This window comes from Marinobacter sp., from assembly GCF_044799475.1.
GTDB lineage: Bacteria > Pseudomonadota > Gammaproteobacteria > Pseudomonadales > Oleiphilaceae > Marinobacter.
The window spans coordinates 57,672-115,342 of sequence record NZ_CP085217.1 but is presented as its reverse complement, the minus strand read 5'-3'; the positions used below and the strand labels follow the sequence as shown (position 1 = coordinate 115,342).

Genomic DNA, 57,671 nt, shown 5'->3' with positions numbered 1-57,671 from the left:
GGGGATAGGTCTTGGCAGCCTTTTGCGACAGCTTTACGACATTTTCCCCAACACTGTCGGCATCGCCGCTGGTGCAACTCTCCTTATGGCCTGCATGGCTGCCTTCACGCTGCCTTTACTGTTTGGCGTAGCGAATGATCTCGTTGGCGTCCGCAACATCGCTTTCATGCTCCTGTTTGGAATGACCCTTGTGGCCCTGGTTGTCTCTGAATGGGCAGGACGTATCGAAGAGCGTCAGCGCATCATGGAAGAAACCCGGCAGTTGACGGAGAAAACCCTGGGCTGACCTTTCTGATCTGTTCCCTTTTTGAATCTCCCCGTCATTTGGCGTTAATACCGAGGACCAAAAGAGTAAGCGGACAGGTCTTTCCGGAACCGTCCGGAGCCAGGGATGGCGGAGGCCGAGCGTACCGGGATGCATTTACAGCGTGTTCTGGAAAGACCTGTCCGTTTACGAAGGCACGGACCATCAGGCTGCCTATCCCCTCACTTTTCCTTTCCTGAATTCGAGCTATCCCCTTGGTGGTAGACCCCGGCTATCTCGGGGTAACCATGCAGATTCCGTGGGTTTTATCCCGGAGAATGACGGTTAACGGAATGGGCACTGGCGCGGGGTTTCGGATCCTTTGCCAGAGTCCCTGATCCTTAGCGTCCGGCGAGAGACCACGGAGTACGACCATGAGTCATTTGATCGATAAACTGAGCTATTTCAGAAAAAAGCGTGAGTCGTTTTCCAACGGCCACGGCGAAACCCACGATGTAAACCGCGACTGGGAAGACGGCTACCGCCAGCGCTGGCAGCACGACAAGGTTGTGCGCTCCACCCACGGCGTAAACTGTACCGGCTCCTGTAGCTGGAAAATCTACGTGAAGAATGGCCTGGTCACCTGGGAAACCCAGCAGACAGACTACCCCCGTACCCGTCCGGATCTGCCCAACCATGAGCCCCGTGGCTGCCCCCGTGGCGCCAGCTACTCATGGTATATGTACAGCGCAAACCGCCTGAAGTACCCCCTGATGCGCAAGCATCTGATGAAGCTCTGGCGGGCGGCAAAGGCTGAAGAAGCGGACCCGGTAAAAGCCTGGGCTTCCATCGTTGAAGACCCGGCAAAGACCGCCGAATACAAGCCCCGCCGCGGAATGGGTGGTTTTGTCCGCTCCAGCTGGGACGAAGTCAACGAGCTGATTGGCGCCGCCAACGTCTACACCGCCAAAAAGCACGGCCCGGACCGGATTTTCGGCTTCTCGCCAATCCCCGCCATGTCCATGATTTCCTACGCTGCCGGCAGCCGCTATCTGTCGCTGATCGGCGGCGTCTGCATGAGCTTCTACGACTGGTACTGTGACCTGCCACCAGCTTCCCCCATGACCTGGGGTGAGCAGACCGATGTGCCGGAATCCGCGGACTGGTACAACAGCGGCTATATCATCGCCTGGGGCTCCAACGTACCCCAGACCCGTACCCCGGATGCCCACTTCTTCACCGAGGTGCGTTACAAGGGTACCAAGACGGTCGCCATTACTCCGGACTATGCGGAAGTCTCCAAACTGTCCGACGAGTGGCTGAACCCCAAGCAGGGCACAGACGCGGCGCTGGGCATGGCCATGGGTCATGTCATCCTCAAAGAATTCCATATTGACAATCCCAGCGCCTACTTTACGGATTATGTCCGCCGCTACACCGACATGCCCTATCTGGTCATGCTGGAGTCCCGGGAAGACGGCAGCTATGCGCCGGGCCGATTCCTGCGGGCAAGTGACCTGGTGGATACCGCTGGAGAGAGTAACAACCCGGAATGGAAAACCATCGCCATTGACGAAGACAGCAACGAGCTGGTGGCACCCAATGGCACCATCGGCTTCCGCTGGGGCGAAAAGGGCAAGTGGAACCTGAAACAGAATGCCGGCGAGAGCCAGGGCGAGCACAAGCTGCGCCTGTCTCTGGTGGAAAGCCATGACGAAGTTGTGGATGTCGCGTTCCCGTATTTCGGGGGCATCGCCCATGAGCACTTCCCGCATGTGGAAGGCAAGGACATCCTCATCCACAAGCTGCCCAGCCGCAAGGTGGAGCTGGCCAATGGTGAAAGCGGCCATCTGGTCACCGTGTTTGATCTGATGATCGCCAACTACGGCATCAGCCGTAACCTGGGTGAAGACGACGGCGCCACCGATTTTGACCAGGTCCGGCCGTATACCCCGGCGTGGCAGGAGGGCATTACCGGTGTGCCCCGGGACAAGGTCATCCGCATTGCCCGTGAGTTCGCCGACAACGCCCACAAGACGAAGGGCCGCTCCATGGTCATCGTCGGCGCCGGCATGAACCACTGGTATCACATGGACATGAACTACCGTGGCCTGATCAACATGCTGATCATGTGCGGCTGCGTGGGGCAGAGCGGTGGTGGCTGGGCACACTACGTGGGCCAGGAAAAGCTGCGGCCCCAGACTGGCTGGCAGCCGCTGGCCTTTGGCCTGGACTGGCAGCGCCCACCGAGGCAGATGAACTCCACTTCCTTCTTCTATGCCCACTCTGGCCAGTGGCGTTACGAGAAGCTGGGTGTGGACGAAATCCTGTCCCCGCTGGCGGACAAGAAGCGCTTTGGTGGCAGCCTGATCGACTACAACGTGCGCTCCGAACGCATGGGGTGGCTGCCGTCTGCGCCCCAGCTCAACCGCAATCCGCTGGGCATCGCCGCCGAGGCTGAAAAGGCCGGTATGGAGGTGTCCGACTATGTTGCAAAGAGCCTGAAGGACGGTTCCCTGGCATTCGCCTGTGAAGATCCGGAAGCACCCCAGAACCACCCCCGCAACATGTTCATCTGGCGCTCCAACCTCCTTGGCTCCTCCGGCAAGGGCCATGAGTACATGCTCAAATACCTGCTGGGCACCAAAAACGGCCTGCAGGGCAAGGACCTTGGCGAAGAGGGAGGCGTCAAGCCGGAAGAGGTGGTCTGGCACGACAAGGCGCCGGAAGGCAAGCTGGACCTGCTGGTAACCCTCGATTTCCGCATGTCCACCACCTGTCTGTATTCGGACGTGGTGCTGCCAACGGCTACCTGGTATGAGAAAGACGATCTCAATACCTCCGACATGCACCCGTTCATTCACCCCCTGACGGCAGCCACCGACCCGGCCTGGGAGGCCCGCAGTGACTGGGAAATCTACAAGGGCATCGCAAAATCCTTCTCAAAGGCGGCCGTTGGGCACCTGGGCAAGGAAAAGGACGTGGTCACCCTGCCCCTGCTGCACGATGCGCCGGCCGAGCTCGGCCAGCCCATTGATGTGAAGGACTGGAAAAAGGGCGAATGCGACCTGATTCCCGGCAAGACTGCTCCGAGCTTTGTCACCGTTGAGCGGGACTACCCTAACACCTACGCCCGCTTTACTGCGCTGGGGCCGCTGCTGGAGAAGCTGGGTAACGGTGGCAAGGGCATCAGCTGGAATACCGATAATGAGGTGAAATTCCTGCGGGCCCTGAATCACGAGCACCGGGAAGGAGCCAATGCTGGCATGGCCAGGATCGAGTCCGCCATCGATGCGGCGGAAGTGATCCTGTCACTGGCACCGGAAACCAACGGCCAGGTGGCGGTGAAGGCCTGGAAGGCGCTGTCAGAGTTTACCGGCCTGGATCACAGCCACCTGGCACTGCCCAAGGAAGACGAAAAGATCCGCTTCCGGGATGTAGTGGCCCAGCCCCGCAAGATCATATCCAGCCCCACCTGGTCCGGTCTCGAAGACGAGCATGTGTCCTACAGCGCCGGTTACACCAACGTCCATGAGCTGATTCCCTGGCGCACCCTGACCGGCCGTCAGCAGTTCTATCAGGATCACGAGTGGATGCGGGCCTTCGGGGAAAGCCTGCTGGTGTACCGGCCGCCCATCAACACCAAGACAACAGCCTCCATGCTGGGCAAGAAGCCTAACGGCAACCCGGAAAAGGCGATGAACTGGATAACACCGCACCAGAAGTGGGGTATTCACAGTACCTACAGTGACAACCTGCTGATGCTGACCCTGTCCCGTGGTGGCCCCATCGTGTGGATGAGCGAAGACGACGCCGTCGAGATAGGCGTGGTGGACAACGACTGGATCGAGCTGTTCAACGTCAACGGTGCCATTGCGGCCCGGGCCGTGGTGAGCCAGCGGGTCATGCCGGGGATGGTGATGATGTATCACGCCCAGGAACGCCTGGTGAACATTCCGGGTTCGGAAGTCACCGGCACCCGGGGTGGGATCCACAACTCGGTCACCCGGGTCTGCCCCAAGCCGACCCACATGATTGGCGGCTACGCCCAGCAGTCCTACGGGTTCAACTACTACGGAACCGTCGGCTCAAACCGCGACGAGTTCGTGGTAATCCGCAAGATGCATCGCATCGACTGGCTGGATGGCGAAGGCAATGACACCGTACAGGAGGCTGTAAAATGAAGATTCGTTCCCAGGTCGGCATGGTGCTGAACCTCGACAAGTGTATCGGTTGTCACACCTGTTCGGTCACCTGCAAAAACGTATGGACCAGCCGCGAAGGCATGGAATACGCATGGTTCAACAACGTCGAAACCAAGCCGGGTATCGGCTATCCCAAGGAATGGGAAAACCAGGAGAAGTGGAAGGGCGGCTGGATCCGTGACACCAAAGGCAAGATCCAGCCCCGCATTGGCGGCCGCTTCCGGGTACTGGCGAACATCTTCGCCAACCCGGATCTGCCGGAAATCGACGACTACTACGAGCCGTTCGATTTCGACTACCAGCACCTGCACACCGCCGGTGACAGCAAGCATCAGCCCATCGCACGGCCGCGCTCGCTGATCTCCGGGGAGCGCATGCAGAAGATCGAGTGGGGTCCCAACTGGGAGGAGATCCTCGGCACCGAATTTGCCAAGCGCCGCAAGGACAAAAACTTCGACCAGATCCAGGCCGACATCTATGGACAGTTCGAAAGCACGTTCATGATGTATCTGCCCAGGCTGTGCGAGCACTGCCTCAATCCGAGTTGCGTGGCTTCCTGTCCGAGTGGTGCCATCTACAAGCGGGAAGAGGACGGCATTGTCCTGATCGATCAGGACAAGTGCCGGGGGTGGCGCATGTGCGTCAGCGGCTGCCCCTACAAGAAGATTTACTACAACTGGAAAACCGGCAAGTCCGAGAAGTGCATCTTCTGCTATCCGCGAATCGAAGCGGGCATGCCCACCATCTGTTCGGAAACCTGTGTTGGCCGCATCCGTTACCTGGGTGTCCTGCTTTATGACGCTGACCGCATCGAAGAAGTGGCCAGCGCGCCGGGTGAGCATGAGCTGTACGAACGGCAGCTGGAGATCTTCCTGGACCCATTCGATCCCAAGGTGATTGAGCAGGCCCGCAAGGATGGCATCCCGGACAATGTTCTCAAGGCGGCCCAGGAATCCCCGGTATACAAAATGGCGGTGGACTGGAAGCTGGCTCTGCCGCTGCACCCGGAATACCGCACCCTGCCCATGGTCTGGTATGTGCCGCCCCTGTCACCGATCCAGTCAGCCGCTGAGGCCGGCAAGGTCCGTTTCAACGGTGTGCTGCCTGATATCGAGAGTCTGCGGATACCGGTCAAATACCTGGCCAACCTGCTGACTGCCGGTGACGAGAAGCCTGTGATAAGAGCCCTCAAGCGGATCATGGCCATGCGTCAGTACAAGCGTGCCGAAACCGTGGAAGGGGTGGAAGACCTTAGCGCTCTGGAAGAAGCCGGACTGACAAAGGCCCAGGCAGACGACATGTATCGGTACCTGGCTATCGCGAATTACGAGGACCGTTTCGTGATTCCCACCGGCCACCGGGAACTGGCGAAAGAAGCGTTTCCGGACGCCACAGCCCACGCCGAGCGTAACGGCTGCGGCTTCAGCTTCGGTAATGGCTGCAGTGGTGGGGACAGTGAGTTCAGCCTTTTCGGCGGACGCAAGCAGACTACCACCATGGTCAAGAAGCTGGCCACGGTGCATCAGGTCGACCCCAAACAGCTGCAGGAATAAGGACAGGACAATGATGCTACTTAGAGTAATGGCGCGGCTGCTGGACTACCCCACCGCCGAGCTGCAGGAAGCCAGGGACGCACTGGTAACGGGGGTGCTGGAAGATCAGCGCCTCCCCACCGCCCAGAAACAGGGACTGCTGCGCTGCATTGAGATGCTGTGCGAGGGCGACCTGATGGATCACCAGGAAAACTACGTGGGCATGTTCGACCGTGGCAGATCCCTGTCTCTGCTGCTGTTCGAGCATGTACACGGAGAGTCCCGGGACCGGGGCCAGGCCATGGTGGACCTGATGGAAACCTACAACAGGGCAGGGCTTGAGATTGATGCCCGGGAATTGCCGGACTACCTGCCCCTGTTCCTGGAATACCTGTCGATGCGGCCCTGGGAAGAAGTCCAGAACTGGCTGGAAGACATTCACCACATTCTCGGGCTGCTCGCCGAACGGCTGTTCCAGCGTGAGAGCATTTATCAGTCGGTGTTCGAATCCCTGCTGACTCTGGCAGGCCGGGCACCTGATCGCCAGGAACTGGCAGCGATCGTGGCGTCGGAAGAGCGGGACGACACCCCCGAGGCGCTGGACAAGGTCTGGGAGGAAGAAATGGTGAAGTTTGTTGATGATCAGGGGGGCTCCTGCGGCACCAGCGATGTAATTGGAAAGCGCCGGCGCGAGCTGGAACAGAGCCAGACCATTCACCTGAGTGATCAGCTGATAACAGATGCCGGCCATGCGGCCGGGCGTGCCTGAGGGCAGAGGAGGTTACTGTGATGAACTATCTCAATACATTGCTGTTCGGGGTCTTCCCCTACATCGCGCTGGCGGTGTTCCTGATCGGTTGCTGGACGCGTTACGATCACGGCCAGTTCACCTGGCGTGCCGGCTCCAGCCAGATGCTGCGCAAGAAAAACATGCGCATGGCCAGTGTGATGTTCCATGTCGGGATCATTGTGATCTTCTTTGGTCACCTGGTGGGTCTGCTGACTCCACACTGGGCCTATGAGCCCTTCATGACTCCGGGCACCAAGCAGATTCTGGCCATCACCGTGGGCGGGATTGCCGGTGTCTTCTGTCTGATCGGCGGGGCAATGCTGTTTTTCCGCCGCATCACGGATCCCCGGATCCGGGCCAGCAGCACAGTCGGGGACGTTCTGATCATCGCGCTGCTGACGGCTCAGGTGGCTCTTGGTCTGCTGACCATCCTGCCCACCCTGGGACACCTGGATGGCTCCACCATGCTGCTGTTCTCTTCCTGGGCCCAGGGCATCTTCACCTTTGACGCCCGCGCTGCGAGCTACATCGCCGAAGTGCACTGGATCTACAAGACCCACATCTTCCTGGGACTGCTGATCTTCCTGATCTTCCCGTTCACCCGCCTGGTGCACATGTTCAGCGTACCCCTGGAGTACTTCACCAGGAATGCGCAGGTGGTGCGCAAGCGGGCCTGAGTGGCCGCCACGGCAGGGGTCAGATCAAGCCTGATCTGACCCCTGTCTGAAAATCTGTCCGCGGCAAATAAATTTTCTGGAGACGAACACCATGCAACTGATACCAACCGGCGAAGCCGACAAACCCAGAAACCAGTTTCCCCAGGTCATGGTCGGTGAGACAGTGATCACGGAGGAGGATATAGCCCGGGAGATGCAGTATCACCCGGCGGAAGAGGTGGCTGCAGCCTGGCACGAAGCGGCTCTGAGTCTGGTGATCCGGGAGCTGCTGGTCACCCGGGCGGATGAGCTCGGCGTGGACGCTTCTCTGGAGGAAGATGTCCGTATCGCAACCCTGCTGGACGAGGCGCTGGACGTTCCCGAACTGGACGAGGCGGCCTGTGAGCGCTTCTATCAGGCCAACCCGGACCGCTTCTGCAGCCCGACTCTGCTGGCCGTCAGTCATATTCTGCTGGCCGCCGCGCCAGATGATGTGGAAGAGCGGCAGCGGCAGGAGGATGTGGGCAGACAACTGCACGACTTTCTTACCCAGGGCCGGGTCCGTTTTGATGAACTGGCAAGGCAGTACTCCGCCTGTGAGTCAAAACATCAGGGTGGAAGCCTTGGCCAGATCAGCCGGGGACAGACAGTGGACGAATTTGAGCGCCCGGTCTGGCGCCTGCAGGAAGGTCTGGGCCCGGAGCTGATCGAGAGTCGCTATGGCTGGCACATCGTCCGTGTGGACCAGCGCATCGAAGGTCAGCAATTGCCTTATGAACATGCCCGGCCGAAGATCCGCCAGTATCTGCTGGAAAGCGTTACCCGCCGTGCCCTGCGTCAGTACCTGCAGGTTCTGGCACTGGAGCGGGGAGTTCAGGGTGTTGACCTGGAGCTTCCGGACTCACCGCTAATGCAGTAAGTCACAAACATGGGGCCGGCCTGTGGCGGGCCCCTTGCCAACCCTCTCACCCTTTTTCCTACCTCCTCTCGACCCGACTGCTACCTCCAAAGGGGGAGCGCTTCCCGCGTCCTGTCGACGTACCATAAACCCATATTCTGATTACCTTTGGTACGAGGGTGGCACTATGGTCGCTTTGGCAAGAACGGATTCAGTGGCGGAGTTACCGGCCGCAAACGAGCCGGATTCTGAACTGGATACACTCCGGCAGCACGCCCTTTTCAGTTCCTTCAGCGAGGACGATTTTCGTGCCATCGGTCGGCAGGTGCGACGGGTAAGCCTGGCGCAGCGGGAACTGCTCTACCGTCAGGACACACCGGCCCAGCATTTCTACTTTGTTGTTTCCGGCCGGCTGCGACTGTTCCGTCTGGATGCCAGCGGTATTGAGCGCACCCTGGACAGCCTTGCCCCGGGTGACTGTTTTGCTGAGGTGATGATCTATGCAGATCCGGCACGCTATGCCTGCTATGCCGAGGCGCTGAAATCCAGTGAAGTGCTGGTCATTCCGATCCGGGCCTACCGGGATGTCCTTGAGCAGAGCCCGGCCTACGCTGAAAGCGTTCTGCGACACTATGCCAGCCGGGCCGTGGCCCGCTTCCACGATCTTGAAATCATGACCCTGCAGAATGCACGGGACCGTCTGGTCCGGTACCTGCTTGACCTGCTCCCGGATGGCCTGACAGGCAATGCTGAGGTGGAGCTGCCACTGCCCAAATGCCTGGTGGCCTCCCGTCTGGCGATGCAGCCGGAGACCCTGTCCCGGGTTCTTCATGAGCTCAAGAGCAACGGGCTGGTCCGGGTTGACCGGGGCCGGGTGTTCATACAGGACCCGGGCCGCCTGTTCCAGGTGAGCCAGTAACTTGCCGGCGGGGAACAAACCAGCCCTGCAACATTTTTGCACTGTGAGTGGATTCTGATGATAACCAGCTATGCCGACCTGATTTCCGAAGCCCGTAACCAGTCTGAGCCCCAGCGTCTGCTGTTTGTCTTCTGCCGGGCTGAGTTGCCAGAAGATGCTTCCGAGGCCGAAAAAGCCAACTTTGAGCGCGGCGAGGGCGGAGCCCTGACCCCTGTTGTGTGCGTGGACAAGACCATTGCAGAGGTGCCGGAATTTGATGTGATTGCCGAGGAGTCCCGCAAGACCGGTCAGGCATGGGACGTGGTATTTGTAGCCGCGATGTCTGGCCGGGGAGGGGTGGAGCCGTCTTCCGATGAGGCGAGGCAGCCGATGACCATGATGGTGGAATCCATCCGCCTCGGCCACATCGGGAACTATCTGCCGCTGGATCCTGCCGGCCAGGCTCTGAGCCTTAACTGATCGAGGCCACGCTGTGACGTTTTGCCGACTGTTTCCCGCATTTATCGTGCTGTTTTTTTCCCTGGGCACTTCGGTCGTCCAGGCGGAGCCAGTGGAAAACTACAAACCGCTGGCTGCACGCCAGGTAATCACCCAGGTATTCCCTTCAGCTACCCACTTTTCGGCCCGGGATGACAACCGTGCCATCAAGGAACTTTACGCCGGTGATGAGCTCCTTGGCTACGCCTACGAGACCCTGGATTTTGTCCAGACGCCTGCCTATTCCGGCAAACCCCTGAATGCTGTGGTAGTTCTGGACACCGGGGGGGAAATCCAGGGTGCGCGGGTGATACACCACGATGAGCCGATTCTGCTGATTGGCATTCCTGAAATCAGGATGCACGAATTTACGGACCAGTACGTGGGCCTCAAGGCTGACCAGCGAGTCACGGTGGGCGGTAAATCGACCGAGCGCCGTACTGCTGTGGATGGTCTTTCCGGGGCCACCGTAACGGTGATGGTGATCAACGAAGTCATTATGAAAACAGCTCACCGCATTGGTGTTGAGCTGGGAATGGTTGAGGGTGGAAGCGACTCCAGGCCGCCAATGGCTGAACTCCGGACTGGTGAGTTCAGGGAAAAAAGCTGGGAGCAATTAACTGGTGATGGCTCTGTCCGCCGCTTGTTGGTGACCCGGGGGCAGGTGGATGATGCCTTTCAGGGAACCGAGGCGGAAGGTATTGATGAAGCAGCTCCGGATGAGCGCGACGAGGCACTGATTGATCTCTACACCGGTTATCTGAATGTTCCCACCATTGGCAGGAACCTGCTGGGTCAAAGCCAGTACGATTGGTTAATGTCCGAACTGAAAGAGGGTGAACATGCCATCGCGGTGATGGCCAGCGGAGACTACTCGTTCAAGGGCTCGGGTTACGTGCGTGGCGGCATTTTCGATCGTATCCAGATTCGCCAGTTCGGCGATACCTTCAATTTCCGCGATCTGGACTTTTACCGCCTGAGTGATGTTTATGCCGGGGGCATGCCTGATTTTTCCGAGATGGCGATCTTTATCATTCGCCAGCAGTACGATTTTGATCCTGGCGCGCCCTGGTCGCTGGAGCTTTCCATCAGGCGACAGACCGGCCCTCTGGATAGCAAGTTTGCGCTGTTCCCGCTGGAATATCAGCTGCCAGACCAGTATTACACCCGGCCTGACCCCGAGCTGACCGAAGAAGAGTGGCTGGAAAGCCAGCCCCTGTGGGTGCAGGTCTGGGATCAGAGGGAGTTTCAGATTGCGGTGCTTGGCGTCGGCATAGGTGTGCTGGTGTTCATCCTGTTCTTTCAGGACTGGCTTTCAAGGCGTCCCCGGCTTCTCCGTCCGATCCGGCATGCCTTTCTCGTCTACACTCTGGTGTTCATCGGCTGGTATGCAATGGGCCAGCTTTCCATTGTCAACGTCCTCACCTTTACCCACAGCCTGTTCACCAATTTCACCTGGAGCACGTTCCTCATTGATCCGGTTATTTTCATACTCTGGGCGGCGGTGGCAGGCATCATACTCCTGTGGGGGCGGGCGGTTTACTGCGGCTGGCTGTGTCCCTTCGGCGCGCTCCAGGAACTGCTCAACGAGATTGCCCGGAAGATCAAAATCCCCCAGTACACTGTGCCCTTCGCCATTCATGAGCGGCTGTGGGCAATCAAGTATCTGATTCTGCTTGTCCTCTTTGGTGTGTCCCTGGGCTCAATGAGCCACGCCGAGCAGCTGGCGGAAGTCGAGCCGTTCAAAACCGCCATCACGCTGAAATTTGACCGTAGCTGGCCTTTTGTGACCTATGCGGTATTGCTGCTGGTGGTGAACCTGTTTACCCGCAAGGTCTTCTGCCGGTACCTCTGCCCGCTCGGGGCGGCGCTCACGATCCCTACCCGTTTCCGGATATTCGACTGGCTCAAGCGCCGGCATGAGTGCGGCAACCCCTGTCAGCTCTGCGCCAAAGAGTGCGAGGTCCAGGCTATCCACCCGGACGGCACAATTAACTACATGGAGTGCCATTACTGTCTTGACTGCCAGGTCACCTATTTCAACGACAACAAGTGCCCGCCGCTTATCCTCAAGCGCCGGGGACGCCGCCGGGGTAGAAATGCGCCGGACGACCAGTCAGCACCGGAACGAATTCCGGTCACCCAGGTGGGCTAACAGCTGCCCCCATACCCTGAAAAGGAGAATACCAGGATGAGCAAAAAAGACGAATTTCACCGGGATGATCCGGCCTCCGAGAGCGGCCTGAGTCGCCGTAAATTCCTGAGCGCGACCGCACTGGCGGGTGCCGTAGGGGCTACGGGCCTTGGCGGCGCCGTGATGACACGGGAGTCCTGGGCTGCTGCGGTCGAGGACGCCAAAAACAAGGTTCATGTCGGCCCGGGTGAGCTTGACGAATACTACGGCTTCTGGAGTGGTGGCCACCAGGGCGAGGTGCGTGTCCTTGGCATTCCGTCCATGCGTGAGCTGATGCGCATTCCGGTCTTCAATGTGGACTCGGCCACCGGCTGGGGTATCACCAATGAGAGCAAAGATGTGCTGGGGCACGACAATACGTACCTGAACGGTGACTGTCACCACCCGCACATCTCCATGGAGGACGGGCGCTACGACGGCAAATATCTGTTTATCAATGACAAAGCCAATAGCCGTATTGCCCGTATCCGGCTGGATATCATGAAGACGGACAAGATCACTCATGTGCCGAACGTCCAGGCCATTCACGGCCTGCGGCTGCAGAAAGTGCCCCGCACCAGGTACGTGTTCTGTAATGCAGAATTTGTGATCCCACACCCGAATGACGGCAGCGATTTCAGCCTGGAAAACAGCTACACCATGTTCAGTGCTGTTGATGCGGACACCATGGAGGTGGCCTGGCAGGTGATCGTTAACGGCAACCTCGATAACACCGATGCCGATTACACCGGCAAGTACGCTGCCTCCACCTGCTACAACTCGGAGAAAGCAGTAGATCTGGCTGGCACCATGCGTAACGACCGCGACTGGGTTGTGGTGTTCAATGTCGAGCGTATTGAAGCGGCCGTCAAGAACGGCGACTTCAAAACTGTCGGCGATTCCGACGTGCCGGTGGTGGACGGGCGTGAAGGGTCGAAACTCACCCGTTACATCCCGGTTCCGAAAAACCCGCACGGTCTGAACACGTCACCGGATGGCAAATACTTCGTTGCCAACGGCAAGCTGTCGCCCACCTGTTCCATTATCCAGATCGACAAGCTGGATGATGTCTTTGATGACAAGATCGAGTTGCGCGACGCCATTGTGGCCGAGCCGGAGCTGGGCCTTGGGCCGCTGCACACCACCTACGATGGTCGTGGCAACGCCTACACCACTCTGTTTATCGACAGTCAGGTGTGTAAGTGGAACATCGCCGATGCCATCAGGCATTACAATGGTGAAGATGTTAACTACATCCGTCAGAAGCTGGACGTGCATTACCAGCCGGGGCACAACCATGCATCATTGACTGAATCCCGTGATGCGGATGGCAAATGGCTGGTTGTTCTGTCCAAGTTCTCCAAGGATCGCTTCCTGCCGGTAGGCCCGCTGCATCCGGAGAATGATCAGTTGATTGATATCTCCGGCGAAGAAATGAAGCTGGTTCATGACGGCCCGGCGTTTGCGGAGCCTCACGACTGTATTCTGGTGCGTCGTGATCAGATCAAGACGAAGAAGATTTACGGCCGTGATGATCCCTCGTTCGCCAGCGCCCGCGCACAGGCAGAGAAGGACGGGATTACTCTGGAAGCTGCCAATGAGGTGATCCGTGACGGCAACAGGGTGCGTGTTTACATGACCTCTGTGGCGCCACAGTTCGGGATGAATGAGTTCAGGGTCAAGGCGGGGGATGAGGTTACGGTGTATGTGACCAATCTGGATATGATTGAGGATGTGACTCACGGGTTCTGTATGGTGAACCACGGGGTGAGCATGGAAATCAGTCCACAGCAGACTGCGTCGGTGACCTTTACGGCGGGTAAGCCGGGGGTTTACTGGTACTACTGCAACTGGTTCTGTCATGCGCTGCACATGGAGATGGGTGGTCGCATGCTGGTTGAGAAGGCCTGACCTTCTGTTGACTGATCCTGGGTTGGGGCTTCCTGGTTGAGGCCCCAGCCTTGGGGTTCGGAGTAGCAACCCAAGTGGAGAGACCTTTCCAAAACACGCTCCTTGCGGCACATCCATGTGACGCTTGGGCTACGCCATCCATGGCTCCGCACAGTTTTGGAAAGGTCTCTCCACTTGGATTGCCGCACTTTTGGTGCTGGCCTCGCGTTAATTCATCTTCAGAGAGATCTTGATGTACCAACTTTTGCGTTATGGGGTGGCCCTGACAGTCGCTCTGTTATCGCTGACCGCTCATGCGGACCTGCAGGAACAGCTTGATGCACTGGAACCCGGTGCTGTCTTTGAGCTTCCCCCTGAGCAAATTTCGTCGCTGGATTTCCGGGTGCCCGGGGTCACGGTGTCGTGCCATTCCGAAACCGTAATCGATGCTGGTGGTGAGGGCAACGCTATCGATATTCTGGCGGAGGAGGTGACGTTTTCCGGTTGCGAGTTGCGTAACTGGGGAGGCGATCTGAATGAGTTGGATGCGGGGATTTTTGTGGCGCCGGAGGCGCGGGGGGCGGTGATTGAGAATAACCGATTGTTCGGACCGGCTTTCGGGATCTGGCTGGATGGCACCAGGGATGTGACGGTTCTTGGTAACCACATTCGTGGTGACGTCGGTATCCGGTCACAGGATCGGGGAAACGGAATTCATATGTTCAACACCACCGGGGCGTTGATTGAGGGCAATGACATCAGTCAGACCCGGGACGGTATCTATATCGAGACGGCCAACAATAACGAGCTTCGCGGGAACCTGATCACGGATCTGCGTTATGGCATTCATTACATGTATTCGATGCACAATCTGCTGGAGGGCAATGTTACCCGGGGCACGCGGACCGGGTATGCGTTGATGCAGAGCAAGTATCTGAAGGTGATCAATAACCGGTCCGAGAATGATGAAAATTACGGCATTCTGATGAATTTCATTACCAACTCCGAATTGCGGGGCAACGTGGTGACCGGCGTGTCGCAGGGCCAGACCGGTGGGGTTGTCATTTCCGGGGCAGAAGGTAAGGCGGTGTTCATTTATAACTCGCTGTACAACACCTTCGAGGACAATGTGTTCCGCGACAGCAATATCGGGATTCATCTGACGGCAGGGTCAGAAGAAAACGAAGTTTTCAGTAACGCGTTTGTGCATAACCAGCGTCAGGTGAAGTATGTGGCCACCCGTACTCAGGAGTGGTCGAAGGATGGGCGGGGCAACTACTGGAGTGATTATCTGGGATGGGACCGCAATCAGGATGGTGTCGGTGATGTGCCCTACGAGCCCAATGACAATGTTGATCGCCTGCTTTGGACCTATCCGGAAGCCAAGGTGCTGATGTTCAGCCCGGCTGTTGATACTTTGCGGTGGGTGCAGGATGCGTTTCCCGTGGTCAAAGCAGCCGGTGTCAGAGATTCCCACCCGCTGATGAGTCAGCCCGAATCCATTCAACCGGAGTCCCGATGAGCTGTTTCCGTCTTGAGAATGTGAGTTACCGATACGACAAGGCACTGGTACTGAACGGCGTTGATCTGCGCCTGGAACCCGGAGAGATTCTTGGGCTGTTTGGCCACAACGGCGCTGGCAAAACTACCAGCATCAAGCTGATTCTGGGTTTGATGACACCGACCCAGGGCAGGTTGTCGGTGCTCGACGGCGAGGCGGGTAATCCCCATGTCAGCCAGCACATTGGCTACCTGCCGGAAAACGTGATGTTCTACCCGCAACTGACCGGCCGGGAGATTCTCAATCATTTTGCCCGGCTCAAAGGGGCGCCACTGAAGCAGGTGCCGGAGTTGCTGGAGCAGGTGGGCCTCGGCGATGCCGTGAATGCGCGGGTGAAAACCTACTCCAAGGGCATGCGCCAGCGTCTGGGGCTGGCTCAGGCTCTTCTGGGCAAACCGAAACTGCTGATGCTGGATGAGCCCACGGTAGGGCTGGACCCGGTGGCAACGGCGGATCTGTACCGGTTGTTGCGCAAACTGCGGGACGAGGGCACAGGTATTGTGCTGTGTTCCCATGTGCTTCCTGGTGTAGAGCCCTACATAGACCGGGCTGCCATTCTTACCGATGGCGCCGTGAAGGCCGTGGGGGATCTGCCTTCCCTGCGTCGGCAGGCAAATATGCCGGTGACCCTCGCCATCGAGCCGGCCGGCGATATCTCAACGCTGGAAAAAGCCGTTGCCTCAGCGGGTAATGGCCTGATGATCAGAAAAGATAACGGGCGCCTGCAGGTGGACGTTCGTCCCTCGGAAAAAATGGCTCTCATTCAGTCCCTGCTGAAGTCAGGGGAGGTTCAGGACCTTGGTATTCACCAGCCCACACTGGAGGATGTATACGTGCACTTTATCGGCGCCGGTGGCCTGGCGCATCGTGGAGGTGCCAGGTGAACAGCATCTGGACCATCGCCCGTAAAGAACTCAGTGACAGCCTGCGCAACCGCTGGCTGATGGCCATTGCCCTGGTGTTTGCCATTCTGGCACTGGGCATCGCCTGGTTTGGCGCGGCGGCTTCGGGGCAGGTGGGTTATGCTTCCACTCCCGCCACCATCGCCAGCCTGGCCAGCCTGGGTATTTTCCTGATTCCCCTGATCGCGCTTCTGCTGGCCTATGATGCCATTGTGGGAGAAGAAGAAGGCGGCACACTGCTTCTGCTGATGACCTATCCGCTGAGCCGTGGACAGTTGCTGTTCGGCAAGTTTCTCGGTCATGGCCTGACGCTGGCTTTTGCCACGCTGCTCGGTTTTGGCGTCGCCGGCGTTGCCATCGCCCTGCTGGTGGATGATGTGGCCGTTGGGGCCCTGGCCGCCGCCATGTTCCGGTTTATCGTCTCCACCATCCTGCTGGGCTGGGGCTTTATTGCGCTGGCTTACATGATCAGCGTGCGGGTCAGTGAAAAGCCCGTAGCCGCCGGCATGGCGCTGGGTATCTGGTTCTTCTTCGTGCTGGTCTTCGATCTGATGCTGCTGGGCATTCTGGTGGCCAGTGAAGGCAGACTCAGCCCTGAACTGCTGCCCTGGCTGCTGATGCTCAACCCCACCGACATTTACCGCCTGCTCAACATCGTCGCCTTCGGGGAGGGCGCCCAGCTGAGCGGCGTACTGAGCCTCGGCGCAGACCTGCCCATTGGTGCCAATGGGCTGTGGTTCGCCCTGGTGCTCTGGTTTGTTATTCCCCTCGCCGCTGCCTGGGCCCTGTTCCGCAGCCGCCGAATCTGACACGGAGATCTTCATGGGTACAGTCAATTTCAAGCTTCTGTCCGCAGCGGTGATGTTTGCCCTGTTACTGGCCGGCTGCTCCGAAACCGAAGAACAGCTCACCGAAAAGCCAGACCCGGTGCATATTGAATCCGGCGATGAGTGCCATGTCTGCGGTATGGCCATAACCCGCTTCCCCGGCCCCAAGGGCGAAGCCATAACCGCCAGAGATCAGCAGGTACACAAGTTCTGTTCCACCCGCGACATGTTCTCCTGGGCACTACAGCCCGAAAACGCAAAACGTGACCACACCCTCTACGTTCATGACATGGCGCAGACCGACTGGGAACACCCGGACGACACCGCTCTGATCGACGCCCGGGAAGCTTTCTTTGTGGTGGGGTCGGAGCGCACGGGCGCCATGGGGCCAACCCTGGCCTCGTTCGCATCGGAAAACTCAGCGGTAGAATTCGCCAATGAATTTGGCGGAGAAGTCGTTGAGTTCAAAGATGTAACTATGGAGCATTTGACCCAGGATATGTCACATAAAGAAATAGGAATGAATAATCATGAAGGCGAGCACTAAAGCCGAATAAGCCCGGAAGTGGGTGGGCCCTCCGGGCGTTAACTCCGAGCCAGAGGCCCAGTGGCCTCAACCGCCTGTCATATTCATAAACCGGAGAATCTGAACATCCCCGTTGGTTGAAAAGTGATGCTTCTCCGGCTTCAGGTCCATGGCGTCGATGATGGTCTGGCGCAGTTTGTGGTCATTGACCGGATGGCCCCTTAGCACACGCCGCAGGTCCACTGAATGCTCGTTGCCCAGACACAGCAGAAGGCGACCCTCCACAGTTACCCTGACCCGGTTGCAGGTGGCGCAGAAGTTATGGGAATGGGGCGAGATGAAGCCGACCCTGATCTGGCTGCCTGGCATCCGGTAATAGCGGGCAGGGCCACCTGAGTCTTCGGTGGCGGGAATCAGCTCGTGGTGCTGGCGGATGATGCCGCGCACTTCATCGCTGCTGCAGAAGGCCTCGCTGCGGTCGTGTTCTGAGATAGCGCCCAGGGGCATTTCCTCGATAAAGCTGATGTCCACCTTTTTGCGGCGGGCAAATTCGATCAGTTCCGGAATCTCGTCGTCGTTGCGCCCTTTCATTACTACCGTATTCAGCTTGATGCCACGGAAGCCGGCTTCACAGGCTGCATCTATGCCGTCCAGGACCTGGGATAGCCTGCCGGTCCGGGTAATGTTCCGGAATCTGTCGGCATCGAGCGAATCCAGGCTGATGTTCAGGCGGTGCAGGCCGGCTCTGCGAAGGTCCCCGGCCATATGGGGTAACTGACTGCCATTGCTGGTCATGGCAAAGTCACGGAGCCCCATGGTGCCGATTTCCCGCACCAGTTCCATGATGTCCTTACGTACCAGGGGTTCGCCCCCGGTGAGGCGGATTTTCCCGGTGCCCAGGGAGATAAAGGTGCGGGCGAGCCGGGCGATTTCCTCCAGGGTGAGGACCTGCTGGCGGGGCAGGAAGGTCATGTCTTCGGCCATGCAATAGACGCAGCGGAAGTCGCAGCGGTCGGTGACTGACAGGCGCACATAGTTGATGGTGCGACCGAAGCGGTCCGTCAGTGGCGCCTGTGACATGGGCAGGTTTCCCCCTGGTGTCTGAATGGTTTATCTGATTATCCCAGATGCCCGGGCTTGGGCCGATACCTCTGGGGTGGTAGCCCCTGACTTTTCCTTAGCCACAAAAAAGGGCGCCGGAGGGCGCCCAAAGGATCAATCAGAAAGCGGGATCAGACGGTCTCGGTCACAACCTCGTCAGGAATATCCTCCGAAGGCCGAACATCCGGTAAAAAGACGCCTTTCACCACCTGCCAGACGATCGCCAGACCACCAATGATGAAAACCACATCGCCAATCGTCCGCACCCAGCGCAGCGTCTGGAGTATCCCGGACTGCATGAAGCCCTCGCTGCGTGCGTACCAGAGACCTTCGCTGGCGCTGGCCACGAACTGGATGATACCCACCGGCAGCAGACTGGTGAAAAGCATTAGCACCAGACCTGTGTTCAGCCACCAGAAACCTGTCCGCATCAGCCGCTCATCCAGCACCAGTTGGGGCCGGATGTAGCGCATAATCAGCAGGGTGAAGCCGAGGGCGAGGAACCCGTATACCCCGAAGAGAGCTGCATGGGCATGGGTTGGCGTAGTGTTCAGGCCCTGGATGTAATAGAGCGCAATGGGAGGGTTGATCATGAAGCCCAGCACCCCGGCACCCAGCATGTTCCAGAAGGCAACCGCCACGAAGAACATGAGGGGCCAGCGGATGTTCTCCATCCAGGGGGCGCGGCTTTTCAGACGCCAGTTCTCCCAGGCTTCGTAGCCGAGCACGATCAGTGGAACCACTTCAAGGGCACTGAAGGTCGCGCCTACCGCCATCACCGGCGTGGTGGTACCGGAAAAGTACAGGTGGTGGAAGGTTCCCGGTACGCCGCCGAGCATGAACAGCGAGGCCGATGCCAGGCTGGCGGATGTAGCCATGGTACGGGACACAAGACCCATGCTGCAGAAGATGAAAGCAAGGGCCGCAGTGGCGAATACCTCAAAGAAGCCCTCAACCCACAGGTGTACGATCCACCAGCGCCAGTATTCCATGATCGAGATGTGGGTGCGCTCGCCGTAGAAGAAGCCGGCGCCGTAGAACAGGCCGATGGCGACCACCGAGGCGGTGAGCAGGGCCAGCAGGTTTTTGTCCCCAGGCTGTCTGAGAGCGGGGACTATGCCCCGCAGCATCAGAACCAGCCAGAGCACTATGCCCGTGAACTTGCCAATCTGCCAGAATCGGCCAAGATCCACGTATTCGTAGCCCTGGTGACCGAGCCAGAAACTGAGTTCCTTGGGCATGATCTGGGCGATGGCCAGGTAGTTGCCGACAAATGACCCGATCACCACTGCAACCAGGGCCCAGAACAGGACATTGACTCCCAGTTTCTGGTATTTCGGGTCCCTGCCACCGTTGATGATGGGGGCCAGGAAGAGCCCGGCAGCCAGGAAGCCTGTGGCAATCCAGAACAGCGCTGCCTGAATATGCCAGGTGCGGACCAGAGAGTAGGGAAGCCATTCGGAAAGATTGAAGCCGTAGAAACCCTGACCTTCAACAGTGTAGTGCGCGGTAAGACCACCTACCATCATCTGGAAGGCGAACAGGCCCACCACCAGAACCAGATACTTGCCCAGAGCCCCCTGGGAAGGTGTGATCTGAAAGGTTGTTATCGGGTCCTTCAGGGGTGCTGCGGGCTCTTCCTCGTCATGGCGGCGCAGGAAAGCCCAGGCCCAGATGAGGCCGCCAATGCCAGCAACCAGCAGCACAACGCTCACCAGGGACCAGATGATGTTCTCTGATGTGGGAACATTGTCGATCAGCGGCTCATGGGGCCAGTTGTTGGTGTAGGTGGCGTCGTCACCAGGACGCTCCGTTGACGCCGCCCAGGCGGTCCAGAAGAAGAACTCCGTCATCTGCTCACGCCGTTCCAGGCTGGGCAGGGTGTTTTCCTTCATCGCGTAGTTTTCGCGGGTGGGCTGCAGAGCCAGGTCATTGCCGAACAGGCGGATGTAATAGGCAGCCGTTTCCCGAATGGCCTCGACGCGGCGGTCTGACAGCATCAGGGTGTCGCTCGCCTCATCATGACTGTTGGTGCGGTACTCGGACTTGAGATCATATTGCAGATCGTTCTGCTGCTTTCCGTTGAGCTCATGGTAAGAGGTGCCGTAGATGTCCTGTGCAGCCAGTTCGAGCCAGGCCATCAGCTCCCGGTGCAGCCAGTCCGCCGTCCAGTCCGGTGCCTGGTAGGCGCCATGACCCCAGATGGACCCCAGCTGCATGCCGCCCACGGACTGCCAGGCAGTCTGGCCATCGAGAATGCTTTCCTCCGTCATCAGGGTTTCGCCACTTTCCGAGACCACGTGGTCGGGAATGGGCGGTGCCGTGCGGTAGACCTCAGCGCCGAAGTAGCCAAGCAGGGTAAACGTGAGTCCAAGAACAACGATCAGAATTAGCCAAAGGCGGCGGTAACTAGCCATGGCACTGGTCTCCTTATCCGGCTTTTTTGATGCCGGGATTGTGGGCAGGCCGGAGCACTGCGGGGTGGTTGGGGCAGGATCATTGCAGATCCTCCTGAAGGGCAAGCAGCGGCAGACTCCAGGCGCCGCACCTGATGCTTTCTTCGTGGCTATTAAACATCTATTGACGGTCGATGTTCAATTTTATATGGAGGTATTCCAGAAGCTGAAAATAGGTACCTATTTGGTGGTATTCATCCCGGATATTGATTCAAACATTATGGTTTATGGTCTTAATGTCGTTGCGAAAGTCTTGCGAAACCAGGATTCGATAGCTAATATAAGATCTACTACTAATAGATGTTAAAGGAGGTCCGGGATGAACAGGCTGCTTTCCTGGTCCAATGGCTCGCTACTGTTTTGTCTGCTGGCACTCGTGGCCACCGTGGTCATGGCCTATCCGCTGGCTGACATGCTTCCTCTGCCGGGGCAGGTGGCGATGCACATCGGTACCCTGGTTTTTGCCACAGGGCTGAAGATTTCCTATATTGCCCGCCTGGCGTCGCTCAAGTCGCTGGGCTTACCGGTGCATTAAGGAGCGGGGCGGCAGAGAAATTGGAGAGAGGTCGGGAGGGCCGTCCATGGCGACAGGGGGAGTGATCCGACGGGGTGCCTGGCGTGTTCTTGCCAGTATCAGCGTTTTGCTGGCTCTGGCTGGAGTGGTCCTGCCGCTGCTGCCGACCACGCCTTTTGCCCTTCTTGCGTTCTGGTCAGCAAGCCGCAGTTCCCCCGCCCTGACTCGCTGGCTGCGGAATCATCGCACCCTTGGGCCGGTGCTGGCTGCCTGGCACGACAGCGGCGCTGTTCCTGTTGCCGCCAAATGGCTGGCCTGCCTCATGCTGCTGTTCAGCGGCCTGGTGATGACGGCCTCGGGCGTACCGGCCGGGGGGCTGATCGTATTTGCCATTTTTGCTCTGGGTGTAGCCGGATTTGTGCTTACAAGGCCATCACCCGGCGGCCCCTGACAGGAGTTTTTCCATGCACCTTACAACCTATTCCGACTACGCACTGCGGGTTCTCATCTACCTGGGACTCCAGGACGGGCGTCTGGTGACGATCAAGGAAATTGCCGACAGTTATGGCATCTCCAAAAGCCACCTGATGAAGCTGGTGCACCAGCTTGGCCTGATGGGCTACATAGAGACTCTGCGGGGCAAGAATGGCGGCATGCGACTGAACCGCAGTCCGGAAGAGATAAATCTCGGAGTTCTCCTGAGGGAAACCGAACAGAACTTTGAGCTGGTGGAATGCTTTTCATTCGATAACCAGTGCCGGATCACACCGGTATGCAATCTCAAGCATATTCTGGCTGATGCCATGAAAGCCTTTCTCGATATTCTCGACCAGCACACCCTGAAAGACCTGCTGGCGGACCGGGAGAAACCCCAGTTGCTGAGGTTACTGCAGATCGCCTGAGGAGGGTTCGGAGGAAATATGCTTATCCGGATGCCCCGGGATTCTTCTGGCCAGCGCTGTTACCGCTTCCATTTTTCAGAGCTTCCCCCGTATGGATAAAACGTATTAATTCATCTGAACTGCTGCTTTGGTTTTTCGCAGCCAAAAAAACGGAAAGCTTTGAAAAATCCCCCCCCCCCTTTAACATAGGTTCTTGTAGAGGTATTCCCAAGCCGATAAATTCTGGCCTCCCGAAAAACGGAATCGAGATGCCGGACTTAATATGAATAATGTATCTTTTATGAAGGGGCGGGGTGCCCCTCTGCTTTGCCCTTTTGAAAAGCATTTTGCGACTTTCAATTCCTATCGGGACATTCTGATGCATATAACCCGTTACACTGACTATGCTGTCAGGGTTCTGGTTTACCTGGCTCTGGAAGACGACAGGCTGGTCCCGGTCAGAGAGATCGCGGATGGCTATGATATTTCCAGAAACCATCTGATGAAGCTTGTCGGGGAACTCAGCCGTGCCGGCTATGTGGAAACGGTCCGGGGCAAGAGTGGTGGCCTGAAGTTGTGCCTGCGGCCGGAGGAGATAAACATCGGGGTTCTGGTGAGAGAGGTAGAGCCGGATTTTCGGTTAGCTGAATGCTTTGGCCCGGACAACCAGTGCCACATCAGCCCTGCCTGCCTTTTCAGGAAGGCGCTGGGGGAGGCCCTTGAAAAATTCCTCGGCGCCCTCGACAATTACACCCTTGCGGATCTCATGTCGGAGCGCCAGCAGCCACAGCTGATCAGGCTGCTCGGCCTTACCTGATTGCCGTTCAGGCGGCCTCGAGCCGAGTTCTTAACCTGTCTGGCAGGGAAAACCGCAAAATCCGTTTCACCACAGTACCGTACTGCTTTGCAAAACTGCCCGAATTGTAGTGAATGCCATACTTTTCACAGGTGGCCTGTACCCTGGGCGCGATCTCGCGGTAACGATGGGCCGGCAGGTCGGGAAACACATGGTGTTCAATCTGATAGCTCAGGTGCCCGCTCAGGATATGCATCCATTTGCCACCGGTGAAGTTGCTTGAGCCGGTAAGCTGACGCAGGTACCACTGTCCCTTGCCCTCGTTTTCGCATTCCGCTTCGGTGAAGGTCTCCGCGTCCTGGGTGAAATGGCCACAGAAGATCACTGTTGAGGCCCACAGATTACGGATGAGATTGGCACCGACATTACCCGTCAGAACGATGGGGGCTACCGGCAGGGTGACCGCAGGGAAGAACACATAGTCCTTGAAGGCCTGACGCCCGCCCTTGCGGAGGAATTCCTTCAGGAAGGCTTCCTTGTCAGCCAGGGTGATCTCCCTGCTGCGCAACCGTTCAAACTCAAGTTCGTGCAGGCCGACTCCCCACTGGAAGAAGGTGCTGAGTGCCACGTAGTTCAGAAACTGGAGGCTGTGAGCCGGCCGCCAGGGCTCGTCATCATTCAGGCGGAGCAGGGCGTAGCCATAGTCCCGATCCTTGCCGATGATGTTGGTAAAGGTATGGTGCTCGTAGTTGTGGGTACGCCGCCAGGAGTCGCCATCACAGGCGGTATCCCATTCATAGGTCTGGGAGTGCAGTGAGGGGTCGTTCATCCAGTCATACTGGCCATGCATGACGTTGTGACCGATCTCCATGTTTTCCAGAATTTTGGACAGCCCAAGACTTGCCACCGCAGCGAGGAATACCGGGGGAATAAAGCCAAAGGGCATCATCACCCGGCCACCCACTTCAAGGGTGCGATGCAGACGGATGATTTTGCGGATGTAGCGGGCATCCCGCTCACCCAGATCGGCAAGCACCTCTTCCCGTATGGTGTTCAGGTCCTGTTCCAGTCCTTTCAGTTGTTCGTCAGTCAGCTTTTTCATGCTTTAACTCCCTGCCCGATGGTTGTGGCATGCGGGCCAGATAATGTCAGTCTCGGTGTGTTGGAAGCCGGGTCACAGGTCCAGAGTGACCGGGCCACGGGGCACCGAGATACAGAGCTGGATTGTTTCCTCTCCCGGCCCGGATGCTTTTCCGGTGAGGCGGCTAATCACGGTGCCACTGGTTTTCCGGCAGCTGCATTGATGGCAGATCCCCATGCGACAGCCATGGCGCGGCGAGAGGCCTGCAGCTTCAGCAATCTCCAGCAGGGGTGCATCTCCGTCGGAATTAACACCTGCTCCGCTGCGGCTAAAGCTCACCTCCCCGCCAAGGCCATCACTGAGCAGGGTCGCGGTGGGCACCGAGAAGAAGGTGCTATGGATGTTTTCGCCGTAGATGCCGTGCTCCTGCAGCAGTCTGTTGGCCTCATCCATCAACCCTTCAGGTCCGCACAGGTAACAGCGACGGCCCTTGATGTCAGGCACCTGCCTGAGATGGCCATCGTTCAGATGTTCGGGCGCTTCGCCTTCGGCTGTCGCGATGATTTTCAGTGTCAGGGCCGGCCAGCGCTGGCGCAGCGCGTGGAGTTTCTCCGCCCCGATTATGTCTGCCTGTGTGCGAACGAAGTAAAGCAGCGTCACCGGTGCCCGGTAATCACTGTCCGCCATGGTTTCCAGTTGGCTCAGGACCGGCGTGATGCCGCTGCCTCCGGCGATGTACAGTGCCGGCTCGCTGGTTTCGGGCAGCCGGAAATCCCCAAAGGCTTCGCCCAGCCCGATGACATCGCCGGCTTCCAGGTGATCGTGCATCCAGTTGGTCACCAGGCCGCCCGGCAGTCGCTTGATGGTCAGGGTCACGGTACCTTCGCTGTGCCACTGGAACGGTGAGCTGGAGAGGCTGAAGGTGCGATTGTGACGGACGCCATCAATCCCGACGCCGACATTGACGTGCTGTCCGGCCTCAAAGCCGGCCCAGCGTGCAGCCGGACGGAGCACGAAGGTTCTGGTGTCCGCAGTCTCGTCGATAATGGCGCTGACCTGTGCCGGTACATACTGGCGCACCCACATGGGGTTGAGTTTTTCCAGTAACGGGTCGAAAAAAGCAGCCGGGTCTTCCCGGTTAAAAAGCTGCCTGCCCAGCCACTGGAGAGGTATGATCTGTTCGATTCTGGATAGCATGATGGTCTCCATATGCTGTAAAGCGTTTCCTTTCAAACGTACCTGGTGTACGAGTGTTCACAAGATGTGAACGACTGTACACAAGTGGCCCGGGAACTGTCAAACCCTCCGGGCAGGTCACCATGAAATACTCCAATGTATTGAAAGTAAAAGATTAAACAGGATTATTGTGTTGTTTTACGGGAGCGCGCAGTATTTTTATTCCTGTTTATGGCCCGAAATTCTGGGTTTTCCGCCCCGGAAAATAAAAATATGTGTACACTTGTTACATAAATCAGGCCGGGAAATATTCAGAGGGAAGCCTCATTGATCCCGGACGGTGCAGATAACATCAGGCGTGAGTGTTTATGGTTGACAGAAAACGGCGCAAGCCGGGCGAAACCCGGGAGAAACTGATGGTTGCAGCGCTGGCGCTCGTGGGCCGCGGCCGGCATTTTGTCAGTTTGGGAATCCGTGAGGTAACCCGGGAGGCGGGGGTGGTACCCACCTCCTTTTATCGTCATTTTCGCAACATGGACGATCTCGGGCTGCAGCTGGTGGACGAGCTGGGGCTGGTGCTGCGCAAGATGATGCGGGAGGCCAGAGCAAATGTGCTCCAGGCAGACAAGCTGATGGAAGAATCAGTGGCTATTTTCGTCAGCCACGTTCAGGCCAACCGCGCGTTCTTCTTTTTCATGGCCCAGGGCCTCGCGGGAGAGAGCCGGGCAGTTCAGGAAGGGATACGCAGCGAAATGCGGTTTTTCACCAGCGAACTGGCAAACGATCTGCGCCGCATGCGCCTCATGGAGCATTTGAGCGACAGTGACCTCGATCTGACCTGTGATCTGGTGGTGCGCAGTGTTGCCTTCAGCCTTACCGACCTTCTCGGCATATCACCGGAGGACGAATATCAGGTGGAGCAGGTCAAAACCCGCACCACCCGCTTCCTCCAGCTCATTTTTGTGGGTGCTGCCCACTGGAAGAGTGCCACCCAGTGATTTTCAGTTGCTGAAAGTCCGGAAGGCAGGTCAGGTCACACCTGCTTTCCGGCCAGTCACGACGGCTTTTTGCTGGCAGAAGGTGCCCTGGGTTTTGGCCCGGGTTTGGCCCGGGGTTTTGCCGCTGGTTTCTTCCGCAGCGCGGGCTTTGGCCTGAGAAGTTTCTCCAGCTCATCCAGAGCCTCACCGGTGTAGACCGCCAGGCGCTGCATGCTGGGGAGCGTGTCCCGGCAGCCGGTAAAACCGAAGTTCATGGAGCCGGCATAACTCAGGCAGGTGATGTTGAGAGCGCCCCCGTGGGCGATCAACGACACCGGGTACATGGCTTCCAGCTTTGCGCCTTCGTAATAAAGCTCCCGCTCAGGGCCGGGCACATTGGAAATGGTGACGTTGAATACTGGCCTCATGCGCCCGCCCAGACCTGACATCAACTGCAGAATGTAAGGCGACATCAGCAGCATGGTGTACTGATTGAGAGCGCTGCGAGGCAGAGTCTGCAGGTGTTCCTTTGCCCTCCGGGTCGAGTGCTTGATCTGTTCAAGCCTTGCCATGGGGTTGGCTTCGTCGGTGGCAAGAGAGGCAATCATGAAGCTGATTGCCGTACCCAGTTCCTCGTCGTCGGCCGGCCGGATATTCACCGGTATGCCCGCTGTGAGAGGAATTTTCGGCAGGCTGTTCTGTTCAATCAGAAAACGCCGCAAAGCGGTTCCGCTCAGGTACAGAACTATGTCATTGAGGGAGGCGTCTGCCAGTTTGGCCATGTCCTTGAGCCGGGAGAGCTCGTAATGCTGGGTTGCGAAGCGACGCTGACCGGTGACCCGGCCATTGAGCACCGAGGTGGGACCGGAGAAAGGGGCGGTCAGGTCGTCTTCGGGATGACGGGCAGATTGCACCAGCCGGGTCATGGCACTGATCAGGCGCGGCGCCGTGTCGGCCTGGATCTTGAGGGCTTCCATGGCATGGGAGATGGCTCCGGGGATGCTCGGCTCCCGGTCGGATTTGCTGGCCCGGGTACTCTGGGGGCGGATCGCCCAGGGTGGCAGCATGTTCCGTTCTTCGGGATCGACACTCAGCACCCGCTGCATCAATCGTACACCGCTGATACCGTCAATCATGGAATGATGCATCTTGGTGTAGAGGGCAAACCGGTTGTTTTCCAGTCCCTCAATAATGTGGCATTCCCAGAGGGGACGGGAAAAATCCAGCGGATTTGAATGCAGGCGGGAGACCAGGATGCCCAGCTCACGTTCGCTGCCGGGCCGCGGCAGGGCCGAGTGGCGAACGTGATAATCCAGATCGATATTCTTGTCCACCTTCCATGCGGGCACAAGGAGTCGTCCCAGCATGCCTGGCCGGACCAGCCTGTAACACCAGGGTCTGGCCACCTCGAAGTCGGCTTTCATCCGGTTCAGCATATCCCGTAGAAAAGTGTCCGGAGCATTCTCGGGAAGCGAAAAAATCTGCAGGTTGCCCACATGCATCGGCGTATCTTCCGATTCCACCGCGAGCCAGGATGCATCCAGAGTACCGATGCGTTTCATGATGTTCCTCTTGCCTGACGGACCTCCATGGTCCGGGTTTGTTCGTGACAGGTTGCAGGATGCAAGTATACGCAAGATGTCGGTGTTTACACGCCTTACTGTTCCCCGCCTGCCCTCACTGGGTCCTGCATCACATGATCGTGGCAATTCCGATCGCCACCAGGGTGGCTACCACCGGAATTGCGACGGTGACTACAAAAATGTCTCTGTAGGCTTCACGGTGCTTGAGGCCCATGATGGTGAGCATGGCAATGACCGCGCCACAGTGGGGCAGGGAATCCAGACCACCGGCCCCCAGCGTCGCAATACGATGCAGGGTTTCCGGCTCCACTCCCAGGGCCAGATAATTTTCCGCAAAGGTTTGCATGAAAATCTGCAGGCCCCCTGAGCCGGATCCCACGATAGCGGAAACCACGCTGACGGAGGCGAACGCCGACAGCAGCGGAGGCAGCGGAAGGTCCAGTACGGCCTGGGAAAAGACGCCAAAACCCGCGGTCTGGGTAACCACTCCGCCAAAGCCGATAACCGCAGCTGTGTTCAGCAGCGGCATGATGGCGTCATCAGCTCCTGAGCCAAGACTCTGAAGAGCTTTGCTGCGAAAACCCGCAAACAGCAGCACACAGCTGACAGCACCCAGCACCAGGGCGAAACTCGGCCAGATGATGGGCTCCTGGTTGGCGAAAGTGACCAGAGGGCCGATCAGAGTCGTGTCAGCATCCACGGCATCAAGGGCCAGCAGCAAGCGGGGCACGATGATGGTGGATAGCACGATCACCGGCGGCAGGATGCTGGGTTTCCAGCTCGGGCCGTGCTCCAGGGCCGGCGCCAGTTTTTCCATGCCGGCATCCTGGGTATTGGATTCATAGCCTTCGCCAGACGCCCGGGCCTTGTCCCACTCCCGCTCCAGGTAGAGCAACCCGAGGCCAAACATCACCACCGCCGCGGCAATACCAATAATGGCGCCGGCAAACAGGTCCGTGCCCAGGGCGGAGGCGGCAATGACGTTGTGGATGGAGGGGGTGCCCGGAAGGGCAGTCATGGTAAACGTGCCGGCACCCAGCGCGGTGGCGCCGCAGAACAGTCGCTTGGGCAGGTTGGCCTCCCGCATCAGCGCCACCCCCAGCGGGTACATGGTGAAGATCACCACGAACACTACTACACCGCCGTAGGTCAGCATGGCGCAGACCAGAATGGTAACGAGGAGGGTGCGCCTGGCTCCGAGCCAGTGGGTTACTGAACTGGCGATGGAGCCGGCAGCGCCGCTGGCGGCCATCATCTTGCCGAAAATGGCGCCGGTGAGGAACAGCACGAAGAATTTTCCGGCAAAACTGAAGGCCCCCAGGGGGCCAAACGGGAAGTATTGCAGCAGGGCTTTGGAGAAGCCCATGTCGTTGGTTACTGCCACCACCAGGCTGGCCACCAGAGCCGCCACAAGGATGTTGACGCCCCGCAGCGCCATGACGATAAGCAGAACCAGGCCAGCCAGCAGGCCAATATTCGCAATCATGGGTCAGAACCTTTTTGTTTTTCTGGAGGCGGACTCCGATATGGTCCGCCTGGTTACTCGCTCATCCTCCAGGGCAGAGCGACTGGCGGAGTTGACAAAAATCCCCCGCAGCATGGGTTTAAAGTAGTCCAGGGTAAGGTTTTCTGCCCGGCCCGAACTTCAAGGCGCGGCCCGCAGTTACTGGCGGAAGCTGGGGTCGATGCGGTCGAGTTTGCGCAGCAGGCCGGGCCAGGCCAGAGCGCCCCCCATGCCACGGGTGACCTGGGCTGCCTGCTGTTTGATGGAGTCAACAATGCCGGCAGGAATCGGCGTCAGTGGGCGGTTACCCGCCAGGGCGCTGACCTGGATCTCGCAGGCCCGCTGCAGGATGAACATGCCCAGAAAGGCATCGGCAATGCTGCTGCCGACGGTGAGCAATCCGTGATTGCGCAGGATCATGAAGCTGGCATTGCCCAGGTCTTTCTGCAGTCTCGCCTTCTCATCTTCACGCAGAGCCACCCCTTCGTAGTCGTGGTAAGCGAGGCTGGCCAGCGGAAACAGGCTCTGCTGGGAGAGGGCCTGCAGACCTTCCTGCTGGGCCGAGACCGCGACACCGGCAATAGTGTGGGTGTGCATGACACAGAGGGCGTCTTCCCGCACGTCATGAATGGCGCTGTGGATGTTAAAACCAGCTGGGTTGATGTCGAAATCATCAGGGTTCAGCTTGTTGCCCTCCTGATCGACCCGCACCAGGCTGGATGTAGTGATTTCCTCAAACATCATGCCGTAGGGGTTGATCAGAAAATGATGTTCATCACCAGGGATCCGCGCCGACAGATGTGTAAAAATCAGGTCGTCCCAGCCATGTAGGGCAATCAGGCGGTAAGCCGCGGCAAGATCCACCCGCAGCTGCCACTCTTCGGCGCTGACGCTGTCTTTTCTGGAAGGGATGGCGAGTTGTGATGACATTCCGGGCCTCTCTGGTGCAGGTTGTTACAGGGTCGCTGACATGAATCGTTATGGCTGAGTGTAGGCTCTGGGATCCGGCGAGGGCTGTCAACCTGTTTACAGTCGGGGGTTTTGGCTGGATGTGCCCTCGTAGTCAGCAGCCTGGGCACCCAGGAGTGGTATGAAAGCCGGTATCGCAAATAATCTCTTTCTCGAAGGAAAAGCACCATGACAAAATCCAGAGTGGAATTTGAAAACGCGCTGGGCCATAACCTGGCCGGTCTGCTGGAAATGCCGGATCAGAAAAATCCACGGGCAATGGCTCTGTTTGCTCACTGTTTTACCTGCGGCAAGGACATTGTCGCGGCCTCGCGCATCGCACGGGCCCTCGCAAAACATGGGATTGGCGTCCTGCGTTTCGATTTCACCGGCCTGGGCAGCAGCGATGGGGATTTTGCCAACACCAATTTCTCTTCAAACATCGAGGATCTGCTGGCAGCCGGCGAATTCCTTGAAGAGCATTACCATGCGCCCCGAATCATCATTGGCCACAGCCTGGGAGGAGCTGCGGTACTGGCGGCGGCCCAGCGTATGCCATCGGTTGAGGCGGTTGCGACCATTGCGGCTCCGGCGACCGCACATCACGTCCGGCATCTGTTTGATGAGCGGGCCAGCGAAATTCGCGAGACAGGCGAGGCCGAGGTGACTCTCGCCGGCCGCCGTTTCAATGTGAAGTCACAGATGCTGGAAGATCTGAAGCAGTGGAACACGCCGGATCATATCGGCAACCTGCGCAAGGCGCTGATCATTTTCCATTCGCCTGTCGACCAGATTGTGAACATCAGTGAAGCGGCAACCATCTATCAGGCTGCCAGGCATCCCAAGAGCTTTATTTCCCTGGATACTGCCGACCATCTGCTTTCAAAGGCCGAGGACGCGGAATATGTTGCGGATATGCTGGTGGCCTGGTCGAGCCGATATCTTTAAAGGCACACATGTTTTCCCCCCGGGGAAACCCCGGCGTGTCAGTAATCGATCCTGTGACCTTTCTCCAGCAGCGTGTCCACGGCACAGTCGTGGGTGCCGGGGAACTCCCGCTTTACCTGTTTGAGGTACTCTCTGGCCTGCTCCCTGGAACCCCCCTTTTTTTCAGCTTCAGTAAGCGCAGCTACATACAGGGCATGAGCTCGCACGTTCCTTGACAGTGTGGGGTCGCGGTATGTCTCAAGCAGGATGTCCTGGGCTTCGGCATAGCCATCTTCATGGGGCGCGGTGTCCCGCAGGTATTCCAGGATTTCCGGGCTGATCTGATATTCCGCCGGGTCACATTCCGATGCTGAAAAAAGCGCCTGGTAACTGGCATAGTCCTCGTTCAGGTCTTCCCGGAATTCCTGCCGGGCCTGGTGGAGCTTGGCTGCGGCTGCACCTGAAACCGCATAGACCGAGCCGGTGACAGCGCCACCGGCGCAGCCCTGGACAAGCAGGGCAAAGAGGCTGAGGGCCGTGAGAGCGATTGCTGATCGAGAGCTGGAACTGCGAGTATTGACTGTCATTGTTAGCGGACTCCTTTTCCGGATAAGCGTTCCTGGCGTGGCCCGTTAACTAGCCGGGCATCCCGGCCTGATAGCCTACCGGGATAGTCGCGGGATTTCGACGGCAGGACGGGCCAGCGTCAATATCTTTTTCAGACCGCCCAACTCGAAACCAGCAATATGGCCCCGTGGGCTCGTCAAAGAAGTCATAACCCGCCTTCATATTTTGCTAATGTGATGGTACCCGGCTCTCCAGTTTCTGGCGTAGCGGGTCATCGGGTATTCACGAGCGGGTGGCTTATCATGAATTTTCTGAACGGAATAACCTTTCTTCTGGTTTACCAGCTGGTGGGGGAGATCGCCGTCCGCCTTCTGAACCTTCCGGTCCCCGGTCCGGTACTCGGCATGTTAATGCTGTTTCTGACGCTGATGCTTCGCGGCAAAGCCCCGGAATCTGTGGATACTGCCTCCACTGCGCTACTGAGTCATCTTTCCCTGCTGTTCGTGCCCGCCGGTGTGGGGATGATGGTTCACTTCGGACGCATTGCCGACGAGTGGCTGCCCATAGTGGTGGTCCTGGTGGTGAGTACTCTCATAACCATGGCGGCAACCGCAGGCATCATGCAGCTTTCCGGGCGTGTGCTCGCAAGGCGGGGGAACCAGCATGACTGAACCCGACCTCACGGATATCTGGGTCTATCTCTCGGCTACACCACTGCTCGGTCTTACCGTGACCCTGATCGCCTATGGCCTGGCCTACCGACTGTACCTGTTCACCGACTCCAGCCCTCTGGCAAACCCGGTGGTTACGTCGGTGGTGATGCTGATCGGTTTGCTGCTGGTGACCGACACCGCCTACGAGGACTACTTCGAGGGGGGGCAGTTCGTCCACTTTCTGCTGGGGCCAGCCACTGTTGCGCTGGCGATCCCCCTTTACCAGCAGTTCTCCAGGCTCCGTCAGCTCTGGCTGCCGGTAACCATAGCGTTGATCTGCGGTGTGTTCATTGCGGCCAGCAGCTCCATTGGTCTCGCCTGGCTTCTGGGCGGCTCGTTCGAGATCCAGATGTCTCTGGCGCCAAAGTCGGCGACGGCACCGGTGGCCATGGGCATCTCTGAAAACATCGGCGGCCTGCCATCCCTGACTGCGGTGCTGGTGGTTGTAACCGGCATAGTGGGTGCGGTACTCGGCACCAGGCTGTTCAGCATAATGGGAATCCGGGATGACAGCGTGAAAGGCATCGCCATGGGGGTGGCCGCTCATGGCATTGGTACTGCAAGAGCGTTCCAGGTGAGCCCCCAGATGGGCGCCTTTTCCGGCCTCGCCATGGCGCTGTCGGCTTTTGCTACAGCGATTATTGTGCCCTGGGTTGTGGATGGGCTGGAGATGCTGATAAAAACGGTTCAGTGACCCGGAGAAAAGGAGACTCAAGGTTATGACCACCATCAATGTAAAACGCGTATACAACGGGAAGGACGAAAACGACGGAGTGAGAATACTGGTGGACCGTATCTGGCCCAGGGGTTTGTCAAAGGAGGACGCGGCTGTGGACCACTGGTTCAAGGAGGTGGCACCGTCGTCCGATCTTCGCAAATGGTTCAGCCATGACCCGGACAAGTGGCCGGAATTCCGCAAGCGTTACAGGGAGGAGCTGAAGGAAGAGCAGCCGGACGACCTGGAGGAACTCAAGTCATGTGTAAAGGAAAATGAGACCGTGACGCTGCTGTTCGGGAGCAGGGAGACGGAACACAACAATGCAGTGGCACTGGCGGAATTCCTGGAAAAGAATTCCGTCTAGCAAAATATCCAGGTGCGCGGGCCGTTTCGTGGTGATCAGCGCACGGCTCGCTGGCGCAGCCTTGCAGGCTGGAAATAACCGGCCTCGGGAATGGGAAGGTCGTATTCCCCTGCCGTTGGTTCCTCATTAAGCAGGTTCCTGGCGTTGTAGGCACGCTCGCGGAAATCATGCACCACGTCGGCCACGCTGAATGTCATGGGGACCTCGTAAAAATTGAGGGGGTGGGACACGCCAAGCCGCCAGAGGGCGCCCTCCCGGTCGTAGTTTTCCATCATCGCTATGCCCCAGCTGTCCTCGTCCACGTAGGCTATTTTTTTTGAATAAACAGGCTGCGAGCCTGCCTTTGCCGTCCCTTCAACGACCCGGACCCGGTGGAGTTCCCAGCGGACATGGTCAGGATTCAGGTGAAAGGGGGTGAGAAGATCGCTGAACCTGGCCAGCGGCAACCGGTAATTGTTGTATGGAATCCAGGCCTCGCGAACCCCAAGATCCCGCCAGTCGTAGGCGCCTGGAGAGCCGTTGAACATGTCCGTATCTTCGACAAGCCGCAGGTTTTCCGCCAGGCTCGCCACGCTGTCGTGAGTAGTGCTGGCCAGCCGTTGAACACGCCGGCTGCCCGGGTCATAAGTCCATACCAGTCTCGGCTGAATCTGTTGGTCAAGGAAGTCGACAACGAGGAATCCTCCGCCGGCATGGGTCGGAGGTGATAGCAGAAACGAAGTGTAATAGAGCAGAATGTTGTTGGCGCCGCCGACTTCGGAGTCACGTGCGTAGGGCGGAAAGGCAACTTCGTGGCTCATCCGGTAGGAAACCTGGTGACCCGGAAAAACGCTGCTTTCCGTGTCGGTAACCTGGATAAAACTGCCGCGAAAACGGTTGAGATGATTCCAGATTACCTCGACCCCTGTGCGGGCGTGGGGAAAAGGCGTGCCCGGCCCAAGATTTTCCACCGAATTGCCCTCTTTCCCCAGCATTGCGTTCCGGGCATTGTTCCGGGTGCCTTCGTTCACCCATTGCGGGAGGGCATGGGAGCGTCTGGATGGATAGATGTCCATGCGAAAGGTGCCAGGGTAGGATTCAAAAAGCCGCTGCTGGCCGGGGGTGAGTCGTGCCCCGTGCTTTCGAAAATTCTCCGGAGTGATAACCGAGACCGGCCGATCCTGAGGGAAAGGATCCGAGTGAAGCTGCTTTCGTTCGTAATCCTCGGGGATCGCTTTAATTCCGCCCTCCCAGCGCGGAATGGTGCCCTCCGCATTGCCGGCCGCCGGGCTGCCAAAGGGCGTAAGTGCCTGTTCTGACGCCAGGGCCAGGGCGGGCAAGGTGAGGCTCACGACAAAGGCGAGGCCCATGATGTACAGACGGACTAACGCCCCGGTTCTGACCATTGTTCCACTCTGTTTCTGCCAAGGGATTTTGCACGATAGAGGGCTGAATCCGCCTCTGCGATAAGCTTTTCCGGCGATGTTCGATCCGATGGGACCCGGGTTGTCACGCCAATACTCGCTGAAATGGAGAGTTCGGTGTCCTCGAATATTACCGGGCTGGCGGCGATGAGCGTACGAAGCTCTTCCGCACGCGCGGCAACCAGTGAGGGCGCCGCATCCACGATGATGATTCCGAACTCTTCGCCCCCATAGCGGGCAATCAGATCCTGCCGTTTTCTGAAAACTTCCTCGAACAGCGTCGCTACGTGCCTTAGCGCTGCGTCCCCTGCCTGGTGCCCGTGTTCATCGTTGAGTTTCTTGAAGAAATCCAGGTCCACCAGAATCAGTGCCAGCCAGCAGTTCTCCCTGTTTGCCAGGCTGATGGCTTCCTGCAGAGCGGCGTCAAAGTGGCGGCGGTTGCGCAGGCCGGTAAGACCGTCCCTGGAACCGAAATCCCGCAGCTGATCTTCACGGTCCTTTAATTTCAGACGCATATTGTCCATGGATGCCGCAAGCTGGCTCAGTTCGTCGCGGGTGTCCGCCGTGATGGCCTGATCATATTTGCCAAGGGCCACGTTGCCGGCGCCTTCTGACAGGGAGTCAATCGCGGTGCGGACCGACCGGTAAAAACCGGCAAAGAGGTAAGCGATGCCGGCCAGCACCAGCAGAATGGCAGAGCTGTGAAGAAAAAGGGATTGCCGCTTTTCCTGCAGGTCGGCGTCTATGCTGGTGCTGATGGAATCATACAGGGAATAGGTCAGGGCCTGAACCTGATTGATCCTGCTGCTGGTTGTGGCAAAGAAATCCTGCCAGCTGGTGTTCAGTTCAAGTACCTGGATCAGCCTGTCATCGAAGTGGAGCTGAATATCTTCCAGAAGTTTCCGGAGCCGATCAGCTGTTGCCCCGTAAGTCGCTCCGTCGGAGGAACCAGTGGTATCCAGCTGGCGAATCATGGAATCCAGGCCTTTCCAGGTCTGATCAATCAGGAAGACTGATCCGGGGTCGACATGTTTGCGGTAAAGAAACCATGAGCCATAGCTCCTTGCCTTGCCCGCCTCTTCCATGGCCCGGGGCAGGGTATTCATCAGGATCGCTGATATGGACTCCAGCTGTCGGTTGCTCACACTGAACAGCCCGCCGCGGGCGGCAACCTGGTAACGCCATTCATAGCCCGAGAGAACCAGCTGGTTGGCGTTTGCAAACACATTGTCGATGCTGAAAAGCTCGGAGCCGGGGGCGGCGGGCGTGGAGTCCGAAAGGCTGCTGCGGACCTCGCTGAGGTAACCGCCGGAGCCGAACTCGTAGTCTTCCAGCTGATCCAGATGGGAAAGAACCTGCCGGCGGGATTCCTCATACTGTGACTCGATACCCGGTGATTCCGGTGCTGCGATGCGAAGGGGGGTGAGATCCCGCAGCAGTTCAAGATGATGGAGAAAAACCGTAATGCTGCGAAGGCTCTGGAGATTTTCCTGTACTCGAGAAACCAGGTGCATCTGTTCGTAGTCGGTTTTGACGACCTGGTAGGACAGCACCAGAAAAGGCACGGTAAAAAGACTGTATACCAGCAAAAACTTGCGAGCATAACTGAGTCTTGATAATAGCTTCTGGGCAGGTTTGAGAATCATGAACGCCAGTTGTTAGTCATTTGGCCCTGAGAATATCACGACATTTTACGCCCGGAATGTAGTAATTTGGTTGCGTGAGGGTAAGTGTGACACTGTTTGACAGATCGCCTGTTTCAGCCGTCTCCGGACGCTCTTCGTTGGCTACTCCGTCCTCCGCCAGCGGTTGAATTCCCTGAGCTTTTCACGCATGCGCCGCACATGGCTCCCTTTCCAGAAGGTCTGATGGCATTGGGTACAGTGGAGCAGTGTCTGCGGGCTGGATTCCGGTGAAGCCGAAGAGCCCGGAAGCGGCCCCTCCCGGAAGGGAGTGTTGCAGCGTTTGCAGCGGGAAAAGGGCGCATGAAGCCAGTCCAGGTTGAGTTTGCCGGTCAGTTCCCGGATGCAGGCATCCTGCCCGCCACTTTCGAGCAGAAGCACATACAGCGGGCCATCCCGGTGCAGGGCAAGGGCCCGGTCCCGTGTAACCAGCCAGCGGTTTTCCGCCACGGCCATGGCCAGCACGTCCCTGTCCTCAGTTCCGGTTTCGGGCAGGCGGGTATCGTAGCCTGCCACCCGCAGCCACTCCCCGAGGCCCTGCAGCATTTCATCGCAGAGGAAACGGGGCGTATCAAGAGGGCATAATGCTCCGGTTTCCACGGTGGCGGGCATCAGGTTATGGCCAGCGGCATGCTCCGGGGGCATATCAGAGCCGGTACTCCACATAGCGTCTGAGATCCAGGGCGTTGTGGACTGCATGGCCTTCCTCGTCATTATTGAAGTAGGCGTAGACGTCACAGCCGTCCTGCAGCTCGTTGACGATCCGGTCGGCCTCCGCCGTCAGAAACTGGCTGGTGTAGCTCCCGGTATAGTGTTCGCCATGAAACCGGAGATAGATCCAGTCGGTGGTAAGGACCCGGGGGTGGTCTTCAATCATGTCATGGATGCACAGTGCCGTACGGTGGGACCTGAGTATTTCGTAGATGTCGTCATGGAGCCAGTCCGGATCCCGTACCTCGATCACCCACCGATGCCGGTCCGGTGCCTCCGCCAGAAATTCTTCCAGCCGCCCGGGGTCGCGATGCCACTTGGGCGGCAGCTGGACGAGGACAGGCCCCAGGCTGGAACCGAGTTTCTCTGCTACGTCCAGAAAGGCGGGTATGGTCTGTGCCGGATCTTTCAGCCGCTTCATGTGGCTGCCGTAGCGGCTGAACTTGAGGCTGTATTCAAAGCCCCGCGGCGCACTGTCCTGCCACTGTTCGAAGGTGGAAGCCTTTGGCAGATTATAGAAGGTGTTGTTGATTTCCACCGTGTCGAAATGCTCGGCGTAATAGCCGAACCATGCCTTCTGTGGCAGGTCCGCCGGATAAAAGCGCTCTTTCCAGTGACTGTATTGATAGCCGGATGTGCCTATACGAAGGTGACCTCGTGTCCTGGTCACGTGAACCTCCCTGTTTCTCCGATTTGACTGTGTTTTTACCGCTCATCGAGGGGCGGACAGTGAAACTCTCCCGTGACTCCTTCATCGTCCACGGTCTCCAGGTGGACGTCAAACCCCCAGAGCCTGTGCACGTGCCGAAGTACTTCACCGGTGGCCTCGCCCATGGGGATGCCATCGACGGGGATGTGGCGAAGGGTCAGGGAACGGTCGCCACGGACGTCCACGTTCCATACCTGCAGGTTGGGTTCGCGGAAGCTCAGGTTGTACTGTCGGGCCAGCTTTTCCCGCAGCATCCGATAGCCGGATTCGTCATGGATGGCGGTAATCCGGTAGACCTCCTCCTGGTCGTCGTCCGAGATGGCGAAGAGTTTCAGATCCCGCATCACCTTTGGGGACAGGAATTGATGAATGAAGCTCTCGTCCTTGAAGTTCTTCATGGCAAAGTGGAGGGTCTCCACCCAGTCGCTGCCGGCAATGTCCGGAAACCAGTGCCTGTCCTCTTCGGTTGGGTTTTCACAGATCCGGCGCAGGTCCGTGTAGATGGAAAATCCCAGAGTGTAGGGGTTGATGCCGGAATACCAGGGGCTGTCGAACGGCGGCTGGTAGACCACCGCGGTATGACTCTGCAGGAATTCCAGCATGAAGCCGTCAGTGACCAGGCCTTTCTCGTACATCCGGTGCAGCAGGGTGTAGTGCCAGAAACTGGCCCAGCCCTCGTTCATCACCTGGGTCTGGCGCTGGGGGTAGAAGTACTGGGCCAGCTTGCGGACAATGCGGATGATTTCCCGTTGCCAGGTTTCCAGCAGCGGCCCGTTTTTCTCGATGAAGTAGAGCAGGTTTTCCTGGGGCTCTTCCGGGTAGCGGGTCTTGCGCCTGGCCTCTTCTTCCTCGTCACTGCTCATTTTCGGGATGGTGCGCCATAGGTCATTGAGTCTGCGCTGCTGGTATTCCTCCCGGTCCTGCTGGCGGCGCTGCTCTTCGAATGCCGAGATGGGTGAGGGTCGCTTGTAGCGGTCTACCCCGTAGTTCATAAGTGCGTGGCAGGAATCCAGAATCTGTTCCACCGCGTCCACCCCATGGCGTTCCTCGCACTGGGCCACGTAATTCCGGGCAAACACCAGATAGTCAATAATGGCGCTGGCGTCAGTCCAGGTGCGGAACAGATAGTTGCCCTTGAAGAACGAATTGTGTCCGTAGGAGGCGTGGGCAATGACCAGTGCCTGCATGGGCAGGGTGTTCTCTTCCATAAGATAGGCAATGCAGGGGTCGGAGTTGATCACTATTTCGTAGGCCAGCCCCATCTGGCCCCGCTGATAGCCCTGAGAGGTGTTGAGAAACTGCTTGCCGAAGGACCAGTGGTTGTAGCCCACCGGCATGCCCACGGAACTGTAGGCGTCCATCATCTGTTCAGCGCTGATTACTTCCACCTGATTGGGGTAGGTGTCCAGCCCGAACTCGGCGGCGCACTTCGCAATCTCCTCGTCGTACTGCCGGATCAGGTCAAAGGTCCATTCCGATCCCGTGGAGATGGGTTGGACTGCATTGGGGCGGTCCATGGTATCGGTCATGCGGCTCTCCTCTCGAATAGCTGCCGGAACACCGGGTAGATTTCACTCGGGTCCGCAATCTGCTGCATGGCAAAGCTGCTGGGATTCTCCGCCATTACCTTCTCGTATTCATACCACAGCATCTGGTGATCCTGCGGCGTGATTTCCACATAGGAGTAGTACTGCACCAGAGGGAGTATCTGTTCCGACAGGATCTTGCTGCAGACAGGGGAATCGTCATTCCAGTTGTCCCCATCCGAGGCCTGGGCGGCGTAGATGTTCCACTCTGCGGGGGAGTAACGGGCCCTGACAATCTTGTCCATCAGTTTGAGGGCGCTGGAAACGATGGTGCCGCCCGTCTCCCTGGAGTAGAAAAACTCTTCCTCGTCCACTTCCTTGGCGCTGGTATGGTGCCGGATGAATACCACATCGATGCGCTTGTAGTTTTTCTTCAGAAACAGGTACAGCAGGATGAAAAATCGCTTTGCGATATCCTTGTGCATCTGGGTCATGGAACCGGAAACGTCCATCAGGCAGAACATGACCGCGCTGGTGGCGGGTTGCGGCTGCTTGAGGTGCTGGCGGTATCGCAGGTCGATTTCGTCGATATAGGGAATGCGCTTGAGATTGGATTTCAGCTTCGCGATCTCAGCCTCCAGCACCTCTATCTGGTCCTTGTGGCTGAAGGCCGGGTCCAGATCCGCCGGGGCGCTTTTAAGTGCAGCAAGCTGCTCTTCCAGTTCCCGGATTCTGCGCTTGCGGGCTCCGCCGAGGCTCAGGCGGCGGGCGTGGGCGCCGCGCAGCGACCGCACCACATCCAGCTTGGCGGGCACGCCCTGGGTGCTGAAGCCTGAGCGCACGTACTTGAAGGACTCGGTGTCCCTCAGTTTCTTGCGGGCGAGGTTGGGCAGTTCCAGGTCGTCAAAGAGGAATTCCAGAAACTCATCCTGGGTGATCTGGAAGGCAAATTCATCCATGCCTTCGCCGTCGGGGCTGGCCTTGCCATCACCCTGGCCGCCACCACCGCCGCCTGGCGGTTTGGGCAGTTCGTCTCCGGCCACGAACTCTTTGTTGCCCGGATGCACCATTTCGCGCTTGCCACCCTGGCCGTGGTGGAAGATCGGCTCGTCGAGATCCCTTGTGGGGATACTGACGCTTTCGCCGCCTTCAACATCGGTGATTGAGCGGCGCTGGACGGCGTCGGAAACGGCTTTTTTGATATGGTGGCGGTAGCGGCGCAGGAACCGCTCGCGGTTCACTGCGCTCTTGTTCTTGCCATTAAGGCGTCGGTCGACAATGTGGGTCATGCCCATAGCTCTGCTCCAGTTCGGCACCTGACCCCTGCACACCCTCATGCGCACAGGGGTCTGTCAGTGGGTTGCTGACAAGTTCCCTTAGTGGGACTTGCGAACCCTCAGATACCATTCGGCCAGCAGGCGAACCTGCTTTTCGGTATAACCCCGATCGACCATCCGGTCAACGAACTGCTTGTGCTTGTTCTGGTCTTCCTGACTGGCCTTGGGGTTGAATGAGATCACCGGCAACAGATCCTCCGTGTTCGAGAACATCTTTTTCTCGATCACTGCGCGCAGTTTCTCGTAACTCAGCCATGAGGGGTTGCGGCCCTGATTGTTGGCCCGCGCCCGCAACACGAAGTTCACTACCTCGTTACGGAAGTCCTTGGGATTGCTGATGCCTGCCGGCTTTTCGATCTTCTCCAGCTCTTCGTTGATGGAGCCGCGATCAAGAATCTCGCCGGTGTCCGGATCACGGTATTCCTGGTCCTGGATCCAGAAGTCGGCATAGGTCACGTACCGGTCAAACAGGTTCTGGCCATACTCGCTGTAGCTTTCCAGATAGGCGGTCTGGATCTCCTTGCCGATGAACTCCACATAGTGGGGCGCGAGGAACTCCTTGATGAATCGCAGATAGCGATCCTGCACCTCGGGGGCGTACTGCTCCTGCTCGATCTGCTTCTCAAGCACATACAGCAGATGGACCGGGTTGGCGGCCACTTCGGCGGAATCGAAGTTGAACACCCGCGACAGGATCTTGAAAGCAAAGCGGGTCGAGAGTCCCTCCATGCCTTCGTTTACCCCGGCTGCATCCCGGTATTCCTGGATGGATTTGGCCTTGGGATCCGTGTCCTTGATGTTCTGGCCGTCGTAAACCCGCATCTTCGAGAAGATGCTGGAGTTTTCCGGTTCCTTCGTGCGTGACAGGATCGAAAACTGCGCCAGCATGTCCAGGGTGTCCGGAGCGCAGGGGGCGCCGTGCAGGGAGCTGTCCCTGAGCAGCTTGCGGTAGATGTCGATTTCTTCTGTCACTCGCAGGCAGTAGGGCACCTTGACGATGTAGACCCGGTCCAGAAAGGCCTCGTTGTGTTTGTTGTTGCGGAAGGTCTGCCATTCGGATTCGTTGGAGTGCGCCAGTATGACGCCGTCAAAAGGCACCGAGCCCATGCCTTCGGTGGTGTTGTAGTTACCTTCCTGGGTTGCGGTCAGCAGGGGGTGGAGAACCTTGATCGGCGCCTTGAACATCTCCACGAATTCCAGCAGCCCCTGGTTGGCCTTGCACAGGCCGCCACTGAAGCTGTAGGCATCCGGGTCGTCCTGGGAATATTCCTCCAGCATGCGGATGTTCACCTTGCCTACCAGCGCCGAGATGTCCTGGTTGTTGTCATCACCAGGTTCTGTCTTGGAGACTGCAATCTGGTCCAGCACCGAGGGGTAGCGTTTGACCACCCGGAACTTGCCGATATCGCCGCCGAATTCGTGCAGGCGCTTCACCGCCCAGGGGGACATGATCGTTTTCAGGTAGCGAGTGGGAATTCCGTATTCTTCCTCCAGAATGGGCCCGTCCTCATGGATATCAAACAGCCCCAGAGGTGATTCATTTACCGGGGAGTCCTTGATGGCGTAGAAAGGCACCTTCTGCATCAGGAACTTGAGCTTTTCCGCAAGAGAGGACTTGCCTCCCCCGACCGGCCCCAGCAGATAGAGGATCTGTTTCCGCTCTTCGAGGCCCTGGGCGGCATGGCGGAAAAAGGACACGATGTTTTCCACCGCATCTTCCATACCGTAGAACTCGGCGAACTCAGGGTAGCGTTTGATGACCTTGTTGGAAAAAATTCTGGAAAGCCGGGGGTCGCGGGAAGTGTCTATCTCTTCGGGTTCACCGATAGCCATTAACATCCGCTGGGCCGCGGTGGCGTATGCTGATGGGTCTTTTTTGCAGATCTCCAGGTATTCCTCAAGGGAATACTCTTCCTCCTGTGTTGCCTCATACCGGTTCTTGAAATGATGCAGAATACTCATGTGGGGCGCCTCGCTCGCTGGGATTTAGCCGTGTTTCACACAAAATCTCCGATCTGATTCGGATCGTCTCTTCGGACGACTTCACAATAGTTGGGTGGATATTGGAAAGGCTCGCAAAACCGGAATTCCCTTTCGGGACCATCCCGGTCTGGACATTTTCAGCTTAGTCCAGTCTTGAAAACTTGGACAGTCCCTAAATCGTTTTGTTTCAAATCCGATACAAAAAGCTGCGGATGGTTCCGGCCCCGCTCCACCCAACCGAAAGTACCCGGGAGTGGCGCAATGACGGCTGTCAGCCTGGCTCATCTGCTCTCCGGTGCAGGCGAAACACACTTTCTGTAGCGCCGCTGAGGCCCTTGCGCCTCGCAAATGGGTGATCCGGGGGGAGCAGGTTTGTCAATACCTGCTCAATTGCGAAATCCTGGCCATAAAGAGCATGAACTTCTGCATCACTCACGTTGAACGGCGGGCCCTGCATCTCGTCATTCTGATAGTCCAGGGTCACCAGAAGGATGGCGGCCTGGTCGGGCAGTATGGCGTTCAGGTGCTGAACGTATTCCGGGCGCATGTGGGGAGGTAGCGCGATCAGGGCGGCGCGATCATACACCAGCCGCACATGGGTCAGATCGCTGGGAACCAGCTGGAAGAAATCCCCGCACCAGAGTTCCAGGTCGTCGTGGACAAACCGGATGAAAGGCCGCCCAGGCTTGACCGTGGCTTTGGCATCCGCTTCCTCAAAAAAGTCCTTGCAGGCAATTTCGCTCAGTTCCACGCCAATGACCGGGTGGCCCCGGTCGTACAGCCACCACATATCCTGGGCCTTGCCGCACAGCGGCACGAACACGGTTTCTCCGCCCCGGGATGCCAGCTCATGCCAGTGATCATGAAGGTAGCGGTTTATGGAGCCCTCATGAAAGCCGACCTCATTATTTGCCCACCGGGCGTGCCAGAACTCGTGCTCCATCGTAAACTGCCTCCTTCCGCAAATTGGGGTGGGCTTGCCTGGCGGTGCAAACTACCTTTGCCAGCATGAATTGCTGTATCTTTTCTAACCAGACTACATCCACTCAGTCCGGGAGCCAACCTGATGAGAGCCGTTTTTCTTGATGCAGCCACCCTGGGTGACGATGTCGACCTGTCTGCCATCCGCCAGACGGTGGATGAACTGGTCCTCCATGACCGCACAACGCCGGAACAGGTAACCGGGCGAATCCGCGGCTTTGATACGGTTCTCACCAACAAGGTGGTACTTGGGACCGAGCATTTTGATGCCAGCCCCGAACTGGCATACATCGCTGTGACCGCGACAGGACTGAACAATATTGATCTGGAGGCAGCCCGTAAGGCGGGCATCTCGGTGATCAATGCCACCCGCTATGGCCAGGCTTCCGTGGCGCAGCACACCATGGCCCTGATGCTGGCGCTGGCCACCCGTCTTATCGATTATCACCAGGACGTTCAGAAGGGCCGATGGGCGAAAAGCCCTCAGTTCTGCCTGATGGACCACCCCATTATGGAACTCGAAGGGCGGACCCTGGGCATCGCAGGTTACGGGGACCTGGGGCGGGGAGTGGCGGAGCGGGCCAGGGCTTTCGGCATGAACATTGTGCTGGCAGCGCGTCCGGGACAGCCGGCGGGGACAGTGGACGGTTACTCCCGGGTTCCGCTGGAAGAACTCCTGCCCCAGGTGGATGTGCTCTCCCTGCACTGTCTGCTGACCGACGAAACAAGAAATCTGATTGGCGCGGCGGAGCTGGCGAAAATGAAGCCAGACGCACTTCTCCTCAATACCAGCCGCGGCGGTCTGGTGGACGAGCAGGCCCTGGCTGACGCCCTGCGGTCCGGCCGCCTGGGCGGCGCCGGCTTTGACGTGTTGACCGAAGAACCACCGGTCAACGGCAACCCCCTGCTGGCCGGTGATATTCCCAATCTGATCGTCACTCCGCACTCAGCCTGGGCCAGCCGTGAAGCCCGGCAGCGGATCGTGGGGATTATCGCAGACGGCCTGGAACGGCTGAAAACAGGGGACACTGCCCACACCTGCTGAAAATACGCCATACTGGTGACGTCAGGCTGGGCGCGACCAGGGGTTGCATGCACCGGTCGCGGACCACAACCACCAGAAACCATCTGCAGACACGACAGGATCCCGTGTGCCCTCAATCGAAATAAAAGACAGGCTCAAAAAAACGGAAGAATGGATACTGGCCAACCCCAACCCGCCGGAGCGCGGGCCCTGGAGCTGGCTATACACCACGGCGCGGGTCCTGTACGCACTCGGGAGAGATCTGGTTGCTGGCAATCTGACCCTTCATGCCATGAGCCTGGTGTACACCACGCTGCTCAGCATTGTCCCTCTGCTGGCTCTGAGCTTCTCCGTGCTCAAGGCGCTGGATGTGCACGAACGCGTCAAGCCGTTTGTTTATCAGTTTTTTCAGCCCATGGGCCCGGAAGGCGTCGAGATGGCGGACCGGGTATTGAAATTTGTCGACAACATCAAGGTCGGCGTGCTGGGCTCGGTGGGTCTGGTGATACTGATTTACACGGTCATATCGCTGGTCCAGAAAATAGAACGGTCCTTTAACATGATCTGGCAGGTCCCGGAGATGCGCTCGGTGGGCCAGCGCTTCAGCAATTACCTGAGTGTGATCATGATAGGGCCACTGCTGATGGTGTCTGCCATAGGCATCAGCGCCACGGTGCTCACATCCGATATCGTACAGGCACTGGCGGCGGTTGAGCCTTTTGGTACCGTGATCGCCACCCTCAGCCGCCTTATGCCTTTCCTGCTCGTCTGCGGCGCCTTCACTTTCTTCTATGCCTTCATGCCCAACACCCGGGTGTATTTGAGATATGCGCTGATTGGGGGCGTGATAGCTGGAATTACATGGCAGGCGGCGAGCATTCTCTTCGCCACCACCGTGGCCACCTCTGCCAGGTACGCAGCCATCTATTCCAGCTTTGCCATCGGCATCATCATGCTCATCTGGCTCTACCTTAACTGGCTGATATTGCTCCTTGGCGCCAGCATTACTTTTTACCTGCAGAATCCCGGAGCCATCGCCAAGAGACAGGACGTGCAGTTTTCGCCGGAACTTCAGGAAAAGGTGGCACTGACCCTGATGTGGCTTGTCTGCAGGCCCTTCAGCGCGGGCAGGCCCGCACCCCAGCAGGAAAAGCTGGAACAGAAAATGCGGGTCCCCGGGGCGGTGACCCGGCGCGTCAGTGACAAACTGATCCGGGGTGGCCTGCTCTCACTGGCCGGCGCTGATGGCGACCGTCTGGTGCCCGGCCGAACCCTTGATCTGATCAGCGTTGATGACATCCTCGACGCGGTCCGAAGGGACGAAGATGGGATTGCCCGCCGGCTCCCGGCCGTGCTGCCGTCGGATCTGTCCGACCGTCGGCAGGGAGATGGTAAAAAAACCCTTTCGGAACTTCTGAAGGACGATGCCGAGAAAAAGGAGCAGGAATAGGGGCTGGCCCGGTGGCTTGCCGGGCCGCCCGGTCAGTAGAAGGACTCGCCAAACACGAATACGAACTGGGCTACACCAGCTGCGAAGCCCAGTGCTGCGCCTACCATGATCAGCTTGATTTCATCTTCCTGGAAGCAGGGCCTCAGAAGGTCCTGGAACTCGTCGGAGGAGAGGGCAGTCATCCGCTCTACCATGATGCTTTTCACCGCTTCGGCCCGGTCTTTTTCAAAGACGGGGTTGCTGAAAGAGGTCTGTGATATCTCGATGGCCCTCTCTCCCACCTTGTGCTTGAGACTGGCAAAACCCGTGGGGCCAAACGCGACCTGGGTCAGAGCCTTGCCCATGCCGGCGGTTTCATCCACCAGGGGCTTGATGTGCTTCTTGACCATGTTGCGGGCCCGTTCACCATTGGGTCCTGTGAGAATGGCATTGATGATGTTGCCCACGGTCAGGATTTCATGGGTGACGATGTGACAGAAAGACTCTGCCACCTGGGCCTGGCGTCGCAGAAACAGGCCCTGGATCTGAAACGGCCCGATCTTTTTCGGATGCAGTGGCCGGAATATGACGTTAAGGGCAATCCAGTTGGTGGCCCAGCCCACCAGCAACCCAAAGACCGGCAGAACCCACCACTCCTGATAGAAATACCAGACTGCCATCTGCACCAGGCCGAACAGGAACCCGAAATAAAAGCCAGAGTTGATGATAAAGCGGAACTCCGCCTCACCGCACTCCAGAAAAATGCGGTTGAGCAGGTGCTTGTCGGAAGCCAGCCGCTCAATGACCATGCCCTTAATGTCCAGCAGGCCTTCAATATTCTCGGCCAGATCGTCCACCAGGTTGTCCACCAACTGGGGCGTGGACTTGCGGACACGGTCATACACCATGCGCCGGGCAGAAGAGGGCAGGTTTTCCCAGAAGGTGGGATATTCTTTCAGCATCATTTCGTCGACGTATTCCTCGGTACGTGGCTCGACGGAATGCACAATATGAGCGGCCAGAAGCCGGGGATCTATCTGGTCGAAAATCTCCCGGACAGTACCTATCCTGGAGATGGTGGCATCCACGCTGATGGCGGCCATTTTCCGGGCTTTGGAAGGAATGATGCCCTGCCACCCCAGAAGCGGCGGCTTGCCGACGAACTCCAGGGGATAAAAGGTCATTTTGATGGCGAGCCAGTTGGTGATCCAGCCGATCAGTGCGGCGATAACCGGAATACTGAGGTACTGCCAGAATTCAGCCTGGGAAAACAGAGAAGTCATCCTGAAACTCACGGTCGGACATTATGATTATTGGCACAGCCATGTCGTCAACGAAATACGGTGTTAGATAAACAGGGTATTACGAAAGACAGTGTTACTGAAATTTCACCCGGAAGCCTGCCCGGCATAATGTTTGGCGCTGTCATTATTGTCAATGGCCGCTCCGGGGCTGCCAGCACCGGCATCTGGGCCAAAACGGCCAGTAACGTCCTCGATCAGTGACAGCAGTACCGGCACCACCAGAAGAATCAGCAGGGTGCCCACCGCGAGGCCGAAGGCGATGCTTGCCGCCATGGGCACCAGAAACTGGGCCTGCAGCGAGGTCTCGAACAGCAGCGGCAGGAGTCCGCCAATGGTAGTGAGAGAAGTAAGAAGAACCGCTCTCAGGCGCTGACAGGCTGCCTCCACCAGGGCTTCCTTCACGGGCATTCCGTCTTCCCGGAGTTCCTTGTAGAAGGTCACCAGAATGATGGAGTCGTTGATCACTATGCCGGACAGGCCAAACATTCCGAACAGGGACAGGATGGTCAGGTCTATGCCCAGCAGCAGGTGGCCAAGGATGGCGCCGCAGAGGCCAAAAGGAATGGCGATCATCACCGCGATGGGCCAGGTGTAGGCCCCGAACACCCAGGCCAGAATAATATAGATCATGGCCAGCCCCAGCATCGCTCCGGTCATCATGTCCGCGCCGGTTTCCCGCTGCTCTTCTGCCTTGCCCTTGAATTCGGCGCTGATGCCGTACTGGCTGAGAATTCCCGGCAGGACGTCCGCCTGGAGATCCGCGATTACCTGGTTGGCGTTGGTGATGTCCGGATTCACGTCGGCGGTGACGCTGACACCCAACTGGCCATCGGTGTGCCGAAGCAGGGCGAGGCCCCGACGGGATTCGAGTTCAATCATGTTGGCCAGGGGCGCCACGCCCCCGGTCGGGGTGATGATGGGCAGGCTGCTGAGGGTGCGTTGCAGGGTTCGCTCCGCCTTTGGCAGCATGATTCGCACCTCGACTTCATCATGGGCGTCATAGAATACCTGCAGAAGCTGGCCATCCAGCGCCGCCCGCATCTGACGTCCCACGTCCTCGATGGTCAGGCCCACAGACTGGGCCAGTGGGGTGAGGGAGAACACATATTGCTGCTTGCCCCAGGGCAGGTCGTCAAGTATGTCGGTGATGCCTTCATAGTTCCCCAGGGAATTTTTGATATCTTCCGCGGCGGCTTTCAGGGTAGCGGGCTCGGCTCCGGTCAGGAATATATCCAGCGGCTTGCCCGGTGGCCCGCCCTGGGGGCTGGTGATGGAAAGCTGCTCGATGCCTGCCAGTTTTGGCAATGCTTCCCGCCAGGCCCGGATGAACTCCGGGTTGCGGACCTCCCGCGCATCTGGAGTCACCAGTTCCACTGACATCATGGCGTACTGCGTACCCCGCTCGACGTTACGTCCGCCATTGAAGGAGGCCTGGTTCAGACGCAGGAAGGCGACTTCCACCAGGTCTCCGTCATCGCTCAGACGATCGTTCACCCGCCAGAGAGTGTCCTCCATGATGCGGCCGTAGGCCTTCACGTCAGACGGTGGCGTGCCTGCGGCGAACTTCACTCCGGCCACCAGGGTGGAAGTTTCTGGCGTGGGGAAGAAGGTAAACCGAACGTGCCCGGTGGCCACCAGCGCCAGGCTGATGGCCAGGGTGCAGGCCGTTGCTGTCAGCACCGTGCCCCGGTGGTCGATGCTCCACTGGGCCAGAGGCCGGAACTGGCGGTCCCGGAAGTGATCGTACATGGCCTCCAGCCGGCGCCGGATCGCGGTGGGTTCCCGGTGGTGATGTTTGTGGAAACTGGCTCGCAGATGCCCTGGCAGGATCAGGAAACTTTCCACCAGCGAGGCTATGATCACGCAGATCACTACAAAGGGTATGTCCCGGAGAATCTGCCCGATGATGCCGCTCACCAGCATCAGGGGCAGGAAGGCGGCGATAGTGGTGAGGGAGGAGCTCATCACCGGCACGAACATCCGCCGCGCCCCGCCTTCGGCCGCCTCCAGCGGCCATTCGCCACGCTGGTAGTGGGTCATGGCATCCTCTGCCACTACTATGGCGTCATCCACGATAATGCCCAGCGCCATGATCAGGGCGAACAGGCTGATCATGTTGATGCTGCCGCCATTGAGCCAGAGCACGGCCAGCGCCCCCATAAAGGAAATGGGGATACCCGCCGCCACCCAGAAGGCGATCCGGCCGTTGAGGAAAATGAACAGAATACCCACCACCAGGATCAGCCCGGTGATGCCGTTTTTCAGCAGCAGGTTGATGCGATCCTGGATCAGCTCGTACTGCTCATCGAAGGTAATCAGTTCCATGCCTTCCGGCAGGGTTGCCCGGGCTTCACCCAGCCAGCTGGTCATCACCTCGGCGGATTTCAGGGCATCGGCGGACTCGGTGCGCTGCAACTGCATGAGCACCGCTGGCTTCCCCTGGTAATAGATTTCAACACTGTTGTCCCGGGGACGAAGGGTGACTTCCGCTACATCGCCCAGGGTGAGGCGCCGACCCTCCGACGTGCTGGCGATGGGCATCCGGGCGAAGTCAGCGACGCTGCGTCCTTTCTCAAGACTGCGGATCTCGCGCACCGATTCCTCTTCGCCGACCGTTCCCGCCGGTATGTCCTGGCTCTGGCTTCTGACCCGCTGGCCTATATCGGGCAGCGTCATGCCCAGTTCGGCAATGGTGGCACTGCCCACCTCAATGGCGATTTCCCGCTCTGGCAGCCCGGTCAGCTCCACCTTGGCTATTCCCCGGTCCAGCAATTCCTGCTCAAAGCGGTAGGCGAGGGGCCTCAGGGCCTCCAGTCGGACCGGGCCGGTCAGGGCCACTGTGGCCACGTCCTCATTGCGCACGACTTTGGAAATTTCCGGCTGCTCGGCGTCCGTGGGGAGGTTGCGGACCAGGCTGACCAGCTCGTTGACCTGATCCAGGGCCACGCCCATTTCGGCATCTTCCTCGTATTCCAGCACAATACTGGCGAAGCCCTGGGTCGAGGTTGACCGCATCTCCTTGACGCCGTCGAGATTGCGCAGCTCCTGTTCCAGCGGAGTCGTGATGGAGCGGGCAACGTCCTCTGCGGTGGCGCCAGGCCAGACCACCCGCACGGTGATAAAATCCGTGGCAAAGGTTGGGAAAAACTGGCGATTCAGATTACTGAGCGCGTAGATGCCAGCCAGCACGAGAATCAGCATCAGCAGGTTGGCGGCCACTTTGTGGCGGGCAAACCGGCCGAGGATATCTTCCCGGTGAGAAACCGGAGCCTGGCTCATGCCTCAGGCTCCGGAGTTACGACGTCCACTTTCAGGCCCCGCAGGGCATTGGGTAACTGGGTAATCAGAATCCGGTCACCTGTATCCAGTGCCGGGGAGCGGATGAGGAGCTCCTGCCGTCCATTGACGAAGCGGTCACCGGCCAGCTCGACCTGGACCGGTTCAAGCCGGCTGTCGGTGATCCGGTAGACCGTGTTTTCATCATAAAGGGCGGAAACCGGTATGCTGAAAGTGTCAGTCTCCGGAGCCAGGCTGAGGCGGAGGTCCAGTGTGCGGTTAAGTGCCGTGGCAGGCTGTGCCTGGCGGAAACGGAACAGGGCGTCGATACCGCCGGCATCGGGGTTCACCTGGCCGCTCAGACGATCAAGCACCAGCTCGTGCTGCTTCTCGCCCACCTCAACCGATGCGGTCAACGGTTGTCCGGCCGTCAGGGCTTCCCGGACAGGATCAATCCGGTTCATGGGAATCTGGGCACGGACTTCCAGGCGATCGGTGGAGTAGAGGCTGGCCAGTGTCTCTCCGCCGCGCACCCGCTCGCCGGGGCTGACCTCGATGGCGGTGACGACGCCGGCGAAAGGGGCCTTTACCCGGGTGCTTTCCAGATCAAGCCTGGCCTGGCTGACGAGAGCCCTGGCCCGCTGCAGCCTGGCTTCAAGTGACTGGAGGCGACTTTGATGATTGGTAACCGCAAGCCTTCGGCTGATCAGTGAGAGCTCGGCATTCTGGAGCGCCAGCCGGGCCTCGTCGGTTCGGGCCCGGCTGGTAAGATTGGATTCTCCCAGTCGCCGCTCTCTTTCCAGCGCTCTTTCTGCAATTTCCACCAGTGCCTCCTCCCGGGCCAGAGCCTGGCGATCTGCCTGGTGCTGGTTCTGTTCCACCGCTTTCTGTGCCAGCAGTTCGTGCACGTCGGCCTGGCGCTGGGCGAGGAGCAGCGCGACCTCGGTTTCCTCTAAACGCACAATCAGGTCGCCGGCAGCGACCGTCTGACCCTCCAGAACAGGTATGGCCTCAACGTTGCTGGTGACAGCCGAGGTGAGAGTGGAACGCCAGGGGGTTTCAACCCGACCGAGAAGTCTTAACTGGGGAGACAGCGCGCCGGATTCCAGTGTGGTAACCCGCACCGGCCAGGTGCGTTCTTCAGCTGTCTTTTCCGGTGGTGTCGGTTTCAGTGTCGCAAACAGCCAGATGACCAGGGCGGTGACCAGGACAAGAAGCAGTGGAATCAGAACCCGTTTACCCGGTAATCGCGACCTGGACTGTGTCATGAAGCTTTCCTGTTTATATCATTTCCTGTTCCTGGCTCCGCTCCTCTGCGTTAGCAGGCGGACAGGTCTTTCCAACCCGTCAGTCCGGGCTATAATTCCTGGCCTGGCCGCCGTCCCCCCACAGCCACTGGCACAGGGCCAGCGCAGCCACCGGAGCAGTTTCCGTTCGCAGCACCCGCGGGCCCAGAGCCGCAGGCAGAAATCCCGCTGCTTCGGCACCAGCAATCTCTCTCTCACTCAGGCCACCTTCCGGTCCAATCATCAATGCCAACTGCCGGGGCCGCGCCAGGGATTCGAGAGACTTTTCAGTGCGGTGATGCAATACCAGCTTGAGGTCACAGTCGCTGGTGTACCGAAACCATTCCTCCAGCGTCGCCACCGGCTCCACTCTGGGCACCACCGCACGGCCGCACTGCTCGGCGGCGCTGACGGCAACGGACTGCCAGTGCCGCAGGCGCTTGTCCTCCCGGTCTCCCTTGAGCTTTACCTCGCAGCGCTCGCTGACCAGCGGCACGATGGTGGTTATGCCCATTTCCACGCTTTTCTGGATGGCATAGTCCATGCGGTCGCCCCTGGACAGCACCTGGCCGAGAACTACCTTCAAGGGAGACTCCAGCTCATTGTGCTGGGCCGGGCCAAGCTCGGCAGTTACCTCCTTTTTACCCACCCGGCTCAGAGTGGCCGGGTAATCACAGCCGTTACCGTTGAACAGGATCAGAACCTGCCCTGGCTGCATACGCAATACCCTGGAGACATGCTGGGTGGCCGCCTCATCCAGCGAGATGGTGGTGTCCGGTGCCAGTTCTGTCGGTGTGTATATACGGGGTGCTCTCATGCCTGATCAGTCCCTGACAGCAATTTCGATGCCTTCGGTGGCCACCCGGGCCAGATGGCGGATCTGGTCTTCCGTAATGACATAGGGCGGCATGAAGTAGACCACGTTGCCCAGCGGGCGCAGGAGGGCCTGACGGCCAAGAGAATGCCTGTACACCTTGAGGCCGCGCCGCTCCTGCCAGGGGAAAGGCGTGAGATCGGCCTTGTTCTTCACCATCTCTATTGCCAGGGTCATGCCATGCTGGCGGATATCCCCCACATTGGGGTGGTCCGCAAGGTGGGCTACGGACTCGGTCATGCAGGCGGACAGTCTTCTGTTGTTTTCAATGACGTTGTCATCCCGGAAGATGTCCAGGGTCGCAAGGGCCACCGCGCAGCCTATGGGGTTGCCGGTATAGCTGTGGGAATGCAGAAAGGCCCGCATGGTTTCGTAATCATCGTAGAACGCGTTATAGACCTCGTCGGTGGTCAGTACCACGGACAGGGGCAGGTAGCCGGCGGTCAGTCCCTTGGAAAGGCACATGAAGTCCGGCGTGATGCCGGATTGCTCGCAGGCGAACATGGTGCCGGTGCGGCCAAATCCGACGGCAATCTCGTCGGCCAGCAGGTGCACCCCGTAACGGTCGCAGGCCTCCCGCAATTTCGTGTGGTAAATGGGGTGATGCATCCGCATGCCCCCTGCACACTGGATCAGGGGCTCCACAACCACGGCGCAGATTTCCTCGTGGCGTTCCGCCAGAATCTTCTCCATGGCTTCGAACTGGCGCAGGGCATAGGCCTCTTCGGTTTCGCCTTTCTCCCGGTTGTAAGCGTCAGGCGAGGGAGCAGTAATCACTTCCATCAGCAGCGGCTGATAGGTGGTCTTGTAAAGGCCCACATCGCCCAGGGCAAGCGCACCCAGGGTTTCACCATGGTAGCTGTTGCCCAGATTGACGAAATTCTTCTTGCCAGGCTTGCCCTTGTTCTTCCAGTAGTGGTAGCTCATCTTGAGCGCCGCCTCGATGGCGGACGAGCCGTTGTCCGCGTAGAAGCACTTGTTCAGGCCTTCCGGCGTCACTTCGATCAGGCGCTCTGACAGGTTGACCACCGGCTCGTGGCTGAAGCCAGCCAGAATCACATGCTCCAGCTTTTCAATCTGGTCCCGGATGGCACTGTTGATTCGTGGGTTGGCGTGGCCAAAGAGGTTGACCCACCAGGAACTCACCGCATCGATATAGCGGTTGTTCTCGAAATCTTCCAGCCAGACCCCTTCGCCGCGCTTGATCGGGATCAGCGGCAGGGATTCGTGGTCTTTCATCTGGGTGCAGGGGTGCCATACCGATTTCAGGTCTCTCGCGACCAGGTCCGCGTTTCGCATGCTTGCTGCTCCTGTGGTGAGCCAGCCCGGCCCACAGTGTGCTCGCGGACACAGGGCCGAGATGTCGGGAATATCATCGCCGGCCGTGTCCGGGGCGCTCGGAAATCCGGCCCATGATACTTGTCGGAGGGCCGACGGCGCCAGCCCAATGCTGGCTGGGCAGGAAGGTTGGAGGGGATTCTGATTGAAGACTCCCGCCACAGGAGCGGGGAGAAGTACGGTGCCAGCCGGCAGATGCCGTATCCGCGGCGCCGGGATTCCGGCGCCGCGGATACGAAAGTTGTCAGCGCTTGAGTACCCGCGCCAGAAATGCCTGGGTGCGCTCGTTCTGGGGGTTGTCGAAGACGTCGTCGGGCTTGCCCTGCTCGACAATCTGGCCTTCATGAATGTAGATAACCCGGTCCGCGACTTCCCGGGCAAAGCCCATTTCGTGGGTCACCACCATCATGGTCATGCCCTCTCCGGCCAGTTCCCTCATGGCGTCCAGCACCTCGCCGATCATTTCCGGATCAAGGGCTGAGGTGGGCTCGTCAAACAGCATCAGCCTGGGCTCCATGGCCAGTGCCCGGGCGATTGCAACCCGCTGCTGCTGGCCGCCGGATAGCTGGGAAGGGTACTTTTCCGCCTGGTTGGCAATATCCACCCGCTCCAGCAGGCGATCAGCCTGGCTGGCGGCTTCCTCGCGGGATGCGTCCTTTACCTTCATTGGCGCCAGCATGAGGTTCTTCTTCACAGTCAGGTGAGGGAAGAGGTTGAACTGCTGGAACACCATGCCCACCTGTTTGCGGATGACAGCCAGTGCTTTCTGGCTGGCCCCGTTTGGTTCCAGGGTTTGGCCATCAACCGTCAGCAGGCCGGACTGGTATTCCTCCAGGCCATTGACGCAGCGGATCAGCGTGGATTTGCCCGAGCCGCTGGCCCCGATGATTACCACCACTTCCCCTGGTTCAACACTGAGGTCAATGTCTTTCAGCACATGCAGGTCGCCAAAATGTTTGTTCAGGCCCTGCATCTTCACGATATGTGTCATTGAAGTCGCTCTCTTCAGGTTCAGGTAGCTGCCACGCCGCGTTTTTCAAGCAGTCGCAACATCAGAGACAGGGACAGGGTGATGCACAGGTACATGATCGCGACCACGAAATAGACTTCAAACGCGGTAAAGGTGTTGGCGATGTAGACCTGGCCCTGACGCACCAGCTCACCCACGCCGATTACCGAGAACAGGGAGGTGTCCTTGATGCTGACGATAGCCTGGTTGCCCAGTGGTGGAATCATTCGCCTGAAAGCCTGGGGCCAGACGATGGACCAGAAAGTCTGGGTGCGTGACAGCCCGAGAGACAGGCCAGCTTCGCTCTGGCCACGGTCAATGGACTGGACACCGCCTCTCACCACTTCGGAAATATACGCGCCCGAATTGAGAGCGATGGCCGCGATACCGGCGGTCAGAGGATCAATAGGCCCGCCAACCAGATCCGGCAGGCCATAAAAGATAAACAGCACCTGCACGAGAATGGGCGTGCCACGGAAAATTTCGATATAGGCGGTGGCGGGCCAGCGCAGAAACCATTTCTTGTTGATGCTCAGCAGGCCAAAAAATATGCCCAGCATAAAGCCGATGGCGAGGCCGCCGAAGGAAATGAGAAGGGTATAGGGGATGCCCTTGAGCAGGAACGGAATCGAGTCGATTGCCGCCTGCCAGTCAAACTGGAACTGGAACTCCACGGGTTGGTTCTCCCTGCAGGAGTGAGTAAATGCGCCGGGAAAGCCCCGGCGCAACGGACAGTTTTACTCTGCGTCAGGCATCGGGCCGAACCACTTCTCGTAGATGGTCTTGTAGGTGCCATCCTGTTTCATGCTGGCAAGGGCTTCGTTGACTTCATCAACCCAGCTGCTGCCTTTCTTCAGGGCGATGCCGTACTGCTGGCCTTCATACAGCGGTCCAACGGTCTTCACCTTGCCTTCGCCCTTGGTTCTGGCGAAATAGCCAACATTGGGCGCGTCATAGAAAACTGCATCAACCGCGCCGGACATAAGGGACATGTACATGTCCGAACTGCCGGGGTAAGGGGTGACGCCGCTGTCTTTTTCCAGCTCTCTGGTCAGGAAGTCATAGCTGGTGCTGCCAATCTTTGTGCCTATTTTCTTGCCTTCCAGATCGTCCAACTCTTTTACCGCCTGGTCGTCGGCCCTGACCAGAACCCGCAGGCCGGAGTCGTAGTAGGGGTCGGAGAAATCAACGATTTTCTGGCGTTCTTCGGTAATGGTGATGCCAGCGATGGCGATGTCCACATTGCCCGTCTGCAGTGCAGGAATAATGCCGTTGAAATCCATGGTGTTCAGGTCGTATTCAAAACCTGCCCGTTTCGCCACTTCCGCGATGATCTCCATGTCGAAGCCGATCATCTCGCCGGTTTCCTGGTCCATCATCTCAAAGGGAACAAAGCTCGGGTCGGTGACGACCTTCAGGGTTTCTGCGTTAAGGGCACTGGCGCTGATGCTCATGGCAACGGCAGCCCCCAGGGTTTTCAGCCATTTGTTCTTCATAGTGTCTCCTTGATCTTTTTAGTTATGTATCAGGGGTCACATCAAACCTGATCTGACCCCGGGATTTCCTGGCTATTGTTCGCGAGGTTTCGAGCCCGGTCGGGCAAAACTCTGCTCCAGCCAGTCAGTCTAGACTATGGTTGCTGCGAGGGCTCAAAATCAAATTTCGTGGCTTGGCGCAAGGTCGCATTGACTCGGCGGGGGGAGTAAGCATGGCTGGGTGGAGAGGGGTCAGATCAGGCCTGATCTGACCCCGGGTTTTGCGCTAGAAGGCGATCTTGTCCCGCTGACCAAGCCCCAGATTTTTCCAGATACTGATACTGGGCTCTGTCTGATTCAGGGTGTAGAAATGCAGGCCAGGGGCGCCGGCATCCAGCAGCTTGCCGCACATTTCGGT

51 protein-coding genes (2 of these 51 cut by a window edge) are annotated in these 57,671 nt (G+C 58.5%); 26 read left to right on the top strand and 25 right to left on the bottom strand.

Annotated elements, in window-relative coordinates:
* The 14 genes from LG327_RS00535 to LG327_RS00470 all read left to right on the top strand — a co-directional run.
* Positions 1–286 carry the 3' end of a nitrate/nitrite transporter gene (locus LG327_RS00535; RefSeq protein ID WP_404364716.1) on the top strand. 1,001 nt of this gene lie to the left of the window's left edge, so the window shows 286 of its 1,287 coding nt (coding positions 1,002–1,287); its start codon lies beyond the left edge, outside the window; it ends in the stop codon at positions 284–286.
* 392 nt (positions 287–678) lie between these two features.
* The gene (locus LG327_RS00530) at positions 679–4,428 is read left to right on the top strand and encodes a nitrate reductase subunit alpha (RefSeq protein ID WP_404364714.1); all 3,750 of its coding nucleotides are present in this window, start codon (positions 679–681) and stop codon (positions 4,426–4,428) included.
* The gene (gene narH / locus LG327_RS00525) at positions 4,425–6,002 is read left to right on the top strand and encodes a nitrate reductase subunit beta (protein WP_404364712.1); all 1,578 of its coding nucleotides are present in this window, start codon (positions 4,425–4,427) and stop codon (positions 6,000–6,002) included. The genes LG327_RS00530 and narH overlap by 4 nt, the downstream gene beginning before the upstream one ends.
* Before the next feature lie 10 nt (positions 6,003–6,012).
* Positions 6,013–6,750 (top strand): nitrate reductase molybdenum cofactor assembly chaperone, encoded by a 738-nt coding sequence (gene narJ / locus LG327_RS00520; protein WP_404364710.1) that lies wholly within the window; start codon positions 6,013–6,015, stop codon positions 6,748–6,750.
* 20 nt (positions 6,751–6,770) lie between these two features.
* Positions 6,771–7,448: a respiratory nitrate reductase subunit gamma gene (narI, locus tag LG327_RS00515; protein WP_404364708.1), complete on the top strand. Its 678-nt coding sequence runs from the start codon at positions 6,771–6,773 to the stop codon at positions 7,446–7,448.
* Positions 7,449–7,539: 91 nt separating this feature from the next.
* Positions 7,540–8,346, top strand: coding sequence for a peptidylprolyl isomerase (locus tag LG327_RS00510; RefSeq protein WP_404364706.1), 807 nt, complete (start codon positions 7,540–7,542; stop codon positions 8,344–8,346).
* Positions 8,347–8,539: 193 nt separating this feature from the next.
* Positions 8,540–9,244: a Crp/Fnr family transcriptional regulator gene (locus LG327_RS00505; protein ID WP_404364704.1), complete on the top strand. Its 705-nt coding sequence runs from the start codon at positions 8,540–8,542 to the stop codon at positions 9,242–9,244.
* A gap of 57 nt (positions 9,245–9,301) precedes the next feature.
* Complete coding sequence (locus LG327_RS00500; protein WP_404364702.1) at positions 9,302–9,703, top strand: ribonucleotide reductase subunit alpha; 402 nt, start codon at positions 9,302–9,304, stop codon at positions 9,701–9,703.
* A 13-nt stretch (positions 9,704–9,716) separates the two neighbouring features.
* Positions 9,717–11,876, top strand: a complete 2,160-nt coding sequence (nosR, locus tag LG327_RS00495) for a transcriptional regulator NosR (protein WP_404364700.1) — start codon at positions 9,717–9,719, stop codon at positions 11,874–11,876.
* A 36-nt stretch (positions 11,877–11,912) separates the two neighbouring features.
* A complete protein-coding gene (gene nosZ / locus LG327_RS00490; RefSeq protein ID WP_404364699.1) occupies positions 11,913–13,805 on the top strand; it encodes a TAT-dependent nitrous-oxide reductase in 1,893 nt (630 codons plus the stop codon).
* A 232-nt stretch (positions 13,806–14,037) separates the two neighbouring features.
* Complete coding sequence (locus LG327_RS00485; RefSeq protein ID WP_404364697.1) at positions 14,038–15,306, top strand: nitrous oxide reductase family maturation protein NosD; 1,269 nt, start codon at positions 14,038–14,040, stop codon at positions 15,304–15,306.
* Positions 15,303–16,229 carry an ABC transporter ATP-binding protein gene (locus LG327_RS00480; protein ID WP_404364695.1) on the top strand — a complete coding sequence of 309 codons (927 nt, stop codon included), beginning with the start codon at positions 15,303–15,305 and terminating at the stop codon, positions 16,227–16,229. The genes LG327_RS00485 and LG327_RS00480 overlap by 4 nt, the downstream gene beginning before the upstream one ends.
* On the top strand, positions 16,226–17,056 hold the full coding sequence (locus tag LG327_RS00475) for an ABC transporter permease (protein ID WP_404364693.1): 831 nt from the start codon (positions 16,226–16,228) through the stop codon (positions 17,054–17,056). Before LG327_RS00480 ends, LG327_RS00475 begins: the two co-directional genes overlap by 4 nt.
* 13 nt (positions 17,057–17,069) lie before the next feature.
* Positions 17,070–17,621, top strand: a complete 552-nt coding sequence (locus LG327_RS00470; RefSeq protein ID WP_404364691.1) for a nitrous oxide reductase accessory protein NosL — start codon at positions 17,070–17,072, stop codon at positions 17,619–17,621.
* Between the two features lie 66 nt (positions 17,622–17,687).
* Here the strand turns inward: LG327_RS00470 and moaA are convergent, their stop codons facing one another.
* Together moaA and LG327_RS00460 are read right to left on the bottom strand one after the other, a co-directional pair.
* On the bottom strand, positions 17,688–18,680 hold the full coding sequence (gene moaA / locus LG327_RS00465) for a GTP 3',8-cyclase MoaA (protein ID WP_404364689.1): 993 nt from the start codon (positions 18,678–18,680) through the stop codon (positions 17,688–17,690).
* Between the two features lie 152 nt (positions 18,681–18,832).
* The gene (locus LG327_RS00460; protein WP_404364688.1) at positions 18,833–21,118 is read right to left on the bottom strand and encodes a nitric-oxide reductase large subunit; all 2,286 of its coding nucleotides are present in this window, start codon (positions 21,116–21,118) and stop codon (positions 18,833–18,835) included.
* On the opposite strand from LG327_RS00460, the gene LG327_RS00455 reads away from it, so the two are divergent.
* From LG327_RS00455 to LG327_RS00435, 5 genes are all read left to right on the top strand, one after another.
* Positions 21,117–21,464 carry a hypothetical protein gene (locus tag LG327_RS00455; protein ID WP_404364686.1) on the top strand — a complete coding sequence of 116 codons (348 nt, stop codon included), beginning with the start codon at positions 21,117–21,119 and terminating at the stop codon, positions 21,462–21,464. The genes LG327_RS00460 and LG327_RS00455 overlap by 2 nt on opposite strands.
* A gap of 12 nt (positions 21,465–21,476) precedes the next feature.
* On the top strand, positions 21,477–21,692 hold the full coding sequence (locus LG327_RS00450; RefSeq protein WP_404364684.1) for a hypothetical protein: 216 nt from the start codon (positions 21,477–21,479) through the stop codon (positions 21,690–21,692).
* Between the two features lie 46 nt (positions 21,693–21,738).
* Positions 21,739–22,122, top strand: a complete 384-nt coding sequence (locus LG327_RS00445; protein WP_404364682.1) for a YbaN family protein — start codon at positions 21,739–21,741, stop codon at positions 22,120–22,122.
* 13 nt (positions 22,123–22,135) lie between these two features.
* On the top strand, positions 22,136–22,573 hold the full coding sequence (locus LG327_RS00440; protein ID WP_404364680.1) for an RrF2 family transcriptional regulator: 438 nt from the start codon (positions 22,136–22,138) through the stop codon (positions 22,571–22,573).
* A 358-nt stretch (positions 22,574–22,931) separates the two neighbouring features.
* Positions 22,932–23,369, top strand: coding sequence for an RrF2 family transcriptional regulator (locus LG327_RS00435; protein WP_404364678.1), 438 nt, complete (start codon positions 22,932–22,934; stop codon positions 23,367–23,369).
* Positions 23,370–23,376: 7 nt separating this feature from the next.
* Here LG327_RS00435 and LG327_RS00430 read toward each other — a convergent pair whose 3' ends face one another.
* Both LG327_RS00430 and LG327_RS00425 read right to left on the bottom strand, forming a co-directional pair.
* Positions 23,377–24,450 carry a fatty acid desaturase family protein gene (locus LG327_RS00430; RefSeq protein WP_404364676.1) on the bottom strand — a complete coding sequence of 358 codons (1,074 nt, stop codon included), beginning with the start codon at positions 24,448–24,450 and terminating at the stop codon, positions 23,377–23,379.
* A gap of 72 nt (positions 24,451–24,522) precedes the next feature.
* Entirely contained in the window at positions 24,523–25,626 is a 1,104-nt protein-coding gene (locus tag LG327_RS00425; protein ID WP_404364674.1) for a ferredoxin reductase, read from the bottom strand.
* Between the two features lie 347 nt (positions 25,627–25,973).
* On the opposite strand from LG327_RS00425, the gene LG327_RS00420 reads away from it, so the two are divergent.
* A complete protein-coding gene (locus tag LG327_RS00420; RefSeq protein WP_404364672.1) occupies positions 25,974–26,603 on the top strand; it encodes a TetR family transcriptional regulator in 630 nt (209 codons plus the stop codon).
* 56 nt (positions 26,604–26,659) lie between these two features.
* Here LG327_RS00420 and LG327_RS00415 read toward each other — a convergent pair whose 3' ends face one another.
* The 3 genes from LG327_RS00415 to LG327_RS00405 all read right to left on the bottom strand — a co-directional run bounded on the left by LG327_RS00415 (position 26,660) and on the right by LG327_RS00405 (position 30,599).
* Complete coding sequence (locus tag LG327_RS00415) at positions 26,660–28,144, bottom strand: wax ester/triacylglycerol synthase family O-acyltransferase (RefSeq protein WP_404364670.1); 1,485 nt, start codon at positions 28,142–28,144, stop codon at positions 26,660–26,662.
* 130 nt (positions 28,145–28,274) lie between these two features.
* Positions 28,275–29,651: a GntP family permease gene (locus tag LG327_RS00410; protein ID WP_404364669.1), complete on the bottom strand. Its 1,377-nt coding sequence runs from the start codon at positions 29,649–29,651 to the stop codon at positions 28,275–28,277.
* Between the two features lie 177 nt (positions 29,652–29,828).
* Positions 29,829–30,599, bottom strand: coding sequence for a class II aldolase/adducin family protein (locus LG327_RS00405; RefSeq protein ID WP_404364667.1), 771 nt, complete (start codon positions 30,597–30,599; stop codon positions 29,829–29,831).
* Between the two features lie 207 nt (positions 30,600–30,806).
* Between LG327_RS00405 and LG327_RS00400 the strand changes: the two genes are divergently transcribed.
* The gene (locus LG327_RS00400; RefSeq protein ID WP_404364665.1) at positions 30,807–31,565 is read left to right on the top strand and encodes an alpha/beta hydrolase family protein; all 759 of its coding nucleotides are present in this window, start codon (positions 30,807–30,809) and stop codon (positions 31,563–31,565) included.
* A gap of 38 nt (positions 31,566–31,603) precedes the next feature.
* Here the strand turns inward: LG327_RS00400 and LG327_RS00395 are convergent, their stop codons facing one another.
* Complete coding sequence (locus tag LG327_RS00395) at positions 31,604–32,131, bottom strand: hypothetical protein (protein WP_404364663.1); 528 nt, start codon at positions 32,129–32,131, stop codon at positions 31,604–31,606.
* Between the two features lie 282 nt (positions 32,132–32,413).
* On the opposite strand from LG327_RS00395, the gene LG327_RS00390 reads away from it, so the two are divergent.
* Genes LG327_RS00390 through LG327_RS00380 form a run of 3 tightly spaced genes read left to right on the top strand, consistent with a single transcriptional unit; the run spans position 32,414 to position 33,906 of the window.
* Complete coding sequence (locus tag LG327_RS00390; protein WP_404364661.1) at positions 32,414–32,782, top strand: CidA/LrgA family protein; 369 nt, start codon at positions 32,414–32,416, stop codon at positions 32,780–32,782.
* Entirely contained in the window at positions 32,775–33,518 is a 744-nt protein-coding gene (locus LG327_RS00385) for an LrgB family protein (RefSeq protein ID WP_404364659.1), read from the top strand. Before LG327_RS00390 ends, LG327_RS00385 begins: the two co-directional genes overlap by 8 nt.
* 25 nt (positions 33,519–33,543) lie before the next feature.
* Entirely contained in the window at positions 33,544–33,906 is a 363-nt protein-coding gene (locus LG327_RS00380; RefSeq protein WP_404364658.1) for a DUF488 domain-containing protein, read from the top strand.
* Between the two features lie 35 nt (positions 33,907–33,941).
* On the opposite strand, the gene LG327_RS00375 is transcribed toward LG327_RS00380, so the two are convergent.
* The 8 genes from LG327_RS00375 to tmpT form a co-directional block, all read right to left on the bottom strand.
* On the bottom strand, positions 33,942–35,291 hold the full coding sequence (locus tag LG327_RS00375) for a DUF1329 domain-containing protein (protein ID WP_404364656.1): 1,350 nt from the start codon (positions 35,289–35,291) through the stop codon (positions 33,942–33,944).
* Positions 35,270–36,955: a diguanylate cyclase gene (locus tag LG327_RS00370; RefSeq protein ID WP_404364654.1), complete on the bottom strand. Its 1,686-nt coding sequence runs from the start codon at positions 36,953–36,955 to the stop codon at positions 35,270–35,272. The genes LG327_RS00375 and LG327_RS00370 overlap by 22 nt, the downstream gene beginning before the upstream one ends.
* Positions 36,956–37,096: 141 nt before the next feature.
* Positions 37,097–37,636 (bottom strand): Mut7-C RNAse domain-containing protein, encoded by a 540-nt coding sequence (locus LG327_RS00365; RefSeq protein ID WP_404364652.1) that lies wholly within the window; start codon positions 37,634–37,636, stop codon positions 37,097–37,099.
* Between the two features lies 1 nt (position 37,637).
* Positions 37,638–38,372, bottom strand: coding sequence for a DUF72 domain-containing protein (locus LG327_RS00360; protein WP_404364650.1), 735 nt, complete (start codon positions 38,370–38,372; stop codon positions 37,638–37,640).
* A 35-nt stretch (positions 38,373–38,407) separates the two neighbouring features.
* On the bottom strand, positions 38,408–39,940 hold the full coding sequence (locus tag LG327_RS00355) for a SpoVR family protein (protein WP_404364648.1): 1,533 nt from the start codon (positions 39,938–39,940) through the stop codon (positions 38,408–38,410).
* Complete coding sequence (locus tag LG327_RS00350) at positions 39,937–41,226, bottom strand: YeaH/YhbH family protein (RefSeq protein WP_404369556.1); 1,290 nt, start codon at positions 41,224–41,226, stop codon at positions 39,937–39,939. The genes LG327_RS00355 and LG327_RS00350 overlap by 4 nt, the downstream gene beginning before the upstream one ends.
* A gap of 87 nt (positions 41,227–41,313) precedes the next feature.
* Positions 41,314–43,236 carry a PrkA family serine protein kinase gene (locus tag LG327_RS00345; protein ID WP_404364646.1) on the bottom strand — a complete coding sequence of 641 codons (1,923 nt, stop codon included), beginning with the start codon at positions 43,234–43,236 and terminating at the stop codon, positions 41,314–41,316.
* 292 nt (positions 43,237–43,528) lie between these two features.
* Positions 43,529–44,200, bottom strand: coding sequence for a thiopurine S-methyltransferase (gene tmpT / locus LG327_RS00340; protein ID WP_404364644.1), 672 nt, complete (start codon positions 44,198–44,200; stop codon positions 43,529–43,531).
* A 123-nt stretch (positions 44,201–44,323) separates the two neighbouring features.
* Between tmpT and LG327_RS00335 the strand changes: the two genes are divergently transcribed.
* Both LG327_RS00335 and LG327_RS00330 read left to right on the top strand, forming a co-directional pair.
* Positions 44,324–45,283, top strand: coding sequence for a 2-hydroxyacid dehydrogenase (locus LG327_RS00335; RefSeq protein WP_404364642.1), 960 nt, complete (start codon positions 44,324–44,326; stop codon positions 45,281–45,283).
* A gap of 106 nt (positions 45,284–45,389) precedes the next feature.
* Positions 45,390–46,712: a YihY/virulence factor BrkB family protein gene (locus tag LG327_RS00330; RefSeq protein WP_404364640.1), complete on the top strand. Its 1,323-nt coding sequence runs from the start codon at positions 45,390–45,392 to the stop codon at positions 46,710–46,712.
* A 32-nt stretch (positions 46,713–46,744) separates the two neighbouring features.
* Here the strand turns inward: LG327_RS00330 and LG327_RS00325 are convergent, their stop codons facing one another.
* The 9 genes from LG327_RS00325 to metF form a co-directional block, all read right to left on the bottom strand.
* Entirely contained in the window at positions 46,745–47,974 is a 1,230-nt protein-coding gene (locus LG327_RS00325; RefSeq protein WP_404364638.1) for a DUF445 domain-containing protein, read from the bottom strand.
* A gap of 105 nt (positions 47,975–48,079) precedes the next feature.
* Positions 48,080–51,274: an efflux RND transporter permease subunit gene (locus LG327_RS00320; RefSeq protein ID WP_404364636.1), complete on the bottom strand. Its 3,195-nt coding sequence runs from the start codon at positions 51,272–51,274 to the stop codon at positions 48,080–48,082.
* Positions 51,271–52,539, bottom strand: a complete 1,269-nt coding sequence (locus tag LG327_RS00315) for an efflux RND transporter periplasmic adaptor subunit (protein ID WP_404364634.1) — start codon at positions 52,537–52,539, stop codon at positions 51,271–51,273. The genes LG327_RS00320 and LG327_RS00315 overlap by 4 nt, the downstream gene beginning before the upstream one ends.
* A 79-nt stretch (positions 52,540–52,618) precedes the next feature.
* Positions 52,619–53,374, bottom strand: a complete 756-nt coding sequence (locus tag LG327_RS00310) for a 16S rRNA (uracil(1498)-N(3))-methyltransferase (RefSeq protein WP_404364632.1) — start codon at positions 53,372–53,374, stop codon at positions 52,619–52,621.
* Positions 53,375–53,380: 6 nt separating this feature from the next.
* A complete protein-coding gene (locus LG327_RS00305) occupies positions 53,381–54,730 on the bottom strand; it encodes an adenosylmethionine--8-amino-7-oxononanoate transaminase (protein WP_404364630.1) in 1,350 nt (449 codons plus the stop codon).
* Between the two features lie 283 nt (positions 54,731–55,013).
* Positions 55,014–55,760 (bottom strand): amino acid ABC transporter ATP-binding protein, encoded by a 747-nt coding sequence (locus LG327_RS00300; protein ID WP_404364628.1) that lies wholly within the window; start codon positions 55,758–55,760, stop codon positions 55,014–55,016.
* Positions 55,761–55,780: 20 nt separating this feature from the next.
* Positions 55,781–56,452: an amino acid ABC transporter permease gene (locus LG327_RS00295; protein ID WP_404364626.1), complete on the bottom strand. Its 672-nt coding sequence runs from the start codon at positions 56,450–56,452 to the stop codon at positions 55,781–55,783.
* Positions 56,453–56,515: 63 nt separating this feature from the next.
* Entirely contained in the window at positions 56,516–57,274 is a 759-nt protein-coding gene (locus tag LG327_RS00290; RefSeq protein WP_404364624.1) for a transporter substrate-binding domain-containing protein, read from the bottom strand.
* A gap of 265 nt (positions 57,275–57,539) precedes the next feature.
* On the bottom strand, positions 57,540–57,671 hold the 3' portion of the coding sequence (gene metF / locus LG327_RS00285; RefSeq protein ID WP_404364622.1) for a methylenetetrahydrofolate reductase [NAD(P)H]. It continues 738 nt past the right edge of the window; 132 of the gene's 870 nt are visible here — the last part of the coding sequence; the start codon falls outside the window, past its right edge — the gene reads right to left on this strand; it ends in the stop codon at positions 57,540–57,542.

Coding starts and splice junctions, on each gene's coding strand:
- LG327_RS00530 (WP_404364714.1), top strand. CDS start 679: ATGAGTCATTTGATCGATAAACTGAGCTATTTCAGAAAAAAGCGTGAG.
- narH (WP_404364712.1), top strand. CDS start 4,425: ATGAAGATTCGTTCCCAGGTCGGCATGGTGCTGAACCTCGACAAGTGT.
- narJ (WP_404364710.1), top strand. CDS start 6,013: ATGATGCTACTTAGAGTAATGGCGCGGCTGCTGGACTACCCCACCGCC.
- narI (WP_404364708.1), top strand. CDS start 6,771: ATGAACTATCTCAATACATTGCTGTTCGGGGTCTTCCCCTACATCGCG.
- LG327_RS00510 (WP_404364706.1), top strand. CDS start 7,540: ATGCAACTGATACCAACCGGCGAAGCCGACAAACCCAGAAACCAGTTT.
- LG327_RS00500 (WP_404364702.1), top strand. CDS start 9,302: ATGATAACCAGCTATGCCGACCTGATTTCCGAAGCCCGTAACCAGTCT.
- nosZ (WP_404364699.1), top strand. CDS start 11,913: ATGAGCAAAAAAGACGAATTTCACCGGGATGATCCGGCCTCCGAGAGC.
- LG327_RS00485 (WP_404364697.1), top strand. CDS start 14,038: ATGTACCAACTTTTGCGTTATGGGGTGGCCCTGACAGTCGCTCTGTTA.
- LG327_RS00480 (WP_404364695.1), top strand. CDS start 15,303: ATGAGCTGTTTCCGTCTTGAGAATGTGAGTTACCGATACGACAAGGCA.
- LG327_RS00470 (WP_404364691.1), top strand. CDS start 17,070: ATGGGTACAGTCAATTTCAAGCTTCTGTCCGCAGCGGTGATGTTTGCC.
- moaA (WP_404364689.1), bottom strand. CDS start 18,680: ATGTCACAGGCGCCACTGACGGACCGCTTCGGTCGCACCATCAACTAT.
- LG327_RS00455 (WP_404364686.1), top strand. CDS start 21,117: ATGGCACTGGTCTCCTTATCCGGCTTTTTTGATGCCGGGATTGTGGGC.
- LG327_RS00460 (WP_404364688.1), bottom strand. CDS start 21,118: ATGGCTAGTTACCGCCGCCTTTGGCTAATTCTGATCGTTGTTCTTGGA.
- LG327_RS00450 (WP_404364684.1), top strand. CDS start 21,477: ATGAACAGGCTGCTTTCCTGGTCCAATGGCTCGCTACTGTTTTGTCTG.
- LG327_RS00445 (WP_404364682.1), top strand. CDS start 21,739: ATGGCGACAGGGGGAGTGATCCGACGGGGTGCCTGGCGTGTTCTTGCC.
- LG327_RS00440 (WP_404364680.1), top strand. CDS start 22,136: ATGCACCTTACAACCTATTCCGACTACGCACTGCGGGTTCTCATCTAC.
- LG327_RS00435 (WP_404364678.1), top strand. CDS start 22,932: ATGCATATAACCCGTTACACTGACTATGCTGTCAGGGTTCTGGTTTAC.
- LG327_RS00430 (WP_404364676.1), bottom strand. CDS start 24,450: ATGAAAAAGCTGACTGACGAACAACTGAAAGGACTGGAACAGGACCTG.
- LG327_RS00425 (WP_404364674.1), bottom strand. CDS start 25,626: ATGCTATCCAGAATCGAACAGATCATACCTCTCCAGTGGCTGGGCAGG.
- LG327_RS00420 (WP_404364672.1), top strand. CDS start 25,974: ATGGTTGACAGAAAACGGCGCAAGCCGGGCGAAACCCGGGAGAAACTG.
- LG327_RS00415 (WP_404364670.1), bottom strand. CDS start 28,144: ATGAAACGCATCGGTACTCTGGATGCATCCTGGCTCGCGGTGGAATCG.
- LG327_RS00410 (WP_404364669.1), bottom strand. CDS start 29,651: ATGATTGCGAATATTGGCCTGCTGGCTGGCCTGGTTCTGCTTATCGTC.
- LG327_RS00405 (WP_404364667.1), bottom strand. CDS start 30,599: ATGTCATCACAACTCGCCATCCCTTCCAGAAAAGACAGCGTCAGCGCC.
- LG327_RS00400 (WP_404364665.1), top strand. CDS start 30,807: ATGACAAAATCCAGAGTGGAATTTGAAAACGCGCTGGGCCATAACCTG.
- LG327_RS00395 (WP_404364663.1), bottom strand. CDS start 32,131: ATGACAGTCAATACTCGCAGTTCCAGCTCTCGATCAGCAATCGCTCTC.
- LG327_RS00390 (WP_404364661.1), top strand. CDS start 32,414: ATGAATTTTCTGAACGGAATAACCTTTCTTCTGGTTTACCAGCTGGTG.
- LG327_RS00385 (WP_404364659.1), top strand. CDS start 32,775: ATGACTGAACCCGACCTCACGGATATCTGGGTCTATCTCTCGGCTACA.
- LG327_RS00380 (WP_404364658.1), top strand. CDS start 33,544: ATGACCACCATCAATGTAAAACGCGTATACAACGGGAAGGACGAAAAC.
- LG327_RS00375 (WP_404364656.1), bottom strand. CDS start 35,291: ATGGTCAGAACCGGGGCGTTAGTCCGTCTGTACATCATGGGCCTCGCC.
- LG327_RS00370 (WP_404364654.1), bottom strand. CDS start 36,955: ATGATTCTCAAACCTGCCCAGAAGCTATTATCAAGACTCAGTTATGCT.
- LG327_RS00365 (WP_404364652.1), bottom strand. CDS start 37,636: ATGCCCCCGGAGCATGCCGCTGGCCATAACCTGATGCCCGCCACCGTG.
- LG327_RS00355 (WP_404364648.1), bottom strand. CDS start 39,940: ATGACCGATACCATGGACCGCCCCAATGCAGTCCAACCCATCTCCACG.
- LG327_RS00350 (WP_404369556.1), bottom strand. CDS start 41,226: ATGACCCACATTGTCGACCGACGCCTTAATGGCAAGAACAAGAGCGCA.
- LG327_RS00345 (WP_404364646.1), bottom strand. CDS start 43,236: ATGAGTATTCTGCATCATTTCAAGAACCGGTATGAGGCAACACAGGAG.
- tmpT (WP_404364644.1), bottom strand. CDS start 44,200: ATGGAGCACGAGTTCTGGCACGCCCGGTGGGCAAATAATGAGGTCGGC.
- LG327_RS00335 (WP_404364642.1), top strand. CDS start 44,324: ATGAGAGCCGTTTTTCTTGATGCAGCCACCCTGGGTGACGATGTCGAC.
- LG327_RS00325 (WP_404364638.1), bottom strand. CDS start 47,974: ATGACTTCTCTGTTTTCCCAGGCTGAATTCTGGCAGTACCTCAGTATT.
- LG327_RS00320 (WP_404364636.1), bottom strand. CDS start 51,274: ATGAGCCAGGCTCCGGTTTCTCACCGGGAAGATATCCTCGGCCGGTTT.
- LG327_RS00315 (WP_404364634.1), bottom strand. CDS start 52,539: ATGACACAGTCCAGGTCGCGATTACCGGGTAAACGGGTTCTGATTCCA.
- LG327_RS00310 (WP_404364632.1), bottom strand. CDS start 53,374: ATGAGAGCACCCCGTATATACACACCGACAGAACTGGCACCGGACACC.
- LG327_RS00305 (WP_404364630.1), bottom strand. CDS start 54,730: ATGCGAAACGCGGACCTGGTCGCGAGAGACCTGAAATCGGTATGGCAC.
- LG327_RS00300 (WP_404364628.1), bottom strand. CDS start 55,760: ATGACACATATCGTGAAGATGCAGGGCCTGAACAAACATTTTGGCGAC.
- LG327_RS00290 (WP_404364624.1), bottom strand. CDS start 57,274: ATGAAGAACAAATGGCTGAAAACCCTGGGGGCTGCCGTTGCCATGAGC.